A 48390-nucleotide genomic window follows, 5' to 3' on the forward strand; every position below is an offset into this window, starting at 1 on the left:
CAGGTCCAGGCGCGCATCGAGGATCTCGGTGCGGCGCACGTCGCCGTACTCGGCGCGAATCACTTCCAGTTCTTCGCGGATCACTTCCATCAGGCGCGTGGCGCTGTTGAGGATGCGGATCAGCTCGCCGATCTGGTTGAGGATTTCCTGATACTCGGCYAGCAGCTTCTCGTGCTCCAGGCCGGTCAGGCGGTGCAGGCGCAGCTCCAGGATGGCTTGCGCCTGTTCCGGGGACAGGAAGTACTTGCCTTCGCGCAGGCCGTACTGCGGGTCGAGGTTCTCCGGACGGCACGAGTCGGCGCCAGCGCGCTCGACCATCGCCACCACCGCGGAGGACTCCCAAGGGGTGCTGATCAGCGCTTCCTTGGCTTCCGACGGCGTTGGCGAGGCCTTGATCAAGGCGATCACCGGGTCGATGTTCGACAGGGCAACGGCCTGGCCTTCGAGAATGTGACCACGCTCGCGAGCCTTGCGCAGTTCGAACACGGTACGGCGGGTGACCACTTCGCGACGGTGACGTACGAAAGCTTCCAGCAGGTCCTTGAGGTTCAGGATCCGCGGACGGCCGTCGATCAGCGCAACGATGTTGATGCCGAACACGCTTTGCAGCTGGGTCTGGGCGTAGAGGTTGTTGAGGATCACCTCAGGCACTTCGCCACGACGCAACTCGATCACGACGCGCATGCCATCCTTGTCGGACTCGTCACGCAGCTCGGTGATGCCTTCGAGCTTCTTCTCTTTCACCAGCTCGGCGATCTTCTCGATCAGGCGAGCCTTGTTCAGCTGGTACGGCAGCTCGGTGATGACGATCTGCTGGCGGCCGCCAACCTTGTCGATGTCCTCGACGGTGGAACGGGCGCGCATGTAAATGCGGCCACGGCCGGTGCGGTAGGCTTCGATGATGCCGGCGCGACCGTTGATGATCGCGGCGGTCGGGAAGTCCGGACCCGGGATGTATTGCATCAGCTCATCGACGGTCAGCTCGGGATTGTCGATGAGGGCCAGGCAACCGTCGATGACTTCACCGAGGTTGTGCGGCGGGATGTTGGTCGCCATGCCCACGGCGATACCGCTGGAGCCGTTGACGAGCAGGTTCGGAATACGGGTCGGCATGACCGCCGGGATCATTTCGGTGCCGTCGTAGTTCGGCACCCAGTCCACGGTTTCCTTGTGCAGGTCGGCCAGCAGTTCGTGGGCCAGCTTGGTCATGCGCACTTCGGTGTATCGCATGGCCGCGGCGTTGTCGCCGTCCACGGAACCGAAGTTGCCCTGGCCGTCTACCAGCAGGTAGCGCAAGGAGAATGGCTGCGCCATACGAACGATGGTGTCGTACACGGCAGTGTCGCCGTGGGGGTGATACTTACCGATCACGTCGCCGACGACACGGGCAGATTTCTTGTACGGCTTGTTGAAGTCGTTGCCCAGCTCGCTCATCGCGAACAGCACACGCCGGTGCACGGGCTTCAAGCCATCGCGCGCATCCGGCAGCGCCCGCCCGACGATTACGCTCATTGCGTAGTCGAGGTAGGACTGTTTCAGCTCGTCTTCGATATTGACCGGGAGGATTTCTTTGGCCAGTTCGCCCATGAGAAGCCTGATTCCTTTTTCTGGTGAAACCTCGTCACATCCAGATGGGACGAACGAAGCTCGCCGCTGCAGAACAAGTGCCGTGCAGCGACTTACGACAAATCAACGAGTTATGCCATGGATCTGCGCAGTAAAGGCCACCTCGCGAGGCAGCCTTGGAAACCGCCGGATGTTATCACAAGAGCCGCCACGCACCTATCCCCCAGATGCGCATGGTGCGTAGTTAGTTGACCGGTGACAGGCTGATATGGGACCAGAGGGGCTTAGAAGCGCTGCGGATGGAGAATCAGGGCGAAAATGCAAGGGATTTGTTGCCTTTAAGGGCCTCATCGCGAGCAGGCTCGCTCCCACAAGGATCTTTTGTGCCTGAAATTTCAGACACACCTCCTATCCACTGTGGGAGCGAGCCTGCTCGCGATGGCGATGGACCAGACAGCAAAAATCTTCAGTGCAACCGCTTGCGGCACATCAACTGCGCCAGCTTGGCGGTGTCCGGGCGCTCGATGATGCCCTTCTCCGTGACGATGACATCGATCAAATCCGCCGGAGTGACATCAAACGTTGGGTTGAAGGCGTCCACCTCCGCACCGAGCCTCTTGCCACCGATTTCCAGCAGCTCACGCCCATCGCGCTCCTCGACCGGAATGTCTTCACCGCTGGCCAGGCTCATGTCAATGGTCGAACTCGGCGCCACCACCATGAAACGCACGCCATGGTGCATGGCACAGACCGCCAGTTGATAGGTACCGATCTTGTTCGCCACGTCACCATTGGCGGTGATGCAGTCGGCACCGACGATCACCCAGGTCACACCTTTCGTCTTCATGATGTGGGCAGCGGCGGAATCGGCGTTGAGAGTCACCGGGATGCTCTCACGGGCCAGCTCCCACGCCGTCAGGCGCGAGCCTTGCAGCGATGGACGGGTTTCGTCGACATAGACGCGCTCCACCATGCCTTCGGTATACGCGCCACGGATGACTCCCAAGGCCGTGCCGAAGCCGCCGGTCGCCAGGGCGCCGGTGCTGCCATGGGTGAGGATGGCCTGGGCGTTGCCCTGGTGCTTGCGGATCAGGTCGACACCGAGCTGGGCCATGGTCAGGTTGGCTTCGCGGTCACTTTCGTGGATCGCGATGGCTTCGGCCTCAAGTACCGCCAGCGGCTCAGCGTGCTCTTTCAAGCGCCCTAACCGGTCGCGCATCCGATCCAGCGCCCAGAAGAGGCTCGCCGCTGTCGGCCGGGCCTCGGCCAGCAAGGCAAAATCAGCCTCCAGGGCCGCTTGCCAATCACCGCCCTCGGCCTTCCTGGCCCGCGCCGCCAGCACGACACCATAAGCCGCGCTGATACCGATGGCCGGCGCGCCGCGCACCACCAGCGAGCCAATGGCCTCGGCCACATCGGCGGCACAGGTGCAGGCGACCCAGTTTTCCTCGAACGGCAAGACACGCAGGTCCAACAGGTACAGGACGCCATCACGCCAATCGATGGCCTTCACCTTCTCCGCAGCCAATAGTCGATCGCGCATCCTTCACCCCGTACTCAAGAACAAAAGCCGCCGATTATAGCGATCCCTCCGCGAAGACGCTCGGGTATACTTCGCCATCCTTTATACCCCATGGAACCGTTCCACGATGCCCAAGCCTGCCGTTGCGCTCGACTTATTATTGCTGCCGACCTGGTTGGTGCCTGTCGAACCCGCCGGTGTAGTGCTCAAGGATCATGGCCTGGGCATCCGGGACGGCTGCATCGTATTCATCGGCCCACGGGCAGAAGCACTCAAGTGTGACGCCGCCCAGGTCCGTGAGCTGCCCGGCATGCTGCTCAGCCCCGGCCTGATCAACGCCCACGGCCACGCGGCCATGACCCTGTTCCGCGGCCTGGCCGACGACCTGCCCTTGATGACCTGGCTCGAACAGCACATCTGGCCGGCGGAAGCCAAATGGGTCGATGAGGATTTCGTACGCGACGGCACCGACCTGGCCATCGCCGAGCAGATCAAGGGCGGCATCACCTGCTTCTCCGACATGTATTTCTACCCCAAGATCGCCAGCGAGTGTGTCCACGACAGCGGTATTCGTGCGCAAATCGCGATTCCAATCCTCGATTTCCCGATCCCCGGCGCCGCCAGCGCCGACGAAGCCATTCGTCAGGGCATCGAGTTGTTTGGCGACCTCAAGCACCACCCAAGAATCAAAGTCGCATTCGGCCCGCACGCGCCCTACACCGTGGGCGACGAAAACCTGGAGAAAATCCGCGTGATCGCCGAGGAACTGGACGCGGCCATTCATATGCATGTTCACGAAACCGCCTTCGAAGTGCAGCAGGCTGTGGATAACACCGCGGAGCGACCGCTGGCACGCCTGGGACGACTTGGGCTGCTGGGGCCACGCTTTCAGGCCGTGCACATGACTCAAATCAGCGACGAAGACCAGGCCTTGCTGGTAGAAAGCAATTGCAGCGTGATCCACTGCCCGGAATCGAACCTGAAGCTGGCCAGCGGTTTCTGCCCAGTGGAGCGCCTGTGGCAGGCCGGCGTCAATGTCGCCCTCGGCACCGACGGTGCGGCGAGCAACAACGACCTGGACTTGCTGGGCGAAACCCGCACCGCCGCCCTGCTGGCCAAGGCCGTCGCCGGTTCCGCCACGGCCCTGGATGCTCATCGGGCACTGCGCATGGCCACGCTCAATGGTGCCCGGGCGCTGGGCATCGAAGCAACAGTCGGCTCGCTGGAAGTCGGCAAGGCCGCCGACCTGGTGGCCTTCGATCTGTCGGGCCTGGCCCAGCAGCCGATCTATGACCCGGTGTCGCAGTTGATCTATGCCACCGGTCGCGATTGCGTAAAACACCTGTGGGTGGGCGGCAAGCCGCTATTGGAAGATGGCCGACTGACCCGCATGGACGAATCAAGACTGATCGCCACGGCCCAGGCCTGGGGTCGCCGCATCAGCGGCCACAACGAATAACCACGCCCCTTGAGCCACGGCTCGGGGCACCTGATTTTTCAAGCTTTTCGAGGATCTGCACATGAGCAACGTCGACCACGCCGAAATCGCCAAATTCGAAGCCCTGGCCCATCGCTGGTGGGACCGTGAAAGTGAATTCAAGCCGCTGCACGACATCAACCCGCTGCGGGTCAACTGGATTGACGAACGGGTCAACCTGGCTGGCAAGAAGGTACTCGACGTCGGTTGTGGCGGCGGCATCCTCAGCGAAGCCATGGCCCAGCGCGGGGCGACGGTGATGGGCATCGATATGGGCGAAGCGCCACTGGCGGTTGCACAACTGCATCAACTGGAGTCGGGCGTCAGCGTGGAATACCGGCAGATCACCGCCGAGGGCCTGGCCGAAGAAATGCCCGGCCAATTCGACGTGGTCACCTGCCTGGAAATGCTCGAGCACGTGCCGGACCCGTCCTCGGTCATCCGCGCGTGCTTTCGCATGGTCAAGCCGGGCGGCCAGGTGTTTTTCTCCACCATCAACCGCAATCCGAAGGCCTACCTGTTCGCCATCGTCGGCGCCGAATACATCATGAAGCTGCTGCCTCGCGGCACTCACGACTTCAAGAAATTCATCCGCCCTTCCGAACTGGGCGCCTGGAGCCGTGCGGCCGGGCTGACCGTCAAGGACATCATTGGCCTGACCTACAACCCGCTGACCAAGCACTACAAGCTGGCCGCCGACGTTGACGTCAACTACATGATCCAGACCCTGCGCGAGGAGTAAGTCGATGCGTCTCAAAGCGGTTCTCTTCGACATGGACGGCACGCTGCTCGACACCGCGCCGGACTTCATCGCCATCTGCCAGGCCATGCGCGCCGACCGTGGCTTGCCACCGATGAACACCCAGCACATTCGCGACGAGATTTCCGGCGGTGCCCGGGCGATGGTCGCGGTGACCTTTTCCATGGACCCGGAATCACCGGGGTTCGAGGAACTGCGCCAGGAGTTCCTCGACCGCTACCTCAAGGATTGCGCGGTCCACAGCCACTTGTTCGACGGCATGGCCGAGGTGCTGGCCGATATCGAAGCGGCCAACCTGATCTGGGGCGTGGTCACCAACAAGCCGGTGCGTTTCGCCGAACCGATCATGCAGCAACTGGGCCTGGCCGAACGCTCGAAAGTGCTGATCTGCCCTGACCACGTGAAAAACAGCAAGCCAGACCCGGAACCGCTGACCCTGGCGTGCAAGATGCTCGACCTGGACCCGGCCAGCGTGCTGTTCGTGGGTGATGACCTGCGGGACATCGAGTCCGGCCGCAGCGCTGGCACCAAGACCTGCGCGGTGACCTACGGCTACATCCACCCGGACGACAACCCCAGGCACTGGGGCGCGGATGTGGTGATCGATCACCCATCGGCGCTGCGCGAGGTGCTGGATAACGCGTTGTGCGGTTGCTGAGCTGATTCTGTTGATGTCGCTTTGGTGATGTCGCTTTTGTGGCGAGGGAGCTTGCTCCCGTCCGGCGGCGAAGCCGTCGCCTGGGGACCGCTTCGCGGTCCAGCGGGAGCAAGCTCCCTCGCCACAAGAGCCCACCTAGCTCACTAAGCTCACTGGCCATGATTGCTCTGCACCCACAGTACCGTGCCGCTTTATTTGTTGAGGTTCTTTTATGTTTGATTATTCCGCCCGCCCCGACCTGCTCAATGGCCGGGTGATTCTGGTCACGGGCGCCGGTCGCGGTATCGGTGCCGCTGCGGCGAAAGCCTACGCCGCCCATGGCGCCACCGTGCTGCTACTGGGCAAGACCGAAGCCAACCTGACCCAGGTCTACGATGAAATCGAAGCGGCCGGTCATCCGCAGCCAGCGGTGATCCCGTTCAACCTCGAAACCGCGCTGCCTCATCAGTACGATGAACTGGCGGCCATGATCGAAACCGAGTTCGGTCATCTGGACGGCCTGCTGCACAACGCCTCGATCATCGGCCCGCGTACGCCGCTGGAACAGTTGTCCGGTGAGAACTTCATGCGGGTGATGCACGTCAACGTCAACGCGATGTTCATGCTCACCAGCACCTTGCTGCCCCTGCTCAAGCTGTCCCAGGATGCGTCCGTGGTGTTCACCTCCAGCAGCGTCGGACGCAAGGGCCGGGCGTACTGGGGCGCCTATGGCGTGTCCAAGTTCGCCACCGAGGGGCTGATGCAGACCCTGGCCGACGAAGTCGACACCGTCGCCGCCGTGCGCGCCAACAGCATCAACCCCGGCGCCACCCGCACCAGCATGCGCGCCCAGGCCTACCCGGGGGAAAACCCGCTCAACAATCCGACGCCCGAGGAGATCATGCCGGTCTACCTGTACCTGATGGGCCCGGACAGCTCCGGCGTCAACGGCCAGGCGCTCAACGCGCAATAATGGCCTCGGCCTGCATCGCGACGACTTACCGTCGCGATGCAGGCTCTATTCGATGCCAAACCAGGCCAACCGCCAAACCCACGTCGCTGGAAATGTCGCAATCTGCCGACAATGCATTGATTTATAAAGGGTTTTTATTGAAGTGAACCGAATGGCACGACTTTCGCTCTAAATATCCTCAAACACGCCATGTTCGGCGGGTAACGGACATCGAGACGAGATTTATGCCTGACAGGGAAAGCGGACTAAACTTAGCTCAATGGTCCTACGGGACTGAAGGACCAGTACGACGCGCAGCCCAAAGCCGCCACACCCAACCTGCCAGGACAGATTTAGCTTAGGGGCTAACGCCATATGAAAACGCCCACCCAGATCAACGCGATCGACTTCGACAGCGCCAAATTGCAACGTCTGGGTCTTGGCCAGCCATCGCCGCTCGCGGCACGCTCCGTCAGTCTTTCGCAAATGCGCCAGCAACTGAGCCAGCAGCTGCAGACCAGCCTGGAGCCACAGCGCATCCTCGGCCTGTTTTTCCGGGAAATCCAGCGGCTGGTGCCCCTGGATGCGTTGGCCTATCAGCACAAGGCCAGTGACTTGCGCCTGGAGTTCGGGCAACGCGGGCATCACACCCTCAGCTATAACCTCAGCCATGAAGGCGAACACCTGGGTGAATTGGTATTCCGTCGCAACCAGCGCTTCACCGAAGCGGAACAGAGCGACCTTGAATCCATTATGTCGACGCTGCTGTATCCACTGCGCAACGCATTGCTCTATCGCGCCGCCACCCAGAGCGCCCTGCGCGATCCGCTGACCGGTACCGGCAACCGCATTGCCATGGACCAGACGCTGATGCGTGAAATCGACATGGCCAAGCGTCATTCGCAGCCCTTGTCGGTGCTGATGCTCGACATCGACCATTTCAAGCGCATCAACGATAGCCATGGTCACGGCGTTGGTGACGAAGTGCTCAAGGCTGTGGCCGAGTCGATCAAGGGCCAACTGCGTAACGTGGACATGGTGTTCCGGTTCGGCGGTGAGGAGTTTCTGATCCTGCTGGCCAACACCAGCCGGGATGCTGCAGCCATGGTCGGCGAACGACTGCGCTACGCCGCCCAGGCCCAGGATTATTTCGCCGCGAGCACAAGGATCGAGCTGACGGTCAGCCTGGGTTGCGCCACCCTGCTACCGGGGGAATCATCGGAAAGCCTGCTGCGCAGGGCTGACAGCGCACTGTACGTGGCCAAGCGCGAAGGACGTAATCGACTGGCAATGGCAGGCTGAAACGACAATGTAGGAACACCACATCCTTGTGGGAGCGAGCTTGCTCGCGATGACGGCAGCACATCCAACATCTGCGCAGCTGACCCACCGCTATCGCGAGCAAGCTCGCTCCCACAAAGTCTTGCGGCGATCACAAACCAGCACCCACCCAAAACAACTGTGGGAGCGAGCCTGCTCGCGATAGCGGCCTGGCAGTCGACCTCCCCGTCGACTGTCAGCCCCCTTCGCGAGCAGGCTCGCTCCCACAAGTTGTGGCGATCTGTAGCGGTAGAAATCAGCTTTCCGCCAGTGCCAGGCGCTCACGGGTGGATGAGGACTTGCTCACCGTCTCCGACTGCTCCAGTTGCATGCAACGCTCCAGGAACAGGTACATGTAGTCATAGCTCTTGCACACGGCCTGGCGCAGCTCCGTTTGCAGGGCTTTGCTTGGGTTCATTCCCGCCAGCGTGCAGATGATTTCCAGCGCTTCCCAAGGATGGGCATCGTCGTACTGGGCATGCATCTTCAGCCATTTCATCGCCCGCTTGCGGTCTTCCTCGGCGAAAGCGGCCGCGTAGACACCGCTGGAACACACCAGCGCCGACCACTCTCCCGTGGCCCCCTCAATCGCATAGTTGGTCGCGGCGATGGCCACGATCAGCGAATCCGAGGAACTGGTGTGCCAGCACCAGTGGCTCAAGGCATGCAGCTCAGGCGGCACATGCTGGGCTTGCAGGTCTTCCAGGGTCACGCCATGGGCGGCGCTCCAGTTGACCCAGTAGTCGGCATGGTTGAGTTCGACACGAATGTTGCGCATCAGCCAGCGACGCGCCATGTCCTCGCCGGGGTGGCGGGCAAAGCGGGTCTTGGTGAGGTTCTGTGCCATGTATAAAGCGAACTGTTCGACGACCGGCCAACCACCAATGAGGTAGTGGCGCATGGTCCTGGCGCTGAGCTTGTTGTCGCGCATGCGCTGGTACAGTTCGTGTTCGACAACCCGGCGCTTGCTCTCGCTGCAATCGGTAATGAGCTGCTGTGCCCATTTCGGATAGCTCGTGGCGTCCATGAGCGGGCCTGTTCGGTTGAATGTGTCGATCACTGTCGGGCTCCTTTTGATTGTGATTTTCCGGATCAACAAGAGGTTCAGCGGAACGTGCCGGGGGCCTTGAATAACAACGGCTGGGGCCGGGCCGGCCGACATTGCAACGTGTCGCAGGTAAACAATTGCGGGCGTTCGATCACATACCCCTGAGCGTAATCCACCCCTATTTCCAGCAATGCCTGCTCGATCTGGGCGGTTTCAACAAACTCGGCAATCGTGCGCTTACCCATGACGTGGCCGATGTGATTGATCACTTCGACCATTGCACGGTTAATCGGGTCGTCCAGCATATCCTTTACGAAACTCCCGTCGATCTTCAGGAAGTCTACAGGTAAATGTTTCAGGTAAGCGAATGAAGACATTCCGGCGCAAAAGTCATCCAGCGAGAAGTAACATCCCAAGCTCTTGAGTTCATTGATAAAGCGGATCGCACTGCCCAGATTCGAAATAGCGCTGGTCTCTGTAATTTCAAAACAAATCATTTCCGGCGGAATCGAGTAGGCCGCGAACTGTTTACGCAGGAAGTCGAGGAACGCCTGATCTCCTATAGTTGTGCCTGACAGATTGATCGCACACATCGCCATGGGCCCTTGTCGCGATTCATTCAGGCACTGGCGGATGATCTTGAAGACATTCTCCACCACCCAACGGTCCAGGGACGTCATCAAGCCGTAGCGTTCCGCCGCGGGAATGAAGCTGTCCGGCAGGATCATCCGCCCGGCTTCGTCATGCAGGCGCAACAGGATCTCAATGTGCCCGCCGCCATGCTCGCCCGGGCCCAACGCGGCGATTTCCTGGGCGTAGAGGCAGAAGCGATTTTCCTCCAGGGCCATGTGCAAGCGCTGGACCCAGGCCATTTCGCCAAAACGCAGGGACAGCTCCGAGTCGTCGGCATGGTAGACCTGGACCCGGTTGCGGCCCTTTTCCTTGGCCATGTAGCAGGCCATGTCGGCAGCCCGCAGGGACGCCTCGAGGGTCGTCGGTGTCTGGGCGATATGCACCAGGCCGATGCTCACGGTGGTCACGAACGGCCGGCCCTTCCAGACAAAGTGCAGGTTCTGCACGGTCTGGCGCAGCCCTTCGGCAATTTTTTCCGCCGATTCCGGCGAACAGTTCTCCAGCAAGATCCCGAACTCATCCCCGCCCAGCCGGGCCAGGGTGTCGCTTTCCCGCAACCCTGATTGCAGCAAGGCGCAGATATGCCGCAACAATTCGTCACCCGCTGCATGGCCGCAGGTGTCGTTGACCAGCTTGAACTGATCCAGGTCGAGAAACATCAAGGCATGGCGCCCGACCTGGCGAGTGAGGTTGTGCAAGGCCTGCTCGAGGCGATACTCGAATTCCCGGCGGTTCGCCAGGCCAGTCAGGGCGTCATGGGTGGCCTGCCACGACAGGTTGGCGATGTATTGGCGTTCCTGGGTCATGTCATGCAACACCAGCACGGCGCCGCTGACCTTGCCCGCATGACGGATTGGCGCGCCCACCAGGGTGACCGATACGGTGCTGCCATCCAGGCGCTGGATCAGTTTGGAATGTTCGCTGGCACCGCTGAGCCGGCCGCTGAGGATGTGCTCGATCAGGGTCAGCCCCTCGGTCTGGGCATTGTCATCGAGCAAATTGAACAACGCCCCCAGGGGCAAGCCCGTGGCGTGTTCGGTTTTCCAATGGGTCATCGCTTCGGCAGCGGGGTTCATGTAGGCGATGGCACCCTCGACGTCGGTGGTGATGACCCCGTCGCCAATGGATTGCAGGGTGATCTGCGCCCGCTCTTTCTCCATCTGCAGCGCATTGGCAAACACCTGCCGCTGGGCGAGCAATTTATGGGTCCGCAACAACGCCAGGACGATCAACCCCAGGGCCGTGGCGAAATTGGTCACCAACAAGAGCCGCAGGATGAAACGCGAGCCCTCGCCCAGTGCGTCGCTGAATGCCTTGGCAGCCGGGGTAACGGAATCGTTGATCGCAAATATCCGGGCCTTCCAGCCGCGGATATCCGCCTCCGACGCCTGGCCTGCGGTAATGCTGCTGTGCATCTGCCGGGCGACGCTATCCAGCTCGATCAGGTAGCCGTCGCCCACCGTCCAGAGATCGATGGCTTCTTCCAGGTAACTGAAGTGGCGAAAATTGAGGTACAACCAGATCACGCTGGACACGTCATCAGGATGGTTGCCACCTTGGAGAATTCCGGCCCGTGCAGCTTCCAGATCCGGCGGTTCGCGGTCCAGCGCCACCCGTAGGTCATGACCGCCCTCGGGGACGGCAATGGCTTGTTGGTATTTGCGGAAAATCGCCTCGTCGCGGCTGTCAGCGTAGAGGTTGAGGTAATAGATGGCGTCTTTCTGCCCCTTGGACCAGAGACTCTCTCCCGCCACATAGCCGCGAACGGCGGACAGCACGTAAAGGCTGACGCCGCCAAGCAATGCCTGAAATAGCACGACGGCAATAAAGGGCCAGACGATGCCCAGCAGCCGTGGTGTTCCGAGAGTCTGCTTTTGCTTCATGAGGTCCCTTGCACAGGTATCGCCGGACAAACACCCGCCAGAATTCCGCTCCAGACTCAATAGCCTAGGCTAGTTTTCAACCCTTCGAATGAATGGATGAACAGATCGACAGACTTTGCGTGGAATTCAGAAAAATCGGCGTGTTTGCCTGCTTTTTTTCCGATACTAAGCGCAGAAAAGCGCTAGAAACTCAAGGCTGCTGAATCTGTTGCAAATGACCATAGAGTCGGGCGTACAGGCCACCTTCGGCAATCAGCTGCAAATGATCGCCGTCCTCGGCGATTTGCCCACCGTCGAACACCAATACCCGATCGGCCTGCTTCACCGCCGAGAGCCGGTGGGCGATGATCAGCGTGGTGCGTGCGCTCAAAAAACGCGCCAATGCCTGGTGAAGGTTGTACTCGGTCGCAGCGTCCAGTGCCGAGGTGGCTTCGTCGAGAATCACCACCCGTGGGTCGGCCAATACCATGCGAGCGATGGCCAGCCGTTGACGCTGTCCGCCCGACAGCCGCACTCCGGAACGCCCAACGACGCTCTCCAGGCCCTGGGGCAGCGCCCGTACGGTGGCATCGAGCTGGGCGATTTCCAGAGCGCGCCAGCAGTCGTCGTCACTGCACTCACGCCCCATGGCGAGGTTGGCCCGCACCGTGTCGTTGAACAGCGCCGGATGTTGCAACACCACTGCAACATTCTCCCGGATGGTCTCCAGGCCGATCTCCTGTTGCGTGGCGCCACCAAAACGAATGCTGCCCGATTGTGGCGTGTACAGTCCCAGTAACAGCTGTACCAGGGTGCTCTTGCCGCCGCCGCTGGCCCCGACGATGGCGACTTTCTCGCCCGGCGAGATGGACAGGTTCAACTGGTTGAGCACCAGCTCCTCACCGTAGCCGAAACTCAGCCCCTGGATCTCGATGCCCACCGTGTCACGACCCTTGAATGGGTCGACGACGCCCGTGTACTGGGGCTCGTCGGCCCGGGCCAGCAGTTCATTGATCCGGTTCAAGGCACCACCGGCGGCGTAATAGGCGTACTGCAAGTTCAACAGCTGCTCGACCGGACCGATCATGAACCAGAGATAGCTGAACACCGCCAGCATCTGGCCGATGGACAGGTCGGAAAACACCACGGTGAGCATGGCCGCTGCGCGAAAAATATCGATGCCGAACTGGAACAGCAGACCACTGGCGCGGTTCGAGGCATCGGTTTTCCACTGCGAACTCACGGCGTAATCGCGGACCTCCTTGGCGCGCATCCCCAAGCGGCCAAGGAAATACCCCTGGCGGTTACCGGCGCGCACTTCCTGGATGGCATCCAGGGTTTCGGTCAAGGCTTGGGTGAAGCGCGAGGTGCTGTCGTTCTCCAGCCTCTTGAGATGCTTGACCCGCTTGCCCAGCTGCACCGTGGCGTAGATCACCAGCGGATTGAACAGCAGGATCAGCAACGCCAGCTCCCAGTGCATCCACACCAGGATCCCGGCGGTGCCCACCAGGGTCAGCATCGCCACCAGGAAACGACTGAGGGTTTCGCCGATGAATTTGTCCAGGGTATCCAGGTCGGTGACCAGATGGGCCGCCACGGTGCCGCTGCCCAGGCTTTCGTATTCACCCAGGGAAATTCGCTTGAGACGTTCGATCAAGCGGATGCGAATGCGATAGACGATGTCCTTGGCCAAGCGGGCGAACAAGCGCGCCTGCACCACGTTGAACAGCAATGCGCCACAGCGCAGGGCCAGGGTCGCCAGCAACATCAGCCCGATGTAGCCGGCCGCGCGCTGCCAGCCCATGGGCAACGCCTGGTTCATGACTTTCAGGGCCGCATCGCCATGCCCCAGCAGGACTTCATCCACCAGCAACGGCAGTAGCAACGGGATCGGTACGCTGCACAGCGTCGCCAGCACGGCCACGCCGTTGGCGATCCACAGGGCTTTTTTATGCTTGAGGGCCAGGCGACGGATTTCCGCCCAACTCAACCGGTCGATGCGCTGCGAGGCCGATGTATCTGGCGGCCGATCAGGCACAGGTCGCGCGCTCCAGCCAGCGGCCAAGCAAAGGCGACAGTTGGCTCAGGGGCTGGTAACCGTTGGTCAGCAAGGCCAACTGGCCATCACGCTCGGCCAACAGTGTCGGGAACCCGGCAATGCCCAAGTCCTGTACCCAGGTGAAATCCGCAGCGGTGGCCGCATGTTGATCGGCGCGATCGAAGGCCGCGGCGAATTCGATGCGGGGCAGCCCGGCCTGTTCGGCCAGCTCCACCAGCACGCTGGCGTGGGTCACATCGCGACCTTGCACATAAAAAGCCTGCTGGATCAGCTTCACCAACTTCCAGGCCAGGTCCGGGGCCAGGCTGCGGGCCGTGACCAGTGCCCGGCAGGCAGGCTCGGTGTCGTAGACAAAACCGTCCGGCAACGCGCCTTCAAGCTTGAAGGGCTGGCCGGTGGCCTGGGTGACCGCCTGCCAGTGTTCAAGAATGTAGCGCCGGGTAGTCGGCTCCAGCGCCGAACCGCTGCCGGTGCGCAAACCACCCACCACCAGGTGCAACTCCACCCCCGCGGCCTGCGCCTGCTCTACCAACGCCTCGGCCACCGGCGCAAAGCCCCAGCACCAGGAACACATCGGGTCCATCACATAGAGCAGGCGTGACGCCATGGTTCAAGCCTCGGAAGATGTTTGCTTGTAGTTGTAGCCGATCGGGTGCGGCATGTTGCGAGCCTTGGCCAACTCGATCTGCTTCTGCCGGTCGATGGCGCTGCGACGGGTCTTCTCGCTCAGTTTATCCCAGCAGTGCGGGCAACTGATGCCAGGCACATAGTGCTCCGAGGCGCGGTCTTCTACGCTTACCGGAGTACGACAAGCGTGACATTGATCGTAGTCCCCTTCGCTGAGGTCGTGGCGGACGGTTACGCGGTTGTCGAACACGAAGCAGTCGCCGCGCCACTTGGTTTCTTCCCGAGGGACCTCTTCGAGGTATTTCAGGATGCCGCCCTTGAGGTGATAGACCTCGTCGAACCCCTGGCCGAGCATGTAGCTGGAGGCTTTTTCACAACGAATGCCGCCGGTGCAGAACATCGCGACTTTCTTGTGCCTGGCCGGGTCGAAGTTGGCCTTGATGTATTCAGGGAATTCACGAAAGCTGGTGGTCTTGGGGTCGATGGCGCCCTCGAAGGTGCCAATGGACACTTCGTAATCGTTACGGGTGTCGATCAACAACACTTCCGGATCGCTGATCAGCGCGTTCCAGTCCTGTGGTTCGACATAGGTGCCGACCTGCTTGTTAGGGTCCACGCCTTCGACGCCGAGGGTGACGATTTCTTTTTTGAGCTTGACCTTGGTGCGGTAGAACGGCTGTTCATCGCAGTACGACTCTTTATGGTCGATGTCGATCATGCGCGGATCGTTCTTGAGCCAGGCCAGCAGGCCGTCGATGCCTTCGCGAGTGCCGGAGACCGTGCCGTTGATGCCTTCGTCGGCGATCAGCAACGTGCCTTTGATGCCGTTGTCGAGCATGGCCTTGAGCAAGGGCTCACGCAGCTCGACGTAATCTTCAAGGGTGACGAACTTATACAGTGCCGCCACGACAATGGGTTGTGCCATGGGTGTTTCTCCAGGTGGCTACCCTCGTAAAGGGTGAACCGGATGCGAAAAAAAACGCGCCGGGTGAGCGGCGCGTTGCGGATTCTAACAAAAAACAGGAGGGGTGCAGACAGCGATTGCTGTGGGCAACAGTGCTGTGAGGATGACTCTGTGGGAGCAAAGCTTGCTCGCGATGCAGACACCTCGGTTTTTGAGAGAGCATCCACTTCATCGCGAGCAAGCTTTGCTCCCACAGACTCAAGGCTTTGCCCTCCAAAGCAGCCCAGTCAGTGCTTGCTGCCACCGGCACACGTCGGCGAAGCCGGGGCTGCGTCGATCTGGGCCCATTCTTCGGGGGTGTAGGTGTGCAGCGCCAACGCATGGAATTCGCCCATCAGCTCGCCCAGCGTGCCGTAGACCTTCTGGTGGCGCTTGACGCGATTGAGCCCTTCGAACTGCTGGCTGACCACCACGGCCTTGAAGTGGGTCTGCAGGCCACGGCTGTGCATGTGGCTTTCATCCAGCACTTGCAAGTGCTCGGGCTGCAAGAGCCCGAGTGTCGATTCGATGCGTTGTTGCATGCTCATACCAGGCTCCGCTTACGGCTTTTTCTTGGCAGGGGCAGGGGCGGCGGCTTTTGGCTCGAGCTCGGCCGTCATGTCCGCCAGCAGCTTGTTGACCACCGGTACCGCGCTTTCAAGCTTGGCCTGGGTCAGTTGGGCCGATTGCTGGGTCAGCTGCGGCATTTTTTCCAGGACTTTCTTGCCCAGTGGCGATTGATAGAAAGCAACCAGGTCCTTGAGCTCCGATTCGCTGAAGTTGCTGGTGTAGAGCTTGACCATGTCCGGCTTGAGCTTGTTCCAGCCGATAGCTTGGTCCAACGCGGCATTGGCCTTGGCCTGGTAGGTTTCCAGGGTGGCTTTTTTCGACTCAGGGGCCTTGGTCTGTTCAAAGCGCTGGGCAAACATCTGCTGCACTTGCATATATACCGGAGTGCCCAGTTTGTCGGCGTGCGCCAGGGTCAGGAACGCTTCGGCGCTGGCGTTGTGGCTGGCGGTATCGGCGAAAACAGGGCCGCTGGCACACACCAGAGCAACTGCGGTACAGATGGCACGAAGACGGGTCATCGAGTTTCCTTTCATTACAGGCGAGGTAAAACCCCAAGGGCGACCATTCTGCGCCTAAAAAACGCTGGGCCTCAACCCCGATGCTTGCCGGGTCCGATTGACGGGCCGAACCCACCGCCCCTAGATTGAGGGATGATTGAGGGAACCGGAGCCGCCCATCTGGGCCTAAACTGCGCATTCAGCCCTTAAGGAGTTTGACCCGATGAGCCGTATCGAAACCGACAGCCTTGGCCAGGTTGAAGTCCCGGACGACGCCTACTGGGGCGCCCAGACGCAGCGTTCCATGATCAACTTCGCCATTGGCAACGAACGCATGCCGCTGTCGGTATTGCACGCCTTGGCACTGATCAAGAAAGCCGCCGCACGGGTCAATGATCGCAATGGCGACCTCCCCGCCGACATCGCCCGCCTGATCGAACAGGCCGCCGACGAAGTGCTCGACGGCCAGCATGACGACCAGTTTCCACTGGTGGTCTGGCAGACCGGCAGCGGAACCCAGAGCAACATGAACGTCAACGAGGTGATTGCCGGGCGCGCCAACGAACTGGCCGGCAACCCCCGCGGCGGCAAGAGCCCCGTGCACCCCAACGACCACGTCAACCGCTCGCAGAGTTCCAACGACTGCTTCCCCACCGCGATGCACATTGCCGCCGCCCAGGCCGTCCACCAGCAATTGCTCCCGGCCATCAGTGAGCTGTCCGGCGGCCTGGCGGAACTGGCGGCGCGCTACATGAAGCTGGTCAAGACTGGCCGTACCCACATGATGGATGCCACGCCAATCACCTTTGGCCAGGAACTGTCGGCGTTCATTGCCCAACTCGATTACGCCGAACGAGCGATCCGCGCCGCGCTACCGGCGGTCTGCGAACTCGCCCAGGGCGGCACGGCGGTCGGCACCGGGCTCAATTCACCCCATGGTTTCGGCGAAGCGATTGCCGCTGAACTGGCGGCGCTGTCGGGCCTGCCGTTCGTCACCGCGCCGAACAAGTTTGCCGCGCTGGCCGGCCATGAACCCCTGACGTCCCTGTCCGGCGCACTGAAAACCCTCGCCGTGACCTTGATGAAGATTGCCAACGACCTGCGCCTGCTGGGCTCCGGACCCCGGGCCGGGTTCGCCGAGGTGAAACTGCCGGCCAACGAACCGGGCAGTTCCATCATGCCCGGCAAGGTCAACCCGACCCAGTGCGAAGCCTTGTCGATGCTGGCCTGCCAGGTCATGGGCAACGACGTGACCGTCGGCTTTGCCGCCAGCCAGGGGCATTTGCAGTTGAACGTGTTCAAACCGGTGATCATCCACAACCTGTTGCAATCGATTCGCCTGCTGGCCGATGGCTGCAGCAACTTCCAGCAGCACTGCATCGCCGGGCTCGAACCGGATGCCGAGCAGATGGCCGCGCACCTGGAGCGTGGGTTGATGCTGGTGACTGCACTGAACCCGCACATCGGCTACGACAAGTCTGCGGAAATCGCCAAGAAAGCCTATGGCGAAGGCTTGACCCTGCGTGAGGCGGCGCTGCAACTGGGGTACCTGACCGATGAAGAGTTCGATGCCTGGGTGCGGCCGGAGAATATGCTGGAGGCGGGTAGCCAGGGTTAACGCCAGCCCCCCTGTGGGAGCGAGCCTGCTCGCGATGAGGCCGGCAGGCTCGACATCACTGTTGCCTGACAAACCGCCATCGCGAGCAGGCTCGCTCCCACAGGGGGCTAACGCCCCACGCGCCGGGCCCTGAGCCCGGCGATCAGCGACGGGCCCAGGGCAACCAGCGCCGACCCCAGCACCACCAGTACCGCCCCGCCATACCCCAGCAGATTGATCTGCTCGGCATGGACATAATCAGGCCACCACCAAGCCGCCATCGCCACTGCGGCGAACGTCACCAGCGGCGTGATCGCCAGGGTCGCACTAACCCGCGACGCCTCCCAATGGGCCAAGGCTTCGGCAAACGCGCCATAGGCAATCAGGGTGTTGAGGCAACATGCGAGCAACAGCCAGCCTTGCAACGGGCTCAATTGCAGCGCCTCCAACGGATGCACCCAGGGCGTGAGCAGCAACGCACAGAACAGGTAGATCACCATCATCACCTGCAACGAATTCCACACCGTCAACAGTTGCTTCTGGCCCAGGGCATAAAACGTCCAGACCGTCGACGCCAGCAACACCATCAGCACTCCGGCGGTGTAGTCGCTCAGGGACGTCAGCAACTCGCCCAGGCGCTGGTTGAAAAACAGCGTAAAACCGATCAGCAACACCAGCAGGCCGATGCCCTGCCCCACGCTGAAACGCTCCTTGAACACGAACAGGCTGGCGACCAGCAACATGATCGGCCCCATCTGCACCACCAGTTGTGCGGTGCCGGGGCTCAAGCGGTTCAGGCCCATCAGGTACAACACGTAGTTGCCCACCAGCCCGAGCACCGCCATCGCCACCAGCCAGCCGCCGCGTGGGCCAAGGACCTTGTGACTGGGCAGGCGCCGGGTGGCGGCCAAATAGATGAACAGCAAACCGCCGGACACCAGCAAGCGAAACCAGGTCACGGTGACCGGGTCCATCACTTGCAGCACTTGCTTGAGCTTGATCGGCAGGATTCCCCAGAGCAGGGCAGTCAGCAGGGCGAGGAACAGACCGTAGACCCAGCGACCGGACGATATGTGCATGCAACCCTCGAAGCCCAAGACAAAGGACGTCCATTCTAGGCGTCTATTGCGTCATGACACAGGGACAGTTGGGCAAAGGCCGCCCATGGGATTGTAGGGGTCGTAGCCGTCGATCGGCTGGACAGGCGGGAATCAGGGACAACACATATGCTCATTTGAAACAGACCTCGCTGCGCTCTGGAGACCCGACATGCTTGGAAAACGCGCCTTGGATCCCGCCCCTACGACTATTTTTCGCAGTGACCGGATCTGCCGGGTTAACGGCGAGTTTTATTTCAATACACGTGAGGGCACCCAGGAGGGTCCGTTCGCCACCCGCGAGGCGGCAGAAATGGAGATAGCAGCGTATATCCAGCGGATGCAGCAGTTGACTCAGGTTGCCAGCTAAGTCAAACCCATGGCTGGCTCCGCGCTCTTGTGGCGAGGGAGCTTGCTCCCGCTGGGTCGCGAAGCGGCCCCTGCCCCATCAATAAACCGCATCGGCCGCTTGGCGCCTGCTTCGCAGCCGAGCGGGAGCAAGCTCCCTCGCCACCAAAGCTCCATGGCCACAAAAGCCTCTGGCGCCATAAGCCCGTGGCTATCTCACCGCCTCAAACAACCCCGTAGCCCCCATCCCGCCACCCACGCACATGGTCACGATGCCGTAGCACAGGTTGCGTCGTTGCAGCTCGCGCACCAGATGCCCCACTTGCCGCGAGCCGGTCATGCCGAATGGATGGCCGATGGAGATCGAGCCGCCGTTGACGTTGTATTTCTCGGGATCGATTTCCAGTCGGTTGCGGCTGTACAGGCACTGGGAAGCAAAGGCCTCGTTGAGTTCCCACAGATCGATATCGGCGATCTGCAAGCCCTTGGCCTTGAGCAGCTTGGGCACTGAAAACACCGGGCCGATGCCCATCTCGTCCGGCTCGCAACCGGCCACGGTGAAACCACGGAAAAACGCCTTGGGCTTGAGCCCCAGCGCCAGGGCCTTTTCCAGGCTCATCACCAAGGTCATCGAAGCCCCGTCGGACAACTGCGACGAGTTGCCCGCCGTCACCGAACCGTCTTCGGCGAACACCGGCTTCAGGCCTGCCAGGCTTTCGTAGGTGGTGTCCGGGCGATTGCAATCGTCGCGATCGACCACACCGTCGAGGATCTGCACTGCGCCAGTGTTCTTGTCCTCGACCCGGTACTTGACCGCCATCGAGATGATTTCGTCATCGAACAACCCGGCCGCCTGGGCCTTGGCGGTGCGCTGCTGGCTCTGCAAGGCGTAGCGGTCCTGTTCCTCGCGGCTGACCTGGTAACGACGGGCAACGATCTCGGCCGTCTGGCCCATGGGGAAATAGATCCCGGGCACCTGCTCCTTGAGCAGCGGGTTGATCAGGTGGTCGGTGTTGACGCTTTTCATCGTCAGGCTGATGGATTCCACGCCGCCCGCCACGATGATGTCGCTGCAACCGGAAGCGATCTGGTTGGCGGCGATGGCAATGGCTTGCAGGCCCGAGGAACAGAAGCGGTTGAGGGTCATGCCGGCGGTGCCGGTGCCCAATCGCGAGAGCACCGCCACGTTGCGCCCGATGTTGTAGCCCTGGGCGCCTTCATTGGACCCGGCCCCGACGATGCAGTCCTCGACACTGGCCGGGTTGATGTCGTTGCGCGCCAGCAAGGCATCGACACAATGGGCCGCCATGTCGTCTGGACGGGTCATGTTGAACTTGCCGCGAAAGGACTTGGCCAGGCCGGTCCGTACGCTGTCGACGATCACCACTTCACGCATGGCTGTACCTCATTGTTGGAGTCGGTTGAGAGTGAATCGAGCATAAATCCACTGCATAACCGACTGCGACAATCATTCACCCCGCGTATGCGCACCCATCGCCCTAGCCCTTCTTCTTGCGAGCCTGCTTTGCACTTCGCTCGAAAGCCGCCTCCAGCGCCTGGTTGAGGGTGCGCAACACCTTGACCCGCGCCCAGCGCTTGTCGTTGGCTTCCACCAATGTCCAAGGGGAAATCTCGGTGCTGGTGCGGTCGACCATGTCGCACACGGCGGCCCGGTAAGCGTCCCACTTGTCGCGGTTGCGCCAGTCATCCTCGGTGATCTTGAAGCGCTTGAACGGGATGTCCTCGCGTTCCTGGAAACGCTCCAGTTGGGTCTCCTTGTCGATGGCCAGCCAGAACTTGACCACCACCACGCCGGCATCGGCAACCTGCTCCTCGAAGTCGTTGATTTCTCCGTAGGCCCGCAGCCAGTCGGCCTGGCTGCAAAACCCTTCGACCCGCTCCACCAGCACCCGGCCGTACCAGGAGCGGTCGAACATGGTGAACTTGCCCCGCGCGGGAATATGCCGCCAGAACCGCCACATGTAGGGGTGGGCGCGCTCTTCTTCAGTGGGCGCGGCAATCGGCACGATGCTGTATTGACGCGGGTCCAGGGCTGCCGCGACCCGCCGGATCGCCCCGCCCTTGCCTGCCGCATCATTGCCCTCGAACACCGCCACCAAGGAATGCTGGCGCATGCGCTTGTCCCGCAGCAGGCCGGCGAACCGCGCCTGCTCGGTGATCAACTGCTCTTCGTAATCGGCCTTGTCCAGGCGCCGGGTCATGTCCAGGCTGTCGAGCAGCGTGACCTGGCCGTCCAGCGCGGGCAGCGGCGCCACGCCGACCTTTTGCGGTTTGACCTTCGGACGGTCCAGGGCCTGGCGCAAGCCGTCGAGCAGGATCCGCCCGACGGTGAGGCTGCGGTAACAACTGTCCACGCCTTCGATCACATGCCACGGCGCGTAATCGCGACTGGTGCGGCGCAGCACACGCTCGCCGTATTTGACGAACTTGTCGTAGGTCTGGGACTGCTGCCAGTCCAGCGGGCTGATGCGCCAGCTGTGCAGTGGGTCATCCTTGAGCCCCTTGAGCCGGGCCTTCATCTGCTTCTTGGACAGGTGGAACCAGAACTTGAAGATCAGTGCGCCTTCGTCGCAAAGCATTTTTTCCAGGCGCTCGGCACCAGCAATCGCCTGGTCGAGCCGTGGGTCCTTGAACTCGCCATGGACCCGGCCCTGCAGCATCTGGCTGTACCAGTTGCCGAAGAAAATCCCCATGCGCCCCTTTGCCGGCAGCATTCGCCAATAGCGCCACGCCGGAGGCCGCGCCAATTCCTCGTCGGTCTGTTGGTCAAAGGTGCGCACTTCGATCAGCCGCGGATCCATCCACTCGTTGAGCAACTTCACCGTCTCGCCCTTGCCCGCGCCTTCGATGCCATTGATCAGCACGATGACCGGGAACCGGCCCTGCTGCTGCAACTCGAACTGCGCCTCCAGCAACGCTTCACGCAGGGCCGGCACTTCGGCCTCGAAGGTGTCTTTATCGATGACATGACCGATTTCAGCGGATTCAAACATGGGCAGCTCCTTCCGGGGATGGGCCAAGACTAGCGGATTGGATGCGGCCCGTGTGCTTTGTGTAGGAGCTGCCGAGCGAAGCGAGGCTGCGATCTTTTGATCTTGATCGTTCGCTTTCGACTCAATTGACTGGGGCAAGATCGCAGCCTCGTTGCACTCGACAGCTCCTACAGATTGGACGCGGCCCGTGTGCTTTGTGTAGGAGCTGCCGAGCGAAGCGAGGCTGCGATCTTTTGATCTTGATCGTTCGCTTTCGACTCAATTGTTCGGGACAAGATCGCAGCCTCGTTGCACTCGACAGCTCCTACAGATGCGTATGCACCGGAGCAATCGGCAATCGATCGGCTAGAATGGCCGCTCAGTTTTGACCGAGCCAGCCATGACGCCCATCCAGCAACACGCCCAACTCGACTGGGATGATCAGGGTCGCCCGCGTTCGCGGGTGTTCGACGATGTGTATTTTTCCGACCAGTCGGGGCTGGAAGAAACCCGTTATGTATTCCTTGAGCAGAACAACCTGGCCGAGCGTTTCGCGGCCCTGGCCGATGACGGGCGGCTGGTGATCGGCGAAACCGGATTTGGCACCGGCTTGAATTTCCTCTGCGCCTGGCAGCTGTTCGAACAGTGCGCACCGGCAGGCGCCCGACTGCATTTCGTCAGTGTCGAGAAGTATCCCTTGAGCCCCGAGGACCTGCGCCGGGCCCTGGCCTTGTGGCCGCAACTGAGCCTTCAGGCTGAGCAATTGCTTGAGCAGTACGTGGCCATCCACCAGGGTTTCCAGCGCCTGGTCCTGGCGGGCGGACGGGTGACGCTGACCCTGTTGATCGGTGATGCCCTGGAGCAGTTGCCGCAGCTGGACGGACAGATCGACGCCTGGTTCCTCGACGGCTTCGCGCCGGCCAGGAACCCCGAGATGTGGACCGCCGAGCTGTTCGCCGAACTGGCCCGGCTGGCCGCCCCCGACGCTACCCTCAGCACCTTCACCAGCACCGGTTGGGTCCGGCGGTTGCTGAACGCGGCAGGCTTCAAGATGAAGCGCACGCCGGGCATTGGTCATAAGTGGGAAATCCTGCGCGGTGTGTTTCTCGGCTGGCCGGAGCAGACAGCGGCGCCGTCCTCGGCAAAACCCTGGTACGCCCGCCCCGCCGCGCTGACCGGCGAACGCCGGGCACTGGTGATCGGCGGCGGCCTGGCCGGTTGTGCCAGCGCCGCCAGCCTCGCCGCGCGTGGCTGGCAGGTGACGCTGCTGGAGCGTCATGCCGGGTTGGCCGAAGAAGCTTCCGGCAACCCCCAGGGTGTGCTGTACCTCAAGCTGTCGGCCCACGGCACGGCGTTGTCGCAGATGATCCTCAGCGGCTTCGGTTACACCCGGCGCGTGCTGGAGCAACTGCAACGCGGCACTGACTGGGACGCCTGCGGCGTCTTGCAACTGGCCTTCAACAGCAAGGAAGCCGAGCGTCAGGCGCAACTGGCCGAGGCGTTCCCAAGGGATTTGCTGCACACCCTCGATCAGTCCGAGGCGCAGGTGCGGTCCGGCATCGGCCTGGCCTGTGGTGGTCTGTTTTATCCCGAGAGCGGCTGGGTGCATCCACCGGCGTTGTGTCGCTGGCAAGCCTCGGGCACGACGATTGACGTGCAGCCCCATCATGAAGTGTTGTCACTGCGCCGCGTTGACGGCCAATGGCAGGCATGGGACGGCGAACGCTGCCTGGCCAGCGCGCCGGTGGCGATCCTCGCCAGCGCCGCCGAAATCAAACGTTTCGAACCGGCCGCCGACTTGCCGCTCAAGCGTATTCGCGGGCAAATCACCCGGTTACCGCAAACCACCCGCAGCCAGAGCCTGGCGACCGTGGTTTGCGCCGAAGGCTATGTGGCCCCGCCGCGGCTGGGCGAGCACACCCTGGGCGCCAGTTTCGATTTCAACAGCGACGACCTGACGCCCACGGCCGCCGAGCACGCCGGCAACCTGCAGATGCTCGAAGAAATCTCCCTGGACCTGGTGGACCGCCTGAACGCCGGCAGCCTGGACCCGGAACGCCTCGAAGGCCGTGCGGCATTCCGTTGCACCAGCCCGGATTACCTGCCGATTGTCGGCCCATTAGCCGACCGCCCGGCCTTTACCGAGGCCTATGCGGCCCTCGGCAAGGACGCCCGCCAGGTGCCAGACACTCCCTGCCCGTGGCTCGATGGCCTGTACATCAACAGCGGCCACGGTTCCCGAGGCCTGATCACCGCCCCGCTGTCGGGCGAACTGATCGCCGCCTGGCTGGACAACGAACCCCTGCCACTGCCCCGCAGCGTGGCCGAGGCCTGCCATCCGAACCGGTTCGCGTTGCGGGCATTGATTCGGGGCAAGGTCTAACACCCATTTAATGGTGTGCCCCAATCCCTTGTGGGAGCGAGCTTGCTCGCGATGGCGGTGGATCAGTTGGCATCTGAGTTGACTGCCCCACTGCTATCGCGAGCAAGCTCGCTCCCACAGGTTCCTCTTATCCCGTGAGGCATGGGGCACCCCCTACCCGCCGGCTTATAACGCATCGATCTAAAACTCACAGCAAGGGAACATCAGTTGGTACAGAAACTGGTGCGAGATCGAATCCCCTCCTTACGGCGTTCTGCCGACCGTTCAACCCATCCCATGCATGACCCCATTCAAAGCAGCCACGTGTTCCGGTATGATTCGCCGCCTGTTACATTCTGAAGCACCCGCTATGATGTGATCGTCGCCGGCAATGGAATGGCTTGCAAATACCGCCCAGCAAATCAAGCTAACGCACTTGATTGTCTGGTTTATGGAAGCTCAATAGAACGAGTTGACACATGTATATATTCAACAACAAAACGAAGACTGCAGCATTGATATTAGTTGGCCCTCTGGGATGCTATATCGCGTACCAAATGCTCTTCATCGGACGATATCTCAATATTGAAAAATACCCACTACTTACTTCCACATACATGAATGGCGCGACGATTATAGACTCGGTCTGTGCGCTTGCTGTCGCCCTACTTGGATTCCTGCTTTCTCGACGCTTAGGTCTTCTCGACGAATTCTCTCCATCGCTTGAGCGTATATCGACACTCTCTCTTGCGTTGATAACGACGGGCATTCTAGGCCTTCTGGCACTGAGCATGTATCGGGTTTTTGGGACGCTCTCTCCTAGCTATGTCGTTAAAAATTACCATACGTATAGTTTCATGGTAACCAACGGCGCCGCCTGGATAGTCCTTGCAATGTATTCCGCCTTGTTTCTTCAGTTGATCAATATGTATTTCAGCGGCGTCACTTTGAAGAGTGGCGCTTTTTTACTGTTGAGCCTGCTTATCGTGTCGTTCAGCGGTGGGCGCGGAATCCTAATTCTATTCGCGCTTATGTTCATCGTCATGCTAATGTTCCAGCGCGTAAGCCTCTTGAAATTTTTGATCGCCTCCACTCTCGCAGTTGCTTCGATGGGGGTGTCATACGTTATCGTCACCAATATGCGCGCGCCCTCGGCGCCCAGTGAGACTACGTCGCGTGTAGAGGAGATAGCCCGCAAGGAGGCTACTCAGGGGGGCGTCGGAAAATCAGTGGTTGTGGACCCCACAAACAGTTTTGAGGACCTGAATTACAACGCCGCATTCATTTCTGAGGATGTCTTGAGTGCGATCCGGACCAACAAAGTTGAACCCATGGCATATGCCATTGAAGATGCGATGACGCTATTCATACCTCGTCAGCTGATGCCAAGCAAACCAATCTCCACGGCCGAGACCCGTGCACTTTATCCTCAGGTGGCTAGCCGCGGTACGAACATCACTTTCCCGCTCAAGGCGAACATGCTCATGCACCTGGGAGGCTGGGCGTTCTATACAGACTGGATCGTGGTATTGATCTGTCAGACGCTGATGATATTGGGCATTTCCCGACGCACTAGCGCGCCCAGCATACTCGGGTTCGCCATGCTGTTCTGCGGTATCGGATTCACGCTCATCGCTCGCGGCGGAATATTCAATGCCCGTCTACTAGTGATCGCACTATGCATATTCGCAGCATATGCGGGATACCGCGCTTTGTTGCACATTCAGACTGCTTTGTATGCGAGCAGACGCGGACGCCTTGCTGGCCCGCCTTCGCCCACCTGATGAATATCGGTCCACAAAGGCAGATGGATCACCAATCTCTTTGTGGACCGCTTCGCCTGAAATCGGCCTACAGAATATGAATACTATGGGGTATCAAACCCTCGCAGGAGTGTTTGATAGACAAGTCATTCACAGCGTTCTGGCAGGACCGATCGGCACTCATCGCCTGAGACAAGAACAGGGACAGTGTTTCAGTCGGCGAAAATAGCCGCTGACGATGCTTGGGTTCAACGACTCGATACCCCGCAATCGCTCTGGATCGGTGAGCAGCTTGAAGAAAGCATGAGCATTGCTGTTCGTGGCGTGCTGGCGCATACGGTGCTGTCGATGTCGGACGATTTGGCGTCTACGATTCACTCGGGCTGTGTCCTTGCTTGATCGATGAGTGTTCGCAACTATCACCGTAGACCAAGGCCAGCCTTTTTATTTTTCTTGCTGGTGTATCAGCTACTTAGCCGTTAAATAAGTGCCATTCACCTCTAGTGCCTTATCTGCACTACTTGCCGCCTAGTACTTGCGACTTCTTTTCCAGCCTAAAAAGGCCAGAATGACACCAACAACAATCAGCATCACCCCTGGAATTTCAATCGCTTTCGATCTCAAAAAAAAGTTGATTGATATCCCTATTCCGGCTAATAAAAGCAAAACTCCAGATATAAATGTTCCACTTCTAAGCACTTTGTACATTGAAATCTCCTTCCATGATTTCACCCATTGTACACAAAGCCGCTATGCGCGGAATGGCGCTCAGGCTCGAAACAAAGCCCGTCAAACCACGATGCGTAGGTCTCCGGCAGCGGTTTTATGCGCAGCTTGCTCACCCCTCCAAACCAGCAATTGGTATCGTCCGTCGAGTCAAAAATCTGCAAGCCCGTCCCGTCGGATACAGTCAGGCCATTGAAGCGCAGAGCCCGGCGAACGCTGCATGCACGGTAGACGCCGGGAAGGTGGTGCCAAAGACGGCACCCCGAAGACAGTACGCGCAAAAACTACCGCGACACCATCCAAGACTACTGGGTCCCTTACCTGGCCCAGTACCCGCTCTGATCTGATCGCAAAACTGTACAAAGTGACGAGCGGCCTGCAATCAATTTACGCGTGTTTTTTCGAGTTTTCTTTCTATACAGGAATGCGTCCGGGCGAGGCGATGGCACTGCGCTGGAGCGAGGTTGATACGCTCGAAGCGCGCCAAGGTGTGCCGTATCAGGCTGTACGGCAAGATCAAGGAAAGGACGAAGACGAAGGTGCCGCGGGAAGTTTTATTGAACGAACAAGCGCTACAGGCACTCGAAAAAGCCAGACCTCTTACGGCGGCGCGCTCTGACTTATGTTTTCGCGTCGGAAGGATCGGGTGCAAGATCAGAGCTGTACATCCGTTCCGGAACAGGGGCTAAGCGCTATTGGTTGGCAGCGTTGCAAGTCGGGAATTCGATATCGTCGGATGTACGACACCAGGCACACCTACGCAACGATGTGCCTGATGTCTGGGATGAATCCGGTATTCATCGCTGCGCAGCTCGGACACAGCGTCCAGGTATTGCTTTCAACCTATGCCAAGTGGATCAGTTCTTCGAGTGATTTCGCGGAGCTTGAAAAGCTGGATTTACCGAAAAACGGTACAAAATTGGTACTTGATTCGAGGTAGATGCGCCTAGTCCCAGCAAACACAAGGCCTTTTGGAATATGTGCGGATTAGCTGGAGAGTTACGTTTCGATCAACAACCTGCGGACCTTGCGGCCGTAGAGCGAATCACCCATCACCTGGCCCCTCGCGGCCCCGACGCCTGGGGTTTTCATAGCCAGGGGCCGATTGCCCTGGGCCATCGGCGCCTGAAAATCATGGACCTGTCGGACGGCTCGGCCCAGCCGATGATCGACAATCAGCTGGGCCTGTCCCTGGCCTTCAACGGCGCGATCTACAACTACCCGGAACTGCGCAGCGAGCTCGAAGCCCTGGGCTACAGCTTCTATTCCGGTGGCGACACCGAAGTGCTGCTCAAGGGCTATCACGCCTGGGGCGAAGCGCTGCTGCCCAAGCTCAACGGCATGTTCGCCTTCGCCATCTGGGAACGCGATGCCAAGCGGCTATTCATCGCCCGCGATCGCCTCGGCGTGAAGCCGCTGTACCTGTCGCGCACCAGCCAACGGCTACGTTTCGCCTCGGCATTGCCGGCGCTGCTCAAGGGCGGCGACATCAACCCGATGCTCGACCCGGTGGCTCTCAATCATTACCTGAATTTCCACGCGGTGGTCCCGGCACCCCGCACCTTGCTGGCCGGTGTTGAAAAACTGCCTCCCGCCACCTGGATGCGCATCGAAGCCGACGGCAGCACCGAGCAGAAAACCTGGTGGACCCTGCCCTACGGACCACGGGCCGACGAACAGCACCTGAACCTGGAAGACTGGATCGACCGCGTGCTCGACAGCACCCGTGAAGCGGTCGCCATTCGCCAACGCGCCGCCGTGGATGTCGGCGTACTGCTTTCCGGTGGCGTGGATTCGAGCATGCTCGTGGGCCTGCTGCGGGAAGTCGGCGTAGAAGACCTGTCGACCTTCTCTATCGGTTTCCAGGATGCTGGCGGCGAGCGCGGTGACGAGTTCCAGTATTCGGACCTGATCGCCAAGCACTACGGCACCCGCCACCACCAACTGCGTATCGACGAAAAAGAGATCATCGAGCAACTGCCGGCAGCGTTCCGTGCCATGAGCGAGCCGATGGTCAGCCACGACTGCATCGCCTTCTACCTGCTGTCGCGGGAAGTGGCCAAGCACTGCAAAGTGGTGCAAAGCGGCCAGGGCGCCGACGAGCTGTTCGCCGGTTACCACTGGTACCCGCAGGTCGATGGCGCCAGCGATCCGTACGCGGCCTATCGCGCCGCGTTCTTCGACCGCAGCTACGAAGAATATGCCGCCACCGTGCAGCCCAAATGGCTGACGGCCAACGACGCGGCCGGTGACTTCGTCAAAGAACATTTCGCCCAGCCCGGGGCCGATGCGGCGGTAGACAAGGCCCTGCGCCTGGACAGCACCGTGATGCTGGTGGACGACCCGGTCAAGCGCGTCGACAACATGACCATGGCCTGGGGCCTGGAAGCCCGCACGCCCTTCCTGGACTACCGCCTGGTGGAACTTTCGGCCAGGGTCCCGGCGAAGTTCAAGCTGCCCGATGGCGGCAAACAGGTGCTCAAGGAAGCCGCCCGGCGGGTGATCCCCAGCGAGGTGATCGACCGCAAGAAAGGCTATTTCCCGGTGCCAGGCCTCAAGCACCTGGAAGGCAATACGCTGGCCTGGGTCCGCGAACTGCTGCTGGACCCGAGCCAGGATCGCGGCCTGTTCAACCCGGCCATGCTCGACCGCCTGCTCACCGACCCCAACGGCCAGCTCACGCCATTGCGCGGCTCGCGACTGTGGCAACTGGCGGCGCTGAACCTGTGGCTCAGCGAGCAAGGAATCTGATCGATGAAACCTCACGCAACCGTTCACAACCAACGCCTCTTGCGCGGCCAGGCGCCCTCCTACGAACGCCTGCAGGCACGCCTGGCCGAAGACGGCAGCGAATTGGGCGCCGACCCGATCGCGGTGCATTGCGGCTGGGGCCGACTGTTGATCGGCCATACCTTCCCGGACCCGGCGAGCCTGGCCCGGGAACTGCTCAACGAACAACCCGGCGAAAGGGACATTGCCTTGTACGTGGCCGCACCCCAGCAAGTGCTGGGGCTGGAACCGGCACAACTGTTCCTCGATCCGTCCGACACCTTGCGCTTGTGGTTCAGCGACTATCGCCAGTCCACCCGGGTGTTTCGCGGTTTCCGGATTCGCCGGGCCCAGAGCGAGACCGACTGGCAGGCCATCAACCAGCTCTACCAGGCCCGGGGCATGTTGCCTATCGACCCACTGCGCCTGACCCCGCGCCATGAGGGCGGCCCGGTCTACTGGCTGGCCGAAGATAACGACACCGGTGCGGTGATCGGCAGCGTCATGGGCCTGAATCACCAGAAGGCCTTCAACGACCCGGAAAACGGCAGCAGCCTCTGGTGCCTGGCCGTCGACCCGCAATGTCCGCGGCCCGGTGTTGGCGAAGTGCTGGTGCGTCACCTCATCGAGCATTTCATGAGCCGTGGCTTGAGTTACCTCGACCTGTCGGTGTTGCACGACAATCGCCTGGCGAAAAACCTCTACGCCAAACTCGGTTTTCGCAATCTTTCGACCTTCGCCATCAAACGCAAGAACGGCATCAACCAGCCGTTGTTCCTGGGGCCAGGCCCCGAAGCGCAGTTCAACCCTTATGCGCGAATCATTGTCGAAGAAGCTCACCGCCGAGGCATCGACGTGCAGGTGGACGATGCCGAGGCCGGCTTGTTCACCCTGGTCCATGGCAGCCGCCGGGTCCGATGCCGCGAATCCTTGAGCGACCTGACCAGCGCCATCAGCATGACGCTGTGCCAGAACAAAAGCCTGACCCACAAGGTGCTGAAAAACGCCGGCCTGAACCTGCCAGCCCAACAGTTGGCGGGCAATGCCGATGACAACCTGGCGTTTCTCGACGAGCACGAACGGGTGGTGGTCAAGCCGCTTGACGGTGAACAAGGCCAAGGCGTGGCGGTGGATTTGCGCACCATCGAGGAGGTGCAGAGCGCCATCGAAGCGGCCCGGCAGTTCGACAGCCAGGTCTTGCTGGAAAGTTTCCACGAGGGGATGGACCTGCGCATCCTGGTGATCGGCTTTGAAGTGGTGGCGGCGGCGATCCGGCGCCCGGCGGAGGTGATCGGCGATGGCCGGCACACCATCGGCGAGCTGATCGAAGCCCAGAGCCGCCGACGCCAAGCGGCCACGGGCGGCGAAAGCAAAATCCCGATGGACGCCGAGACCCTGCGCACGCTCAGCGCGGCAGGGTTTGACTACGACAGCGTGCTGCCCGCCGGGGAGCACCTGTTCGTACGGCGTACGGCGAACCTGCATACCGGCGGCGTGCTGGAGGATGTCACCGGGATCCTGCATCCGACCCTGGTCGATGCAGCGGTGCGCGCCGCACGGGCGTTGGACATCCCCATGGTCGGCCTCGACCTGCTGGTGCCGGCGGCCGATCAACCCGAGTACGTGTTCATCGAAGCCAACGAACGCGCAGGCCTGGCCAACCACGAACCACAACCCACCGCCGAGCGCTTTGTGGATTTGTTGTTTCCCCATAGCCAGACGGTGGCCTAGCCCTGCTTCTGTGGCGAGGGAGCTTGCTCCCGCTGGGCTTGTAGGAGCTGTGTAGGAGCTGTGTAGGAGCTGTCGAGTGCAACGAGGCTGCGATCTTTCCCCAGACACTTGAATCCCAAGCGAAAGATCAAAAGATCGCAGGCTTCGCCAGCTCCTACAGAGCCCAGCGGGAGCAATCTCTGGCCACAAAGTTTCCCTATTTCAACTTAATGTTCCGTGAGGAGTTTCCATGATCAGCAAAATTCCCGAACCGGATCTCGAATACCTGCAAAAGGTCCTGCTGGAGATGCTCGCCATTCCCAGCCCTACCGGCTTTACCGACACCATCGTGCGTTATGTCGCCGAGCGGCTCGAAGAGCTGGGTATCGCTTTTGAAATGACTCGCCGTGGCACGATCCGCGCCACGCTCAAGGGGCGCAAGAGCAGCCCCGACCGGGCCGTGTCGGCGCACCTGGATACCATCGGTGCCTCGGTGCGGGCCATCAAGGACAACGGCCGCCTGACCCTGGCCCCGGTGGGTTGCTGGTCCAGCCGATTTGCCGAAGGCAGCCGGGTCAGCCTGTTTACCGACACCGGCGTGATCCGTGGCAGCGTGCTGCCGTTGATGGCGTCCGGACACGCGTTCAATACCGCCGTGGATGAACTGCCCATCAGTTGGGACCACATCGAGCTGCGCCTGGACGCCTACTGCGCCACCCGCGCCGATTGCGAAACCCTGGGAGTGGGCATCGGCGATTACGTCGCCTTCGATCCCCTGCCTGAATTCACCGAAAGCGGCCACATCAGCGCCCGGCACCTGGACGACAAGGCCGGGGTCGCGGCGCTGCTGGCGGCGCTCAAGGCGATTGTCGACAGCGGCGAAGAACTGCTGATCGATTGTCACCCGCTGTTCACCATCACCGAGGAAACCGGCAGCGGTGCGGCGGCCGCGCTGCCCTGGGATGTCAGCGAGTTCGTCGGCATCGACATCGCGCCCGTCGCCCCTGGCCAGCACTCAAGCGAACATTCGGTCAGCGTGGCGATGCAGGACTCCGGAGGCCCCTACGACTACCATCTGTCGCGGCACTTGCTGAAACTGGCCAAGGAGAACGAGGTACCGGCACGCCGCGACCTGTTCCGCTACTACTTCAGCGACGCTCATTCAGCCATCACCGCCGGCCACGATATCCGTACCGCCCTGCTCGCCTTCGGCTGCGACGCCACCCATGGCTACGAACGCACCCACATCGACAGCCTGGCCGCCCTCAGTCGCCTGCTCGGCGCCTACATCCTCAGCCCGCCGGTGTTCGCCAGCGACGCGCAACCAGCCCAAGGCTCACTGGACCGCTTCAGTCATCAGATCGAACACGATACCCAGATGGAAAGTGATACCCGGGTGCCATCGGTGGATAGCCTGGTGGGGCAGCGTTCCGATAGCTGATCCAACATTTCACTGTCTGGGCTATTGCCATCGCGAGCAAGCTCGCTCCCACAGGTTGATCTTCATTGGACTTGAACTTTGTGCTCGACGCAGAACCAATGTGGGAGCGAGCTTGCTCGCGATGAGGCCAGAACAGGCCCCACAAAACCCAAGGCTAGCCGCAAAAGCCCATTGGCCGTAGCATCGCCCCATTGTCTAGCCGAGGTACCCCATGCTCATCCCCCACGACCAACTCGAAGTCGACACGCTCACCCGCCTGATCGAGGATTTCGTGACCCGCGACGGCACCGACAATGGTGACGACACCCCCTTGGAAACGCGGGTTCTGCGAGTCAGGCAAGCCCTGACCAAGGGCCAGGCGTTGATCGTCTTCGACCCCGAAAGTGAACAGTGCCAACTGATGCTCAAGCACGACGTGCCCAAACACCTATTCGACTGAACAGGCCTTGCGGGTGGCATGGGCCTTTTTCTTCTGGATCTTGTCGTAGATTTCGGAGCGATGGACATCGACGTGCCGTGGCGCTTCCACGCCAAAACGCACCGTGCCGCCGCTGACCGACAGCACACGGACGGAAATATCGTCACCGATGGAAATCAACTCACCTACAGCGCGGCTTAATACAAGCATGGTTCTTGTCCTTAAGAATGTCTGGACCCTGACCATGCCCGGCCTGTTTCCCGTTCTCAAGACACCCGCGAGAATTCAGTAAGGCCCTACAAGCAAAGTTCTTGTGACTGACGGAAATTTCCTGCAAAACCCTGTCGGACCGCCGGTTATTTCAGGGCGCCGAGAACCGCGGGCCGAATAGAATCACACTCGCCCCCAACACGCAGAGCGCCACGCCAATCCAGTCGGACCCCAGTGGTCGCACTCGCTCGACCATCGCCAGCCAGCCGATCGAGGCAATGATATAGAGGCCGCCATAGGCGGCGTAGGCGCGCCCGGCGTACGTCGCTTCGACGCGGGTCAGCAACAGGGCGAACAATGTGAGGCTGAGCAACCCCGGGGCGATCCACCAGGCGCTCTTGCCCTGGCGCAACCACATCCAGAAGGCGTAGCAGCCCGCGATCTCAAACAGGGCGGCGAGAAAAAACCACAGGTAATTGAGCATGCAGATGTCCATCAGGAAGGCCGAATGGCGCCATCCTGAGGACATCGGGCATCCAGGTCAATTGAGGTTTTGCCGGGTCTTGGCGCGCATCTTGTCGGCCATCACGGTCATTTCGTCGTACAGCAACTGTGGGTTCTTCTGCTTGAGGGCCCAAGCCATGCGTCCCTGTTCGTGGGGCAGGATCATGAACTGGCCCTGGGCGACCTGCTGATAGATGTAGTCGGCAATATCCGTGGCGCTGATCGGTGAGCTTTCCAGCAACTTGCCAACCTGGGCTTTCATGGCCGGGGTCGGGCCACGGAAGGAATCCAGCAGATTGGTCTGGAAGAACGACGGGCACACCACGTGTACACCAACTTCCTGCTGCGCCAGTTCCACCAGCAGGCTTTCCGACAGCGCCACGACACCCGCCTTCGCCACGTTGTAGTTGCTCATGGCCGGGCCCTGCATCAGGGCTGCCATGGAGGCGATGTTGATGATCTTGCCACGGCTTTTTTCCAGCAGCGGCAGGAACGCCTTGCAGCCCTTGACCACACCCATCAGGTTGATCGCGATCTGCCAGTCCCAATCCTCCAGGGAGAGTTCACTGAAGAAGCCGCCCGAGGCCACGCCGGCATTGTTGACGATGATATCGATACCGCCGAATTTCTCTTCGCAGGCCTGGGCAAACGCAGTCAATTGGCTGTAGTCGCGCACATCGCAGCGCTGGATGAAGCCGTCACCACCGGCACCCCGCACTAGCTTGAGGGTTTCCACGAGGCCCGGCTCGCTGACATCCGATAAGGCCAGGCGCCATCCTTCGCGGGCCCAGCGCAGCGCGATTTCGCGACCCAGGCCAGAGCCGGCACCAGTGATCATCATGCGATTTTGCATAGCAGACAGCCTTGTTGTTCCGGGAGAGATAGGCCGAGTGTAGCGAAGGCGTTCAACGGACCCACGCTCCATCAGATTGCTGAATGGCGAGGGCAAACTGTAGGAGCTGCCGAGTGGAACGAGGCTGCGATCCTTAGTCTTCCTCCAGGCTGAAAAAGATCGCAGCCTCGTTTCACTCGACAGCTCCTACAAAAACTTTGAATTTTCTACAAGCCGCGACGGTCGGACTTATTAAGCCGCCCGGATTTAACGCATGCGCGCTGGTAGTTGGAAGTTGTATCACTCCAGAACTGACCAATAAGGAAATCTACAATGGGCACAATACTTATCGTTATCCTGATCCTCCTGCTGATCGGTGGTCTCCCAGTCTTCCCGCACTCCAGAAGTTGGGGTTACGGCCCGTCCGGTATCATCGGTGTGGTGTTGGTGGTGCTGTTGGTCCTGCTACTCCTGGGCAAGATATAAACCACTAAGTAAGCGCAAAAAAAAAGAGGCCTTGGCAGGCCTCTTTTTTATGTACGCCGTTTATCAGTCCGGCTTGCCGTCAACGACGCCGGCGGTGTTATCCAGCAGGCTCTTGGTCGCGGTTTGCAGGAAAGATTCGAGCTTGAGTTTCATCGGCGCGGTGTCCGGTGCATTCGGGATGATTTCCGCACCAGGGTTGGCGCCCAGTTCATAGCGATACATCTTCGGCTCCATTTCCTTTTCCTTCGGCAGGACCAGGATGTGGTCATCGCGGATGATCGCCGTGGTCTGCTCGCTGCCCGACGGCTTGATCACACCAAAACCGGGATCGCCTTGCGGCAGGTTCAACAGGTCACGGCCCCAGCACTGGTTCCGTACTTGCCCACCGATCCGGCCCATGATGGTCGGCACGATGTCGACCTGGGTACCCACGGTGTGGTTACGCTGGCCGAATTTTTCCTGGATGCCCGGGCCGATCAACAGCATCGGCACGTTGAAACGGCCCAGGTCCATCTCGGTGATCTGGCGTTCGTTGCCAAAGCCATGGTCGCCGACCACGACGAACAGGGTTTCCTTGAAGTAAGGCTCCTTGCGGGCCTTCTCGAAGAACTGGCCCAGGGCCCAGTCGGCGTAGCGCATGGCGGTCAGGTGTTCGTTCAGGCTGCCACGGTCGGTGACCCGCTCGACCGGCAACGGCGTCGGCAACGCATAAGGGGTGTGGTTGGACAGGGTTTGCAGCAAGGCATAGAACGGCTTGCCGTTTTCCCGCGCCTTGAGCTCGATCAGGCCACGGTCGAACATGTCCTGGTCGGACACGCCCCAGGTCGGATCGGAGAACACCGGGTTCACGAAGTCGTTACGCCCGATGAATGTGGTCATGCCCTGGCTGCTGAAGAAACCCGACTGGTTGTCCCAGGCAAAATCGCCGTTGTAGACGTACACGTCGTCGTAGTCACGGGCGCTGAGCAGTTGCGGCAGGCCCGACAGCTTGTGGCTGCCCTCCGGCGTCTGCATCAGGTATTCGAAACCCGGCAGGTTCGGGAAGCACGCCATGGTGGCGAACATGCCTTGGTGGGTGTGGGTACCGTTGGAGAAGAAACGGTCGAACAGCAGGCCTTCCTTGGACAGTTTGTCCAGGTAAGGCGTGATGTTGCCCGGCGCGCCCAGGGCACCCACCGAGTGACCGGCCATGCTCTCCATGAGAATCACGACCACGTTCTTGATCGGCAGGGTCTTGTCCGCCGGCGGCGTGTAGTCGCGGCGCACGGCGGCTGTCGCGGTGTCCACCAGTTTATCGTCAGGCATCACCAGCATATCGCGCACGGTCTGCTGTGCCAGCGGTTGCTCAAGGGTGGCTTTCCAGATGTTGTCGCGGTCTTCGGACATCCGGCTCTTGGCCGCGGCCACCAGCGACAAGGTGCCGTTGAGGCCCAACTGGTTGGCGAAGTTCGAATCGGTGGTGTAGACGTCGCCCCAGCGCAGGGGCGGCCCTTGGCGCAAGGTGCCGCGCGCGGCGGTCACGGCGACCAGCAGGCAAACGACAAACACCGCGACACGCCCATACCACGGGGCGATCTGCCGGGTACCAATGGTGCCGCCACTGAACGGCCCACGGGGACGCGTGGCGCGGTCGGCGCCCTTGAATGCCAGGCTGAGGATGATGGTGCCGCCGGCCCACGCCAGCAGGTAGCGCACCACCGGGAAACCGTACCAGAGCATGCTCATCACGGTTTTCGGGTCTTCCTTTACATACTGGAAGACCAGGCCGTTGAGGCGCTGGTGGAACTCACGGTAGAAATCCATCTCCATCAAGCCCAGGAACAGCGCGATGCTGGAAGTGACGGTCAGCCAGAAACGAAAGAACCCACGGGCCGCCATGGCCCTTGCGCTGAACAACGCCAGCAGCAACGGGATGCAGAGGTAGACCACCAGGCGCAAGTCGAAACGCAGGCCGTTGACGAAGGCTTCAACAAAGGTCGAAGCCGGCGTGTCGAGGATCATCTCGCGGTTATAGACCAGCAGCGCCACGCGCAGCAGGCTGAACATGACCATCATCACCAAGGCACAAAGCAACGTGTAGGCCAGGTGCGATTTGACGGTCGGTTGCAGCAGGCGATGCGTAGTACGCTGCTGATTCAGGGCGTCCGGGATTGCCATGTCGTTTAAGGACCCTATCGGAATTGGAGTGACAAAAAGAAACAACGGCGCGCCCTCTGTTGACCAAAGCCTGGCCTCGGGGCTTGCGCGAGAGCGCAAATGTTGCACGAACGGCTATGGCATTGCCATTAAATAACCGGCGGCGATATGAGCGCGGGGGATTGTCCGCAAGATTTTGTGAAAATTTCGTTCAAAGAATATTCAGAAACACAAAAAGCCCGGCCTGCTGATGAAGTTGAGCCGAACGCTATTGTGGCGAGGGAGCTCGCTCCCGCTCGGCTCTGTAGGAGCTGTCGAGTGCGACGAGGCTGCGACCTTTCCCTAGACACTTGAGTCCCAAGCGAAAGATCAAAAGATCGCAGCCTTCGGCAGCTCCTACACGCAGCCCAGCGGGAGCAAGCGCCCTCGCCACTGGGTTGCCGATCACTTCCAGTCCAGTGTGAAAACGATCATTGTCAATGAAACTGGCGTCCAAGACCCGCTGGCACGCCTTCGATGGAGGTGTCTTCCCACGGACCATTCGGGCTGACGGAACGGCTCCAGCCGTTGTTCCAGCGGTAATAGGTACGCTGGCGATAGAACGTGTTCGTCTGGTTGTCCAGCACATAGACCCCAAGCTTGGCGTCCCAATGGCTGTTGCCACCCGGCGGTGGGGCGAAGCTGGCGGAAGTACGCGGCAGCGGTTTCGCCGGTTTGTTCGGGATGACAGGCTTGCCCGGCGGTGTGGACGGGACCGGTTTGCTGGTCGGGGTCGACGGCGGGATCGGTGGCAGCGGTGCCGAGGGCTCCGACGGACGCTGGACCGCACAAGCGCTCAGGCCCATGACGAGCGTGAGCAGGGTGATACGAGCGATGGCGGTCATGGTGCGAATTCCTGTTATTTGTCCGGGCTGTCGATGGTCAGTTGTTGCTGCGCCGTGGTGCTGCTCGCCAGGGGCTGGCTGCGGCCGATCCACTCACCCGCGGTCGGCTGGCCGGCCCGGGAGATGCGCGCCACCAGTTGGACTTCGGGGAAGTTCGACAGTTTCAACTGCGGCATCATTGCGTCCGCGTCACCCAGCTCTACCGTGACCGGCAAATCGGCGACCGTCAGGCGCTTGGCGGCCAGCGGCGCGGGCGGGCCGGAAACGGCGCGGGCGAAGATGAACACACTGTCGCCCGGCTGCACCTTGGCCTTGAGTGCCGGCGCCAGGTCGACGCGCACCTTGAGCAGTGCCGCAGCCTTGGCCACCGGCGCCTGGGCAACCTTGCCGCCGCTGGCTTGCAGCTTCTCGGTGGCACGGGTAATGCCGCCCTGCAGCGCTTCACGGGACTTGTCGCCCTCCGGCAGTTCCACCAACAGGCGCCCCCAGTAATCGATTGCGTCCTGATAGCGCTCGCCCTCAAAAGCGGCGATGCCCAACAGGCCGAGGCTGGTGACTTCCTTCGGATCGAGCTTCAGCGCTTCGTCGGTCAGCGCCTGGAGCTTATCCGACCATTTCTTGCCATCGGCAAAATACTGCGCCTGGGCCCATTGGCCCAGCAATTCGGGTTGTCGACCGGCCACCGCCACGGTGCGTTCGAAGACCTTCGCCGCGTCTGCGGGCCGATCCTGCGCCATGTAGGTACGCCCGAGGAAATACAGGCCCTCGGCGTTATCCGGTTGCGCCGCCACCGCACGTTCCAGTCGCAGGGTCATCTCTTCCATCGACTGCGGCGCCTGGGCGAATTCACGGGTCAGCTCGACCTTGTCGCTGGCACCGAAATGCAGGTACAGCGCCAGGCCCAACACCGGCACCAGCACAGCGGCGAGCAACGGCAACGGCTTGCCCAGCCGGGATTCGCGCGGCGCATCGGCACCCTCGGTGTCAGCGAGCAATTCACGGGCGGCCTCGGCGCGACCGGTGTCCAGTTGCGCGGCGTTGAGCACGCCCTCCTCCCGCTCGATCTGCAATTCGGCGACGCGTTCCTGATACAACGCCACGTTGAGCGCGGTACGGTCCTCCTCCAACTGGGCGCGGCGACCACGCAGTACAGGGATCAACAGAAAACTCAGGGCAACCAGAAGAAGCAGACCTGCGGCGAGCCAGAAATCAATCATGCTTGGTTTTATCCAACAGTTGGTCGAGGCGCTGGCGCTCTTCGACAGAAAGCGTGTCCGGGGCGGCGGTGCGCTGGACCCGGCGGCGGCGCACGATCATTGCAATGACCACGAAACCACCGAACAACAGCCCGGCGGGGCCGAACCAGAGCAGCGCCGTCTTGGAGGACAGGGCGGGGTTGTAGCGCACGAACTCACCGTAGCGATCGACCATGAAATCGATGATCTGCTGGTTGTCCTTGCCCTCGCCGAGCATGCGGAAGATTTCCTTGCGCAGGTCGGCGGCAATTGGCGCGTTGGAGTCGGCGATGTCCTGGTTCTGGCACTTGGGGCAGCGCAGCTCCTTGGTCAGTTCGCGAAACCGCTCGCGCTCGCCGTCGTTGGCGAATTCGTAGGTATCAATGGCGGCGTGGGCCACGCCGGCAAGGCTCAGGCCGAGGACGGCGGCGGCTAACCAGCGCTTCATGGCTTGGCCTCGTCCACCAGTGCCTGATACTTGGCGGCCAGTTTCTCGCGCCAGACCTGCTCGTCGATCACGCCGACGAACTTGTCGCGGATGACACCCTTGGCGTCGATGAAGAACGTTTCCGGCGCGCCGTAGACACCCAGGTTCAGGCCCAGGGAGCCGTCTTCATCGCGAATGTCCAGTTGGTACGGATTGTGGAACTCGGCCAGCCATTTCAAGGCGTCGGCATTGACGTCCTTGTAATTGACGCCGTAGATCACCACGCCGTTCTGGGCCAGCTTGTTCAACACCGGGTGCTCGACCCGGCAGGAGATGCACCAGGTGCCCCACACGTTGACCAGCGCCGGCTTGCCCAGCAGGTCGGCGCGGGTCAAGGTCTTATCGCCCTGCACCGATGGCAGGGAGAAATCCGGGAACGGCTTGCCGATCATCGCCGAGGGCAACTCGGTCGGATTCAGGTACAACCCCCGGTACAAAAACACCGCCATCAACAGGAACAGCGCCAGCGGCACCAACATCAACCAACGTTTCATGCAGTGGCTCCCTTCACGCCCAGGGCTTCACGCACCCGGGTTTTCACCTTGACTCGATAACGCCGATCCAGCGCCGCCAACACCCCACCCAGGCCGGTGAGCAAGCCACCGAACCAGATCCAGCGTACGAACGGCTTGACGTGGACCCGTACCGCCCACGCGCCGTCACCCAGGGACTCGCCCAGCGCCACGTAGAGATCGCGGGTGAAACCGGCATCGATGCCGGCTTCGGTCATGACCGAGTTCTGCACGGTGTAGAGACGTTTTTCCGGGTGCAGCACGGTGATTTCCTGGCCGTTGCGAATGACCCGCACAGTGCCTTTGTCGGATGTGAAGTTCGGGCCCTCGAAATGTTTGGCGCCCTCGAAAACGAACTGATAGCCGGCCAGGTCCATGGACTCACCCGGCGCCAGGCGCAGGTCGCGCTCGGCGCTGTTCTGACTGGACAGCACCACGCCCAGGGCGCAGACGGCGATGCCCAGGTGGGCGACCTGCATGCCCCAGTAACTGCGGGTCAGGGTCGGCAGGCCCTTGATCAGGCCTTTGTGCCGGGTCTTGTCGAAGATGTCCCGTACACCCGCCAGCAATACCCAGGCCGCCAGCACGAACGTCGCCAGCACCGCCCAGTTGAAGTCGCCATACGCCACGCCGGCCACCACGGCCAGAGCGGCCGTGCCCAGCAGCACCGGGGTCAACATGCCCAGCAGCCACTTGACCGGGGTGTCTTTCCAGCGCACCAGCATGCCGATGGCCATCACCACCATCAGGATCGCCATCAGCGGGATGAACAGTGCATTGAAGTACGGCGGCCCCACCGACAGCTTGGCGCCGGACAACGCATCGAGCACCAGCGGGTACAACGTCCCCAGCAGGATCATCGACGCGGCCACCACCAACACCAGGTTATTGCCCAGCAGCAGGGTTTCCCGTGACCAGAGGTTGAAGCCGACCTGGCTCTTGACCACCGGCGCACGCAGGGCGAACAACGTCAGCGAACCGCCGACCACGAACAGCAGGAACATCAGGATGAACACGCCGCGCTCAGGGTCCGAGGCGAAGGCATGCACCGACGTCAACACGCCCGAGCGCACCAGGAACGTCCCCAGCAGGCTCAGCGAGAACGCCGCGATGGCCAGCAGCACGGTCCAGCTCTTGAACACACCGCGTTTTTCCGTGACCGCCAGGGAATGGATCAGCGCCGTGCCCACCAACCAGGGCATGAACGAGGCGTTTTCCACCGGGTCCCAGAACCACCAGCCGCCCCAGCCGAGCTCGTAGTAGGCCCACCACGAGCCAAGGGTGATGCCAATGCCGAGGAAGGCCCAGGCGACGATGGTCCACGGACGCGACCAGCGTGCCCACGCGGCATCGAGGCGCCCACCGAGCAACGCGGCGATGGCGAAGGCGAAGGCCACGGAGAAGCCGACGTAGCCCATGTAGAGCATGGGCGGGTGAACGATCAGGCCGATGTCTTGCAGCAATGGGTTGAGGTCGCGGCCATCCGTCGGCATCTGCGGCAGGATGCGCTCGAACGGGTTGGAGGTGACGATCAAAAACAGCAGGAAACCGGTGCTGATCATGCCCATCACCGCCAGCACCCGGGCCAGCATCACCTGGGGCAACTGCCGGGAAAACACCGAGACGGCGAAGGTCCAGCCGGCAAGGATCAACGCCCAGAGCAACAGCGACCCCTCGTGGGCGCCCCATACCGCGCTGAACTTGTAGTACCAGGGCAAGGCGCTGTTGGAGTTGCTGGCGACGTACTCCACGGAAAAATCGTCGGCCATGAACGCATAGGTCAGGCAACCGAAGGCAAACAACATGAAGGCAAACTGCCCCCACGCCGCCGGTTGGGCCAGGCTCATCCACAAGCGGTCGCCGCGCCAGGCACCGAGCAAGGGCACCACGGCCTGTACCAGTGAGAAACACAGGGCCAGGATCATCGCCAGGTGGCCCAACTCGGGAATAAAGATGCCAGCAGTCATCGATCAGCCCTCCTTCACGGGAGCGGGCGCCGACTGACCGCTGTCTTTCAGCGCCTTGGTCACTTCCGGCGGCATGTATTTTTCGTCGTGCTTGGCCAGCACTTCATCGGCCACCACCACGCCGTCGGCGTTGAGCTTGCCCAGGGCGACGATGCCCTGCCCTTCGCGGAACAGGTCCGGGAGGATGCCGCGATAGGTGATGGTCACGGTCTTGTTGAAGTCGGTGACATTGAATTTCACGTCCAGGGAATCCCCGGAGCGCTCCAGCGAGCCTTTTTCCACCATGCCGCCAGCGCGGATGCGGGTATCCCTGGGCGCTTCGCCGTTGGCGATCTGGGTCGGGGTGTAGAACAGGTTGATGTTCTGCTGCAGGGCGCTCAGGGCCAGGGCGACCGCGGCGCCGACACCCACCAGGATCGCAAGAATGATGACAAGACGTTTTTTGCGCAGCGGATTCACTGACCGTTCTCCCGGCGCAGACGACGCGCCTCTTGTTGCAGATACCGCTTGCGGGCCAGGATCGGCACCGCCACGTTGAGGGCCAGAACCGCGAGGCAGATGCCATAGGCTGACCAGACATACAGGCCATGATGGCCCATGGCGAGGAAATCGCCGAATGAAGCGAAACTCATCGAGCGGCCTCCAGGCTGTTCTGTACTTCGGCCTTCACCCAACTGGCCCGGGACTCGCGCTTGAGCACTTCCAGGCGCATGCGCAGCAATAGCACCGCGCCGAAGAAACAGTAGAAACCCAGCACGGTCAGCAACAGCGGCAGCCACATTTCGACGGGCATTGCCGGTTTTTCGGTAAGGGTGAAGGTCGCGCCCTGGTGCAGGGTGTTCCACCACTCCACCGAATACTTGATGATCGGGATGTTGATCACGCCGACAATCGCCAGTACCGCGCAGGCCTTGGCGGCGCTGTCACGATTGCTGATGGCGTTGCCCAGCGCAATAAGACCGAAGTACAGGAACAGCAGGATCAGCATCGACGTCAGTCGCGCATCCCAGACCCACCACGAACCCCAGGTCGGCTTGCCCCAGATGGCCCCGGTGACCAGCGCCACGGCGGTCATCCAGGCACCGATGGGCGCGGCGCATTGCAGGGCAACGTCGGCCAGCTTCATCTTCCACACCAGCCCGACCACACCGCACACCGCCAGCATCACATAGACGGACTGGGCCAGCATCGCCGTGGGCACGTGAATGTAGATGATGCGGAAGCTGTTGCCCTGCTGGTAGTCCGGCGGTGAGAAGGCCAGGCCCCAGACCACGCCAGAACCAATCAACAACAATGCAGCGATGCTCAACCATGGGAGCAGTTTGCCGCTGATGCCGTAGAACCACTTGGGTGAGCCGAGCTTGTGAAACCAGGTCCAGTTCATTGCTGTTTCCATCACGGTTGCGGCTCGCCGTCACGAACCGCCGGGGCAGCCTTTACTTCCAAAGAAGTGGTCAATTTTTGACCAGGCCTCGTTATTATTCGCCGACGCTGATCTTCAGGCCAGCGGCTATTGCAAAGGGTGTCAGGGTTATCGCCAGGGCGGTCAGGCTCCCAAGCCACAGCAGATAACCGGTCGCGGGCATGCCTTGCAACGCCGCTTGCAAGGCACCACTGCCCAGGATCAGGACCGGGATATACAACGGCAGGATCAGCAGCGCCAGCAACAGGCCGCCGCGCTTCAAACCCACCGTCAATGCCGCGCCCACCGCGCCGAGCAGGCTCAGCACCGGCGTACCCAGCAGCAGCGACACCAGCAGCACCGGCATGCACGCGCCGGGCAGCCCCAGCATCATTGCCAGCAGCGGCGAGAGCAATACCAGTGCCAGCCCGGAAAAAACCCAGTGTGCCAGTACCTTGGCCAAAACCAGAAGGGCCAGGGGGTGCGACGAAAGGACCCACTGTTCCAGTGAACCGTCTTCGAAATCACTGCGGAAAAGCCCGTCCAGCGAGAGCAGGACCGATAAAAGCGCCGCGACCCAGACCAGTCCCGGAGACAAGGTTTGCAACAATTGAGTCTCTGGCCCGACCGCCAACGGGAACAACGCAATCACGATCGCGAAGAACACCAGCGGATTGGCCAATTCGGCCGGACGCCGGAACAGCAGGCGCGCCTCGCGGGCAAGCAACAGGCCAAACACACTCATACGGCCCAGTTCCCCAGATCAATGTTGCGATAACCGGCCGGCATCCGCGCCAGCGTGTGGTGGGTGGTCAAGAGCACCATGCCACCGTTTTCACAGTGCTGGGCCAGGTGTTCCTCGAGTTGCGCGACACCCTGCTTGTCCAGGGCGGTGAATGGTTCGTCGAGAATCCACAGCGGCGGGCTGTCCAGGTACAGCCGGGCCAGGGCCACACGGCGTTGCTGGCCGGCAGACAGGGTATGGCTCGGCACGTCTTCGAAGCCGCGCAGCCCTACCGCCGCCAACGCCTGCCAGATCGCTTCGCGGCCAACCGGCGTATGCAATGCGCAGAGCCAACTGAGGTTCTCTTCGGGGGTCAGCAAATCCTTGATACCGGCGGCATGGCCGATCCAGAGCAGGTTGCGGGCCAGTTCGCTACGCTGGCTGTGCAAGGGCTGGCCGTTGAGCAACACCTGGCCTGCGGTCGGTTGCATCAAACCGGCCAGCAGGCGCAGCAGGCTGGTCTTGCCGCTGCCGTTGGGACCACTGATTTGCACCATATCGCCATGCGAGAGTCTCAATTCGAGATTTTCGAAAAGCAGTCGCAAGTCTCGCTCACAGGCGAGGCCGACGGTTTGCAGGAGAGGACTGGTCAAGGGATCGCGGGCCTTATACGGTTCAAGTCGGCGGTGCAGCGGCCGTTAAAGAGATGCAGCATAGATGCATTGACGGCCTGTTCCACAGAGCTGCGTCAAACAATTGCAAGGTTTTCGCCACTCCCTGAAAGACGGGCGGCATTATACATGTGATGCCCTACGCTAAAGAGGGCTTATTTTCCCAAGGTAAGACCGCAGATGACAGGCGACATGAACATCCTGCCGCTGCCCCAGGCCACGGCAACCACGCGTATGCCAGCGGTCAATGGCGAGCTGCTCAAACTGCTGGTGCCGACCGAAGGCCTGATCAGCTCGGGCCAGACTGCCCAGGCCGAAGTGCTGTCGCTCAAGCAGGCCGACCAGACTTTCCAGCTGCTGCTCAAGGTCACCCTGGAGAGCGGCCGCCAGACCACTGTCCAGGCCACCAGCACCCAGCCGTTGCCCCAGGGCACCAGCCTGGCCGTGACCCAGCCGTCCGCCAGCAATCTGGCGATTGCCGTGCAACAGGCCGTGTCCTCCAGCGTCGCCACCCTCACCCGAATCGACACCGCGCAGTTGCCGGTCGGCACCCTGCTGCAAGGCAAAGTGCTGACCAGCCAGGCGTTGCCGCAGTTGCCAGGGCAACCGGCGGTGTATCGATCGTTGGTAAGCTTGCTCAACACCGCCCAGGCGGGCAGCACCCTGGACATCGACAGCCCGCGACCGCTGCGTATCGGCACGCTGTTGAGTGCCCAGGTGCAAGATACCCAGACGCTGAAGTTCGTTCCGCTGAGCAACCGCCAGGAGCAATTGGCGGTGAGTCAGCAGTTGGTCACGCAAATGAGCCAGCAGGGCTCGCTGGACAGCCTGATCACCGTCCTGCAAAACCTTCCGGCCACCGACGACACCGGTGCCGAGCTGCGCGCCGCTGTAACTCGCTTGCTGGCTGGCCTGCCGGATGTCCAGCAACTGAGCACACCCAAGGGTTTGGCCCAAGCCATGGTCGCCAGCGGCGTATTCCTGGAAAGCAAATTGCTCGCCGGGCAACCACCGAGCCTGGCGCCGGACATGAAAGGCGACCTGCTGAAACTGATCGCCCAACTGACACCGGCCCTGCCCGCCTCCACCAACCTCAGCGCCATCATTGCCGCCAATACGTTGGCCCAAGTCCTGCCTAGCTTCGTACGCAGCGCCCTGGGGATGCTCGGCCAGGTCAGCGCCAAGCCGCAACCCACCAGCTTCCCCCTGCCCTCGCGCCAGATGCAAGGCCAGGACGAAGACGGCGACCTCGAACACCTGCTGCGCCTGGCCGCTGCCGCCGTGTCACGCCTGCAAAGCCATCAATTGTCGAGCCTGGAGCAGACCGGCCTGACCGACGACGGTCGACTGATGAGCACCTGGCAATTGGAAATCCCGATGCGCAACCTGCAGGACATCGTGCCGTTGCAGGTCAAGTTCCAGCGCGAGGAAACCCCGCCCCGGGAGCAACCAAACGAGCGCAGGGAAGAACGCGAGCCAAAACAGCAGCTCTGGCGGGTGGAATTGGCGTTCGACATGGAACCGCTCGGCCCACTGCAGGTTCAGGCCCAGTTGCTCAGCGGCAGCCTGTCCAGCCAGTTGTGGGCCGAACGGCCGTATACAGCGAGCCTGATCGAAAGCAACCTGACAGCCTTGCGTGAGCGCCTGGTGACTTGTGGCCTGAACGTCGGCGACCTGGACTGCCACCTCGGCACCCCGCCCCAAGGCCCCAAGACTCGCCTGGAACAACGCTGGGTGGACGAAACCGCATGACAACCCATACCGCACCCCGCCAGGCCATTGCCCTCAAGTACGACGGCCACCACGCCCCGACCCTCACCGCCAAGGGCGACGAAGCCCTGGCCGAGGAAATCCTGCGTATCGCCCGCGAAAGCGAAGTACCGATCTATGAAAATGCCGAGCTGGTGAAGCTGTTGGCGCGGATGGAGTTGGGGGACAGCATCCCCGAAGAGCTGTACCGCACGATTGCCGAGATCATTGCGTTCGCCTGGAACCTCAAGGGCAAGTTTCCCCAGGGCTACGACCCGAATGCGCCGAGTATCGAGAAGGATGTGACCGACCGCGGCGACGATTACTGATCAACGCAGCGGTGTCCGGGCTGGAACGACCAGTCTGTGAGCACCAGAAAAACCTGTGGGAGCCAGCTTGCTCGCGATGGCGGATTCGCATTCAACATCTCTGTTGATTGTCACACCGCTATCGCGAGCAAGCTCGCTCCCACAAATGTGCCGAGTGTCGAGAAAGATGTGACGGACCGCGGCTACACCTGGGGCGAGGGTGCGCAGTAGCCGCAAAAAGTCGGGGGCCGCTGCGCTGCCCAGCGGGAGCAAGCTCCCTCGCCCCAGGGACTGCGTTTGGGTTGGAAGGATCTGTGTGTGAGCACCAGAAAAACCTGTGGGAGCGAGCTTGCTCGCGATGGCGGATTCACATTCAACATCTCTGTTGACTGTCACACCGCTATCGCGAGCAAGCTCGCTCCCACAAATGTGCCGAGTGTCGAGAAAGATGTAACGGACCGCGGCTACACCTGGGGCGAGGGTGCGCAGTAGCCGCAAAAAAGCCGGGGGCCGCTGCGCTGCCCAGCGGGAGCAAGCTCCCTCGCCACAGGGATTGCGCTTGGGTTGGAAGGATCTGTGTGTGAGC

General features: G+C 61.3%; 44 protein-coding genes and 1 pseudogene (1 of these 45 cut by a window edge). 17 read left to right on the forward strand and 28 right to left on the reverse strand.

Annotated features, from left to right (window positions below; translation table 11 throughout):
* Both gyrA and mtnA read right to left on the reverse strand, forming a co-directional pair.
* A protein-coding gene (gene gyrA / locus AB4Z20_RS16410) for a DNA gyrase subunit A (RefSeq protein WP_253472505.1) crosses the window boundary here: on the reverse strand, nucleotides 1–1587 show its 5' portion. Its footprint begins 1083 nt before the window's first position; the window shows 1587 of its 2670 coding nt (coding positions 1–1587); the start codon lies at nucleotides 1585–1587; its stop codon lies beyond the left edge, outside the window.
* 445 nt (nucleotides 1588–2032) lie between these two features.
* On the reverse strand, nucleotides 2033–3109 hold the full coding sequence (gene mtnA, locus AB4Z20_RS16415; protein WP_320390066.1) for an S-methyl-5-thioribose-1-phosphate isomerase: 1077 nt from the start codon (nucleotides 3107–3109) through the stop codon (nucleotides 2033–2035).
* Nucleotides 3110–3215: 106 nt separating this feature from the next.
* On the opposite strand from mtnA, the gene AB4Z20_RS16420 reads away from it, so the two are divergent.
* The 5 genes from AB4Z20_RS16420 (at nucleotide 3216) to AB4Z20_RS16440 (ending at nucleotide 8216) form a co-directional block, all read left to right on the forward strand.
* The gene (locus AB4Z20_RS16420; protein ID WP_214510776.1) at nucleotides 3216–4547 is read left to right on the forward strand and encodes a TRZ/ATZ family hydrolase; all 1332 of its coding nucleotides are present in this window, start codon (nucleotides 3216–3218) and stop codon (nucleotides 4545–4547) included.
* A 61-nt stretch (nucleotides 4548–4608) separates the two neighbouring features.
* Nucleotides 4609–5307 carry a bifunctional 2-polyprenyl-6-hydroxyphenol methylase/3-demethylubiquinol 3-O-methyltransferase UbiG gene (ubiG, locus tag AB4Z20_RS16425; protein ID WP_014337219.1) on the forward strand — a complete coding sequence of 233 codons (699 nt, stop codon included), beginning with the start codon at nucleotides 4609–4611 and terminating at the stop codon, nucleotides 5305–5307.
* A 4-nt stretch (nucleotides 5308–5311) separates the two neighbouring features.
* Nucleotides 5312–5983, forward strand: coding sequence for an N-acetylmuramic acid 6-phosphate phosphatase MupP (mupP, locus tag AB4Z20_RS16430; protein WP_214510775.1), 672 nt, complete (start codon nucleotides 5312–5314; stop codon nucleotides 5981–5983).
* Nucleotides 5984–6194: 211 nt separating this feature from the next.
* A complete protein-coding gene (locus AB4Z20_RS16435; protein WP_258690599.1) occupies nucleotides 6195–6935 on the forward strand; it encodes a YciK family oxidoreductase in 741 nt (246 codons plus the stop codon).
* A 354-nt stretch (nucleotides 6936–7289) separates the two neighbouring features.
* Nucleotides 7290–8216 (forward strand): GGDEF domain-containing protein, encoded by a 927-nt coding sequence (locus AB4Z20_RS16440; protein ID WP_214510773.1) that lies wholly within the window; start codon nucleotides 7290–7292, stop codon nucleotides 8214–8216.
* A 274-nt stretch (nucleotides 8217–8490) separates the two neighbouring features.
* Here AB4Z20_RS16440 and AB4Z20_RS16445 read toward each other — a convergent pair whose 3' ends face one another.
* From AB4Z20_RS16445 to AB4Z20_RS16475, 7 genes are all read right to left on the reverse strand, one after another.
* Complete coding sequence (locus tag AB4Z20_RS16445; RefSeq protein ID WP_250886181.1) at nucleotides 8491–9261, reverse strand: TenA family transcriptional regulator; 771 nt, start codon at nucleotides 9259–9261, stop codon at nucleotides 8491–8493.
* A 77-nt stretch (nucleotides 9262–9338) separates the two neighbouring features.
* Nucleotides 9339–11798: an EAL domain-containing protein gene (locus AB4Z20_RS16450; protein ID WP_258690598.1), complete on the reverse strand. Its 2460-nt coding sequence runs from the start codon at nucleotides 11796–11798 to the stop codon at nucleotides 9339–9341.
* 190 nt (nucleotides 11799–11988) lie between these two features.
* Nucleotides 11989–13815, reverse strand: a complete 1827-nt coding sequence (locus tag AB4Z20_RS16455; protein ID WP_214510771.1) for an ABC transporter ATP-binding protein — start codon at nucleotides 13813–13815, stop codon at nucleotides 11989–11991.
* Nucleotides 13808–14410 carry a DsbA family protein gene (locus tag AB4Z20_RS16460; protein WP_170845901.1) on the reverse strand — a complete coding sequence of 201 codons (603 nt, stop codon included), beginning with the start codon at nucleotides 14408–14410 and terminating at the stop codon, nucleotides 13808–13810. The genes AB4Z20_RS16455 and AB4Z20_RS16460 overlap by 8 nt, the downstream gene beginning before the upstream one ends.
* Nucleotides 14411–14446: 36 nt before the next feature.
* Complete coding sequence (gene trhO, locus AB4Z20_RS16465; RefSeq protein WP_214510770.1) at nucleotides 14447–15388, reverse strand: oxygen-dependent tRNA uridine(34) hydroxylase TrhO; 942 nt, start codon at nucleotides 15386–15388, stop codon at nucleotides 14447–14449.
* Between the two features lie 266 nt (nucleotides 15389–15654).
* Nucleotides 15655–15954 carry a BolA family protein gene (locus AB4Z20_RS16470; protein WP_014337210.1) on the reverse strand — a complete coding sequence of 100 codons (300 nt, stop codon included), beginning with the start codon at nucleotides 15952–15954 and terminating at the stop codon, nucleotides 15655–15657.
* A gap of 12 nt (nucleotides 15955–15966) precedes the next feature.
* Complete coding sequence (locus AB4Z20_RS16475) at nucleotides 15967–16494, reverse strand: DUF2059 domain-containing protein (protein ID WP_214510769.1); 528 nt, start codon at nucleotides 16492–16494, stop codon at nucleotides 15967–15969.
* Nucleotides 16495–16696: 202 nt separating this feature from the next.
* Here AB4Z20_RS16475 and AB4Z20_RS16480 point away from each other — a divergent pair, with 202 nt between their 5' ends.
* Nucleotides 16697–18091, forward strand: a complete 1395-nt coding sequence (locus AB4Z20_RS16480) for a class II fumarate hydratase (protein ID WP_253472495.1) — start codon at nucleotides 16697–16699, stop codon at nucleotides 18089–18091.
* 107 nt (nucleotides 18092–18198) lie between these two features.
* Here the strand turns inward: AB4Z20_RS16480 and AB4Z20_RS16485 are convergent, their stop codons facing one another.
* Entirely contained in the window at nucleotides 18199–19149 is a 951-nt protein-coding gene (locus AB4Z20_RS16485; protein WP_214510767.1) for a DMT family transporter, read from the reverse strand.
* Between the two features lie 190 nt (nucleotides 19150–19339).
* Between AB4Z20_RS16485 and AB4Z20_RS16490 the strand changes: the two genes are divergently transcribed.
* Nucleotides 19340–19537, forward strand: coding sequence for a DUF6316 family protein (locus AB4Z20_RS16490; protein ID WP_253472489.1), 198 nt, complete (start codon nucleotides 19340–19342; stop codon nucleotides 19535–19537).
* A 189-nt stretch (nucleotides 19538–19726) separates the two neighbouring features.
* On the opposite strand, the gene AB4Z20_RS16495 is transcribed toward AB4Z20_RS16490, so the two are convergent.
* Complete coding sequence (locus AB4Z20_RS16495) at nucleotides 19727–20911, reverse strand: thiolase family protein (RefSeq protein WP_258690596.1); 1185 nt, start codon at nucleotides 20909–20911, stop codon at nucleotides 19727–19729.
* 103 nt (nucleotides 20912–21014) lie between these two features.
* Nucleotides 21015–22529: a polyphosphate:AMP phosphotransferase gene (gene pap / locus AB4Z20_RS16500; RefSeq protein WP_442090255.1), complete on the reverse strand. Its 1515-nt coding sequence runs from the start codon at nucleotides 22527–22529 to the stop codon at nucleotides 21015–21017.
* Between the two features lie 379 nt (nucleotides 22530–22908).
* Here pap and mnmC point away from each other — a divergent pair, with 379 nt between their 5' ends.
* Nucleotides 22909–24891, forward strand: a complete 1983-nt coding sequence (gene mnmC, locus AB4Z20_RS16505; RefSeq protein ID WP_442090256.1) for a bifunctional tRNA (5-methylaminomethyl-2-thiouridine)(34)-methyltransferase MnmD/FAD-dependent 5-carboxymethylaminomethyl-2-thiouridine(34) oxidoreductase MnmC — start codon at nucleotides 22909–22911, stop codon at nucleotides 24889–24891.
* A gap of 458 nt (nucleotides 24892–25349) precedes the next feature.
* Entirely contained in the window at nucleotides 25350–26654 is a 1305-nt protein-coding gene (locus AB4Z20_RS16510) for a hypothetical protein (protein WP_442090257.1), read from the forward strand.
* An 82-nt stretch (nucleotides 26655–26736) separates the two neighbouring features.
* Here AB4Z20_RS16510 and AB4Z20_RS16515 read toward each other — a convergent pair.
* Nucleotides 26737–27011: pseudogene (locus tag AB4Z20_RS16515) on the reverse strand (IS4 family transposase); the annotation flags it as partial.
* A gap of 150 nt (nucleotides 27012–27161) precedes the next feature.
* The gene (locus tag AB4Z20_RS16520; RefSeq protein ID WP_442090258.1) at nucleotides 27162–27341 is read right to left on the reverse strand and encodes a hypothetical protein; all 180 of its coding nucleotides are present in this window, start codon (nucleotides 27339–27341) and stop codon (nucleotides 27162–27164) included.
* A 238-nt stretch (nucleotides 27342–27579) separates the two neighbouring features.
* Between AB4Z20_RS16520 and AB4Z20_RS16525 the strand changes: the two genes are divergently transcribed.
* The 5 genes from AB4Z20_RS16525 to AB4Z20_RS16545 all read left to right on the forward strand — a co-directional run bounded on the left by AB4Z20_RS16525 (nucleotide 27580) and on the right by AB4Z20_RS16545 (nucleotide 33718).
* Nucleotides 27580–27978, forward strand: coding sequence for a hypothetical protein (locus AB4Z20_RS16525; protein ID WP_442090259.1), 399 nt, complete (start codon nucleotides 27580–27582; stop codon nucleotides 27976–27978).
* A 359-nt stretch (nucleotides 27979–28337) separates the two neighbouring features.
* Nucleotides 28338–30110 carry an N-acetylglutaminylglutamine amidotransferase gene (locus tag AB4Z20_RS16530; protein WP_258690593.1) on the forward strand — a complete coding sequence of 591 codons (1773 nt, stop codon included), beginning with the start codon at nucleotides 28338–28340 and terminating at the stop codon, nucleotides 30108–30110.
* A gap of 3 nt (nucleotides 30111–30113) precedes the next feature.
* A complete protein-coding gene (gene ngg / locus AB4Z20_RS16535; RefSeq protein WP_320390061.1) occupies nucleotides 30114–31859 on the forward strand; it encodes an N-acetylglutaminylglutamine synthetase in 1746 nt (581 codons plus the stop codon).
* A gap of 229 nt (nucleotides 31860–32088) precedes the next feature.
* On the forward strand, nucleotides 32089–33279 hold the full coding sequence (locus AB4Z20_RS16540) for an osmoprotectant NAGGN system M42 family peptidase (protein WP_063322377.1): 1191 nt from the start codon (nucleotides 32089–32091) through the stop codon (nucleotides 33277–33279).
* 211 nt (nucleotides 33280–33490) lie between these two features.
* Complete coding sequence (locus AB4Z20_RS16545) at nucleotides 33491–33718, forward strand: YheU family protein (protein ID WP_003199186.1); 228 nt, start codon at nucleotides 33491–33493, stop codon at nucleotides 33716–33718.
* Here AB4Z20_RS16545 and csrA read toward each other — a convergent pair.
* The 3 genes from csrA to AB4Z20_RS16560 form a co-directional block, all read right to left on the reverse strand.
* Nucleotides 33707–33907, reverse strand: coding sequence for a carbon storage regulator CsrA (csrA, locus tag AB4Z20_RS16550; protein WP_003199177.1), 201 nt, complete (start codon nucleotides 33905–33907; stop codon nucleotides 33707–33709). The two genes, AB4Z20_RS16545 and csrA, sit on opposite strands and share 12 nt — an antisense overlap.
* A 151-nt stretch (nucleotides 33908–34058) precedes the next feature.
* Nucleotides 34059–34391: a YnfA family protein gene (locus AB4Z20_RS16555; RefSeq protein WP_442090267.1), complete on the reverse strand. Its 333-nt coding sequence runs from the start codon at nucleotides 34389–34391 to the stop codon at nucleotides 34059–34061.
* Nucleotides 34392–34448: 57 nt separating this feature from the next.
* Nucleotides 34449–35264 carry an SDR family oxidoreductase gene (locus AB4Z20_RS16560; protein ID WP_442090260.1) on the reverse strand — a complete coding sequence of 272 codons (816 nt, stop codon included), beginning with the start codon at nucleotides 35262–35264 and terminating at the stop codon, nucleotides 34449–34451.
* Between the two features lie 312 nt (nucleotides 35265–35576).
* Here AB4Z20_RS16560 and AB4Z20_RS16565 point away from each other — a divergent pair, with 312 nt between their 5' ends.
* The gene (locus tag AB4Z20_RS16565; RefSeq protein WP_253472471.1) at nucleotides 35577–35729 is read left to right on the forward strand and encodes a DUF3309 family protein; all 153 of its coding nucleotides are present in this window, start codon (nucleotides 35577–35579) and stop codon (nucleotides 35727–35729) included.
* A 63-nt stretch (nucleotides 35730–35792) separates the two neighbouring features.
* On the opposite strand, the gene AB4Z20_RS16570 is transcribed toward AB4Z20_RS16565, so the two are convergent.
* The 11 genes from AB4Z20_RS16570 to ccmA all read right to left on the reverse strand — a co-directional run bounded on the left by AB4Z20_RS16570 (nucleotide 35793) and on the right by ccmA (nucleotide 45729).
* Nucleotides 35793–37886, reverse strand: a complete 2094-nt coding sequence (locus tag AB4Z20_RS16570) for an LTA synthase family protein (protein ID WP_442090261.1) — start codon at nucleotides 37884–37886, stop codon at nucleotides 35793–35795.
* Nucleotides 37887–38341: 455 nt separating this feature from the next.
* Nucleotides 38342–38749 carry a hypothetical protein gene (locus AB4Z20_RS16575; protein ID WP_258690591.1) on the reverse strand — a complete coding sequence of 136 codons (408 nt, stop codon included), beginning with the start codon at nucleotides 38747–38749 and terminating at the stop codon, nucleotides 38342–38344.
* 14 nt (nucleotides 38750–38763) lie between these two features.
* Nucleotides 38764–39966 (reverse strand): c-type cytochrome biogenesis protein CcmI, encoded by a 1203-nt coding sequence (ccmI, locus tag AB4Z20_RS16580; RefSeq protein ID WP_442090262.1) that lies wholly within the window; start codon nucleotides 39964–39966, stop codon nucleotides 38764–38766.
* On the reverse strand, nucleotides 39959–40432 hold the full coding sequence (locus tag AB4Z20_RS16585; protein WP_253472459.1) for a cytochrome c-type biogenesis protein: 474 nt from the start codon (nucleotides 40430–40432) through the stop codon (nucleotides 39959–39961). Before AB4Z20_RS16585 ends, ccmI begins: the two co-directional genes overlap by 8 nt.
* Nucleotides 40429–40965: a DsbE family thiol:disulfide interchange protein gene (locus AB4Z20_RS16590; protein ID WP_214510756.1), complete on the reverse strand. Its 537-nt coding sequence runs from the start codon at nucleotides 40963–40965 to the stop codon at nucleotides 40429–40431. Before AB4Z20_RS16590 ends, AB4Z20_RS16585 begins: the two co-directional genes overlap by 4 nt.
* Nucleotides 40962–42950, reverse strand: coding sequence for a heme lyase CcmF/NrfE family subunit (locus AB4Z20_RS16595; RefSeq protein WP_442090263.1), 1989 nt, complete (start codon nucleotides 42948–42950; stop codon nucleotides 40962–40964). The genes AB4Z20_RS16590 and AB4Z20_RS16595 overlap by 4 nt, the downstream gene beginning before the upstream one ends.
* Before the next feature lie 3 nt (nucleotides 42951–42953).
* Entirely contained in the window at nucleotides 42954–43409 is a 456-nt protein-coding gene (ccmE, locus tag AB4Z20_RS16600; RefSeq protein WP_442090264.1) for a cytochrome c maturation protein CcmE, read from the reverse strand.
* Nucleotides 43406–43582 (reverse strand): heme exporter protein CcmD, encoded by a 177-nt coding sequence (gene ccmD, locus AB4Z20_RS16605; RefSeq protein WP_042729135.1) that lies wholly within the window; start codon nucleotides 43580–43582, stop codon nucleotides 43406–43408. Before ccmD ends, ccmE begins: the two co-directional genes overlap by 4 nt.
* A complete protein-coding gene (locus tag AB4Z20_RS16610) occupies nucleotides 43579–44334 on the reverse strand; it encodes a heme ABC transporter permease (protein WP_258690589.1) in 756 nt (251 codons plus the stop codon). The genes ccmD and AB4Z20_RS16610 overlap by 4 nt, the downstream gene beginning before the upstream one ends.
* A 94-nt stretch (nucleotides 44335–44428) precedes the next feature.
* Nucleotides 44429–45097: a heme exporter protein CcmB gene (ccmB, locus tag AB4Z20_RS16615; RefSeq protein ID WP_003199151.1), complete on the reverse strand. Its 669-nt coding sequence runs from the start codon at nucleotides 45095–45097 to the stop codon at nucleotides 44429–44431.
* On the reverse strand, nucleotides 45094–45729 hold the full coding sequence (gene ccmA, locus AB4Z20_RS16620) for a cytochrome c biogenesis heme-transporting ATPase CcmA (RefSeq protein ID WP_253472453.1): 636 nt from the start codon (nucleotides 45727–45729) through the stop codon (nucleotides 45094–45096). The genes ccmB and ccmA overlap by 4 nt, the downstream gene beginning before the upstream one ends.
* A 198-nt stretch (nucleotides 45730–45927) precedes the next feature.
* Between ccmA and fliK the strand changes: the two genes are divergently transcribed.
* Nucleotides 45928–47499 (forward strand): flagellar hook-length control protein FliK, encoded by a 1572-nt coding sequence (fliK, locus tag AB4Z20_RS16625; RefSeq protein WP_253472450.1) that lies wholly within the window; start codon nucleotides 45928–45930, stop codon nucleotides 47497–47499.
* Entirely contained in the window at nucleotides 47496–47825 is a 330-nt protein-coding gene (locus AB4Z20_RS16630; protein WP_253472447.1) for an EscU/YscU/HrcU family type III secretion system export apparatus switch protein, read from the forward strand. Before fliK ends, AB4Z20_RS16630 begins: the two co-directional genes overlap by 4 nt.
* The last annotated feature ends 565 nt before the right edge of the window (nucleotides 47826–48390 follow it).

The organism is Pseudomonas sp. KB_12, from assembly GCF_052114545.1.
GTDB classification, from domain to species: Bacteria; Pseudomonadota; Gammaproteobacteria; order Pseudomonadales; family Pseudomonadaceae; genus Aquipseudomonas; species Aquipseudomonas brassicacearum.

Excerpts from the sequence above, each read along its gene's own strand:
- mtnA (WP_320390066.1), bottom strand. The coding sequence starts at position 3,109 with ATGCGCGATCGACTATTGGCTGCGGAGAAGGTGAAGGCCATCGATTGG.
- AB4Z20_RS16420 (WP_214510776.1), top strand. The coding sequence starts at position 3,216 with ATGCCCAAGCCTGCCGTTGCGCTCGACTTATTATTGCTGCCGACCTGG.
- ubiG (WP_014337219.1), top strand. The coding sequence starts at position 4,609 with ATGAGCAACGTCGACCACGCCGAAATCGCCAAATTCGAAGCCCTGGCC.
- mupP (WP_214510775.1), top strand. The coding sequence starts at position 5,312 with ATGCGTCTCAAAGCGGTTCTCTTCGACATGGACGGCACGCTGCTCGAC.
- AB4Z20_RS16435 (WP_258690599.1), top strand. The coding sequence starts at position 6,195 with ATGTTTGATTATTCCGCCCGCCCCGACCTGCTCAATGGCCGGGTGATT.
- AB4Z20_RS16440 (WP_214510773.1), top strand. The coding sequence starts at position 7,290 with ATGAAAACGCCCACCCAGATCAACGCGATCGACTTCGACAGCGCCAAA.
- AB4Z20_RS16445 (WP_250886181.1), bottom strand. The coding sequence starts at position 9,261 with ATGGACGCCACGAGCTATCCGAAATGGGCACAGCAGCTCATTACCGAT.
- AB4Z20_RS16450 (WP_258690598.1), bottom strand. The coding sequence starts at position 11,798 with ATGAAGCAAAAGCAGACTCTCGGAACACCACGGCTGCTGGGCATCGTC.
- AB4Z20_RS16460 (WP_170845901.1), bottom strand. The coding sequence starts at position 14,410 with ATGTGTTCCTGGTGCTGGGGCTTTGCGCCGGTGGCCGAGGCGTTGGTA.
- trhO (WP_214510770.1), bottom strand. The coding sequence starts at position 15,388 with ATGGCACAACCCATTGTCGTGGCGGCACTGTATAAGTTCGTCACCCTT.
- AB4Z20_RS16470 (WP_014337210.1), bottom strand. The coding sequence starts at position 15,954 with ATGAGCATGCAACAACGCATCGAATCGACACTCGGGCTCTTGCAGCCC.
- AB4Z20_RS16475 (WP_214510769.1), bottom strand. The coding sequence starts at position 16,494 with ATGACCCGTCTTCGTGCCATCTGTACCGCAGTTGCTCTGGTGTGTGCC.
- AB4Z20_RS16480 (WP_253472495.1), top strand. The coding sequence starts at position 16,697 with ATGAGCCGTATCGAAACCGACAGCCTTGGCCAGGTTGAAGTCCCGGAC.
- AB4Z20_RS16485 (WP_214510767.1), bottom strand. The coding sequence starts at position 19,149 with ATGCACATATCGTCCGGTCGCTGGGTCTACGGTCTGTTCCTCGCCCTG.
- AB4Z20_RS16490 (WP_253472489.1), top strand. The coding sequence starts at position 19,340 with ATGCTTGGAAAACGCGCCTTGGATCCCGCCCCTACGACTATTTTTCGC.
- AB4Z20_RS16495 (WP_258690596.1), bottom strand. The coding sequence starts at position 20,911 with ATGCGTGAAGTGGTGATCGTCGACAGCGTACGGACCGGCCTGGCCAAG.
- pap (WP_442090255.1), bottom strand. The coding sequence starts at position 22,529 with ATGTTTGAATCCGCTGAAATCGGTCATGTCATCGATAAAGACACCTTC.
- mnmC (WP_442090256.1), top strand. The coding sequence starts at position 22,909 with ATGACGCCCATCCAGCAACACGCCCAACTCGACTGGGATGATCAGGGT.
- AB4Z20_RS16510 (WP_442090257.1), top strand. The coding sequence starts at position 25,350 with ATGTATATATTCAACAACAAAACGAAGACTGCAGCATTGATATTAGTT.
- AB4Z20_RS16520 (WP_442090258.1), bottom strand. The coding sequence starts at position 27,341 with ATGTACAAAGTGCTTAGAAGTGGAACATTTATATCTGGAGTTTTGCTT.
- AB4Z20_RS16525 (WP_442090259.1), top strand. The coding sequence starts at position 27,580 with ATGCACGGTAGACGCCGGGAAGGTGGTGCCAAAGACGGCACCCCGAAG.
- AB4Z20_RS16530 (WP_258690593.1), top strand. The coding sequence starts at position 28,338 with ATGTGCGGATTAGCTGGAGAGTTACGTTTCGATCAACAACCTGCGGAC.
- ngg (WP_320390061.1), top strand. The coding sequence starts at position 30,114 with ATGAAACCTCACGCAACCGTTCACAACCAACGCCTCTTGCGCGGCCAG.
- AB4Z20_RS16540 (WP_063322377.1), top strand. The coding sequence starts at position 32,089 with ATGATCAGCAAAATTCCCGAACCGGATCTCGAATACCTGCAAAAGGTC.
- AB4Z20_RS16545 (WP_003199186.1), top strand. The coding sequence starts at position 33,491 with ATGCTCATCCCCCACGACCAACTCGAAGTCGACACGCTCACCCGCCTG.
- csrA (WP_003199177.1), bottom strand. The coding sequence starts at position 33,907 with ATGCTTGTATTAAGCCGCGCTGTAGGTGAGTTGATTTCCATCGGTGAC.
- AB4Z20_RS16555 (WP_442090267.1), bottom strand. The coding sequence starts at position 34,391 with ATGCTCAATTACCTGTGGTTTTTTCTCGCCGCCCTGTTTGAGATCGCG.
- AB4Z20_RS16560 (WP_442090260.1), bottom strand. The coding sequence starts at position 35,264 with ATGCAAAATCGCATGATGATCACTGGTGCCGGCTCTGGCCTGGGTCGC.
- AB4Z20_RS16565 (WP_253472471.1), top strand. The coding sequence starts at position 35,577 with ATGGGCACAATACTTATCGTTATCCTGATCCTCCTGCTGATCGGTGGT.
- AB4Z20_RS16570 (WP_442090261.1), bottom strand. The coding sequence starts at position 37,886 with ATGGCAATCCCGGACGCCCTGAATCAGCAGCGTACTACGCATCGCCTG.
- AB4Z20_RS16575 (WP_258690591.1), bottom strand. The coding sequence starts at position 38,749 with ATGACCGCCATCGCTCGTATCACCCTGCTCACGCTCGTCATGGGCCTG.
- ccmI (WP_442090262.1), bottom strand. The coding sequence starts at position 39,966 with ATGATTGATTTCTGGCTCGCCGCAGGTCTGCTTCTTCTGGTTGCCCTG.
- AB4Z20_RS16585 (WP_253472459.1), bottom strand. The coding sequence starts at position 40,432 with ATGAAGCGCTGGTTAGCCGCCGCCGTCCTCGGCCTGAGCCTTGCCGGC.
- AB4Z20_RS16590 (WP_214510756.1), bottom strand. The coding sequence starts at position 40,965 with ATGAAACGTTGGTTGATGTTGGTGCCGCTGGCGCTGTTCCTGTTGATG.
- AB4Z20_RS16595 (WP_442090263.1), bottom strand. The coding sequence starts at position 42,950 with ATGACTGCTGGCATCTTTATTCCCGAGTTGGGCCACCTGGCGATGATC.
- ccmD (WP_042729135.1), bottom strand. The coding sequence starts at position 43,582 with ATGAGTTTCGCTTCATTCGGCGATTTCCTCGCCATGGGCCATCATGGC.
- AB4Z20_RS16610 (WP_258690589.1), bottom strand. The coding sequence starts at position 44,334 with ATGAACTGGACCTGGTTTCACAAGCTCGGCTCACCCAAGTGGTTCTAC.
- ccmB (WP_003199151.1), bottom strand. The coding sequence starts at position 45,097 with ATGAGTGTGTTTGGCCTGTTGCTTGCCCGCGAGGCGCGCCTGCTGTTC.
- fliK (WP_253472450.1), top strand. The coding sequence starts at position 45,928 with ATGACAGGCGACATGAACATCCTGCCGCTGCCCCAGGCCACGGCAACC.
- AB4Z20_RS16630 (WP_253472447.1), top strand. The coding sequence starts at position 47,496 with ATGACAACCCATACCGCACCCCGCCAGGCCATTGCCCTCAAGTACGAC.